Here is a 56,245-nt window from a genome sequence, read left to right on the forward strand (position 1 = left end):
ATGATGCCGCCTTCGCCGTTGTTGTCGGCGCGCATGATGAACAGCACGTACTTGATCGACACCACGATGATCAGCGACCAGAACACCAGGCTCAGCGCGCCCAGCACGTTCGCCGGCGTGACCGGTACGCCATGCTCGCCGAACACTTCCTTCAACGTGTAGAGCGGGCTGGTGCCGATGTCGCCGTAGACCACGCCCACGGCGCCCAGTGCCAGGGCGGCGAGCCGGCGCCTTTGCGACGGGTTGTTCATGCGCCATGGCCGATGGCGATGGGCCCGGCGGATGCCGGTGCGACGGGAAGAACGACGAGGTGAAACATCTGCACTGCCTGGAATGGATCAGGCGCGCAGTCTGGGCGTCGGGCCGTAACAGCGGCATAGCGCCACGCGCTGACGGCATAAAATTCGCGTAAAAATTGCCGTGGTCGCCGCGAGCAGCCACCAACGAAAAGGCCCGGGATGCCAGCTCCCGGGCCTGCTCCATGTGTCGCGGTGGTTCTCGCCGCAGCGGCTGTCGGACCTACTTCGCCTCCTTCTCCATCAGCTTCTCCACCATGCTGGCGGGCACTTCCTGGTAGTGGTCGAAGATCATGCTGAAGTTGCCGCGGCCGCTGGTGGCCGAGCGCAGGAAGTTGATGTAGCCGAACATCTCCGACAGCGGCACGAAACCCTGCACGAAGGCTGACGTGCCTTTCTGGCCCTGGTCGGAGATGCTGCCGCGGCGACGGTTGATGTCGCCGATGATGTCGCCGAGGTAGCTCGCCTCGGTGACCACCTCCAGGCTCATGATCGGTTCGAGCAGTTTCGGCTTGCTGAGCTTCTGCGCCTCGCGGAAGCAGGCGCGCCCGGCGATCTCGAAGGCCAGTGCGGAGGAGTCCACGTCGTGGTATTTGCCGTCGATCAGGCGCGCCTTGAAATCCACCACCTCGTAGCCGGCCACCTGGCCCTGGCGCGATTCGACCTCGATCGCGTGCTGCACCGCGGGGATGTATTCGCGCGGCACCCGGCCGCCGACCACCTCGTCGGAGAACACCACGCCCGAGCCCGGCTCGCCCGGCTCGAAGATGATCGTGACCTCGGCGAACTGGCCGGAGCCGCCGGACTGCTTCTTGTGCGTGTAGGTGTGCTCCACCGTCTGCCCGAACGCCTCGCGGAAGCTGACCTTGGGCTTGCCCATGTTCGCTTCCACTCCCAGCTCGGTGCGCATGCGGTCGATGGTGATTTCCAGGTGCAGCTCGCCCATGCCCTTGAGCACGGTCTGGCCGGTTTCCTGGTCCACCTCCATGCGCAGCGAGGGGTCGGCCTTGACCATCTTGTAGAGCGCGGTGGAGAGCTTGTCGACGTCGTTGCGGTTCTTCGGCTCCACCGACACGCTGATCACCGGGTCGGGGAAGCGCATGCGTTCGAGCAGGGCCGGGTGCGCCGGGTCGCTCAGCGAGTCGCCGGTCTCGGTCTCCTTCATCGAGACGAAGGCGCAGATGTCGCCGGCGCGGGTCTCGTCGATCTCGCGGGTGTGGTCGGCCTGCACCTCGACGATGCGGCCCACGCGCTCCTTCTTGCCGCGGGTGACGTTGAGCAGGGTGTCGCCCTTCCGGATCACGCCGGAGTAGATGCGGCAGAAGGTCAGCGTGCCGAACTGGTCGTTGATGACCTTGAACGCCAGCGCGCGCGCGGGCGCATCGTCGGTGACCGGCTGTTCGCCGATGGCGTTGCCGTCCTCGTCGACGATGGAGATGCCGCCGTTCTCGCCCGGGTAGGGCATGTAGTCGACCACGGCATCCAGCAGCTGCTGCACGCCCTTGTTCTTGTACGAGGAGCCGCACAGCACCGGCACCAGCTTGCCGCTGACGCAGCCCGTGCGGATGCACTTCTTCAGCACTTCCGGGTCGTGCTCGCCGGTTTCGATCAGGCGCTCGAAGGCGTCATCGTCCATCGCCAGCGCGTGTTCGAGCAGCTCCTGGCGCAGCGCGGGCAGTTGCGAGAGCCACTCGTTGTCGGCGGCCGTGGCGAACTTCAGGCGCTGCTGCGCCTCCTCGAAGGAGACCGTCTCCCACTTGCTGTCCTTGTCGTCGGACTGCCAGATCAGCGCCACGCCGGCGACCAGGTCGGCCATGCCGCAGAACTCGTCGCTGCTGCCCAGCGGCACCTGGCACAGCAGCGCCGGCGCGTTCAGGCGTTCGCGGATGCCCTTCACGCAGTGCGCGAAGTTGGCGCCGATGCGGTCCATCTTGTTGACGTAGCACAGCCGCGGCACGTGGTACTGGTCGGCCAGGCGCCAGTTGGTCTCGGTCTGCGGCTCCACGCCGGCGACGCCGTCGAACACGACCACGGCGCCGTCCAGCACGCGCAGCGAGCGGTTCACCTCGATGGTGAAATCGACGTGGCCCGGGGTATCGATCAGGTTGATCTGATGGCCCTTCCACTCCGTGGTCACCGCCGCCGACTGGATCGTGATGCCGCGCTTGCGCTCCTGCTCCATGTAGTCGGTGGTGGTGGAGCCCTTGCCGTCCTTGGTCTCGTGCGTGTTGACGATCTGGTGCTTGCGGCCGGTGTAGTACAGCACGCGCTCGGTCGTGGTGGTCTTGCCCGCGTCGATGTGCGCGATGATGCCGATGTTGCGGAAACGTTGCAGAGGTTTGCTGCGAGCCATGACGCGCGTCCATTGGAGAGGGCCGGAAGCGCAGGATGCGACCGGCGATCCGCCCATTGTAGCGAGGAGGGACGTGCAGGGATCAGGGCGTGGCCGGGCACGGGTGGCGGTGCGCCACGCGCTGCCGCTCCCCCGGGGATGGGGAGGGTGAGGGGATGAGGTTCTTGTTCTCGCTCCTCGTTTGCCGGGAGCGAGCCACCCGACCCTCCCCCGCAAGCCGGGGAGGGGGCGCAGGCTCAGCCCGCGACGATGCCGTAGTGCGGGTCGTTGCGCGCCGGTTCGCCCAGTTGGCTGAGCAGGATCGCGGTGCGGATGGTGAAGTCGTTCCAGCTCGGCAGCGCGGCCAGTTCCAGCCAGTCGGTCCATTCGGGCGCGAGTGAGCTGTCGTTGCGCCGTGCGGCGGCCTTGCGGCCGTCCAGGATGGCGTCGCGGATCGCCGGCATGCACGACATGAAGTGGCGCATGGTGTCCTTCTCCGTCACGGACAACCGGCTTGCCGGCGATTCCACCAGCCAGGTGCCGGCGGCTTCCATTTCCCACTGGTATTCGCCGGCCAGGAACCAGGTGAACACGTCGCCCTCGGCTTCGCCGGCGGCGACCGCGCGGGCGTGCTCCATGAAGCGGCGCACGGTCTGGTCGTGTCGATCTGACGTATCGGCGGAGTCGGTTGTAGTGGCCAGCATGTGCGTGTCCTCGTTCCCCAGTGGCGACGACCCGGCGAATGGGGCGCGTCGCGTTGCCTGCCTTGGCTCATGCACGAGCGGTGCCAAAAGTCTTGTCCACGCCGCCGGCCGCGCCAGCGCGGGCAGCGCCGGCCCAGGCTGCGCCTGCCTCGGCCGGTCGCGCTGCCGGCGGCCAGCGACGCGATGCGTCAGCTTGTGACCGGCGCGACCCTCAGCTCAGGCGGTTGCCCTCGAGCAGGTCTTCGTGGAAGGCGCCGAAGGGTTCGCTCGGGTGGGCGAGCTGGATCTCCAGTATCCACAGGCCGCTGGCCGGCACGCGGTCGAGGTCGCCGAGGTCGCCGCCGTGGTGGATCGCATGCGGAAAATCGCTGACCCGGTGGCCCTTGATCGCCTGGTTGAAACGCCAGCCCATGGCCGCGGCGCGTTGGGCGGCGAAGGCGTACAGGGCGCGGCCGCTCAGGCCGTCGTGGCGCCAGGCGTCGGCCACCTGCCGGAACAGGGCGCGCGCCGCGTCGGCGCAGGCTTGGCGTTGCGGCGCGTGACCGACCACGAAGGTATCGCCCACGTCGCCTTCGTGGCCGTCGAAGACCAGTCCGAGGTCGATGAAGTAGCTGTCGTTCTCGCCCAGCCGCACGCCCGGCTCGGAAGGTTCGCGGAACCCCTTGGTGGTGTTGCGGCCGATGCGGATCAGCGGCCGGTGCCACAACCGCTCGCTGCCGAGTTCGGCGAACACCTCGTGGGCGAGCGCCACCGCCTCGGGTTCGCTGATGCCCGGCTGCATGCGCGCGCGAATCGCCTGCAGCGCCGCCCAGCTGCGCTCGCGGGCGCGCAGCATCAGCGCCGGATCAAAGCGCGCCCCCACCGCTTCCCGGGTGGTGCCCTGCGCGCGGCTCAAGCGAGCACCAGCAGCAACGCGACCGCGGCCGGCAGTGCCTGGAACCAGAGGATCTTGCGCGCCGCGGTGAGCCCGCCGAACACGCCCGCGGCGAGCACGCAGCCAAGGAAGAACACCTTGATGGCGAACCCGTCCGGACCCAGCCACACGCCCCAGATCAGCCCGGCGACGAGGAAGCCGTTGTACAGCCCCTGGTTGGCCGCCAGCGCACGCGACTGTTCGGCGAACTCCTCGCTGAGGCCGAACGCGCGGCGACCGGAAGGTCGCGTCCACAGGAACATCTCGAGGATCAGGAACCACAGGTGCAGCAGCGCGATCAGGACGATCAGGAGGTTGGCGACGAGGGGCATGGCGTGCTCGCGATGAGGCCGTTCGGTGATTGTCGCAGCGGCCGATTCGATGGCGCAAATGGCCGCCGGCGAGGTGCGCTCAGGCGCCGGGGGACGCCGGCGCCGCAGCGCGAAAGGTCACCACCAGCACGTCGCGATGCGACGCTTGCGCCGGGTCGATCGGGGTGACCGCGGTGACGCCATGGCTGACGCGGGCGTCGATGACCATGGCCGCGTCCAGCGGATGGGCCAGGGTGAAACTGCCCAGCAGCGCGCCGTCATCGGCGTGGATGGTGGTGGTGCCGCTCTCGATGTTCTGGCGGTCGATCAGCAGCACCAGCACGTAGTCGACGCCGTCGTGGTGGACGCCCTCCGGGGTGGGCTCGCCAGGCTCGTCGGCGCGCGCCTCGATGCGGAACTGGTGCGTCTCGACATGCCAGCGGCGCGGCCCGCCGGCCGCCATCGGGGCGAACAGCGCATGCGCAAACTGCAGGATGCAGCGCATGCTGGCGCCACCGGCCAGCGCCGGCCGGATCGGCAGGAACCAGCGCTGGATGTCGCCCTGCAACGGGTTGTAGCGCGCGCTCTGCCAGTGCGGCTGGTGCGGCTGGCGCTGCAGCGTGCCGTCCGGCTCGATCGCGAACGTGGCGTGGCGCCGGCTGCGATGCCGACCTACCGCCGCCAGGTAGGTGTCGGGTGCCAAGTCGTTCCAGCTGGCGCGAAAGGCCGGCCAGTCGTCCATCTCCGGCATCGGCAGCAACTGGCGCATGTGTTCGGCGGTGACGAAGGCGAAGCCGTCGCGATGCAGGCGGGCCTGCAAGGCGGGGCGGTCGAGAGGGGGAGTCATGGGGCGACACGGTAGCAGCATCCCCCGCAGCCGGACAGTGCGCCGATCGCGCAACCCGTAGGGCGGGCACTGCCCGCCGCCATCGCTCGAAAATGCAACGGAATGTCACCCACCCATATAAACGTTTAGATGTTTAGACGTCTATTGACACAAGGCGTTCCAGGCGCCACCATCCGTCCACTCATCGAGACCGGCTGAGGGACAGGCCCTTTGAAGCCGGGGCAACCTGCGGAGCGTTTCCGTCAAGGTGCCAACTCCTGCGGAGGTGCGCGGTGCACCTGCCGGTAGATGGGCGTCACCCGTTTCGCGGCCTGCGCCGCCGAGTCACGGGCGGCGGCCACTCCGGTCCCCCGCGGGGCGATGCCGACCGGAGCCACTGGCATGACCTTGCAGTCCCAAGCCCGATGTATCGACACCCCGCACGACGCGTTCGTGCCGTCGGGGGAACCGTGCCTGCGCCTGGCCGCCCGGCGCGACAGCCGCCGGCTGATCCTGCAGCCGAAGTACGGCAGCGGCCCGCGCGAAGTCGAGGTTGGCTACGCGTGGCACGGCGCGGTGGGGGGACCCACGGTGATCGTGCAGGGCGGCATCTCGGCCGATTGCGATGTGAGCGGTGCGGCCGGCTGGTGGCGGGAGTTGGCCAACGACGGCGCGGCGATCGACCTGACGCGTTGCCGGGTGCTGTCGATCGACTGGCTGGATAGCGCGCAACTCGGCGCCGAGGCAGTCTCCAGCGAGGACCAGGCCGATGCGCTGGCTGGCCTGCTGCGCGTGCTGGGCATCGCCCGCGCGCATGCCTTCGTCGGCTCGTCCTACGGTGCGATGGTGGCGCTGGCCTTCGCCGCCCGCCATCCGCGTGCGGCAGACCGACTCGTGCTGCTGGCCGGTGCCCACCGGCCGCACCCGCTCAGCACCGCCCAGCGCAGCGTGCAGCGCGGCATCGTGCGGCTGGGCCAGGCCAGCGGCCATGTCGACGAGGCGCTGGCGCTGGCGCGGCAGCTGGCGATCACCACCTATCGCGGTAGCGCCGAATTCGGTCGCCGCTTCGCCGGCGCGCCCGAGCAGCGCGCGGAACGCTTCCATTTCCCGGTCGAGGATTACCTGGAGCACCAGGGCCGGCGTTTCGTCGAGCGCTTCGATGCCGATCGCTTCCTCGCCCTGTCCGAATCGATCGACCTGCACCAGGTCGAGCCCGAGCAGGTGGCCGCGCCGGCGACGCTGATCGGCTTTCCGTCCGACCGGCTGGTGCCGCTGGCCGACCTGTGCGAGTTGCAGCGCCGCCTGCGCGGCCCGGCCACGCTCGAAGTGGTCGAGTCGCCCTACGGCCACGACGCCTTCCTGAAGGAACCCGAACAACTCGCGCCGCTGCTGCGCGAGGCGCTAGCCCTGTAGGGCGGGCACTGCCCGCCATTCGCCCGGCACCGGCGGCGGGCGGTGCCCGCCCTACGACCAGAAGACATGACGAAGACGATCCGGAGAACGACATGAGCGCCACCCCCGCCCCCTGTACCCGCGCCGTGCGCGCCGGCATCGAAAGCGATACCCAGCACGGCGCGGTGGTGCCGGCGCTGCACCTGTCGACCAACTACAGCTTCGAGGGCTTCGGTCGCAAGCGCGCATACGACTATTCGCGCAGCGGCAATCCCACCCGCGATCTGCTGGCCGAGGCGCTGGCGGAGCTGGAGCAGGGCGCCGGCGCAGTGGTCACTTCCAGCGGCATGTCGGCGGTGGCGCTGGCGCTGGAACTGGTGCCGCCCGGCGCCACCGTGCTGGCGGCGCACGATTGCTACGGCGGCAGCTGGCGCCTGCTGGATGCGTGGGCAAAGAAGGGGCGCTTCGCGGTCGAGTTCGCCGACCTCACCGACAACGTGGCACTGGCCGCGGCGCTGGCGCGCAAGCCGGCGCTGGTATGGGTGGAGACGCCATCCAATCCGCTGCTGCGGATCACCGACATCCGCCACGTCGCGCAAGCCGCGCATGCGGCCGGCGCGCTGCTGGTGGTCGACAACACCTTCCTGTCGCCGGCGCTGCAGCAGCCCTTGCTGCTCGGCGCGGACGTGGTGGTGCACTCGACCACCAAGTACATCAACGGCCACAGCGACGTGGTCGGCGGCGCTGTGGTGGCGCGCGACGCGGCGGTGGCCGAGCAGCTGAAGTGGTGGGCCAACTGCACCGGGCTCACCGGCGCGCCGTTCGACAGCTACCTCACCCTGCGCGGCCTGCGCACGCTGGGCGTGCGCCTGCGCCAGCATCAGGAGAACGCGGCGCGCCTGGCCGAGCGGCTGGACGGCCATGCTGCCGTGCGCAAGGTCTACTACCCGGGCCTGGCCGGCCACCCCGGCCATGTGCTGGCGGCGCGCCAGCAGCTCGGCTTCGGCGCCATGCTCAGCTTCGAACTGGACGGCGACGTGCCGCAGATCGAGGCCTTCGTCGATGGACTGGAATATTTCTCGCTGGCCGAATCGCTGGGCGGCGTGGAAAGCCTGATTGCGCACCCGGCGACCATGACGCACGCCTCGATGGCGCCGAAGGCGCGGCGCACGGCGGGCATTTCCGACAGCCTGCTGCGCATGTCGGTGGGCATCGAGGACGGCGACGACCTGCTGCGCGACGTCGACGCCGCACTGGCCCGCGCCGAAGCGGTACGGACGTCCAAACGCCGGGTGCCCGCATGAGCGCGGTGCTGGCCGAGCGCGCGCTCCACGCGCGCGGCGCGGCGGCGTCGACCACGGCGATCGTGCTGCTCGGCACCGGCGTGGTGGGTGGTGCCTTGCTGAAGCTGCTCAACACCGACGCGGCCCGTTCGCTGCGCCTGGTCGGTGCGGCGAACTCGCGGCGCCAGCAGACCGATCCGGACCGGCTGGCCCGGCGCGGCCTGCGCGAGCAGCTCAACCAGCACGGCGCGCCGCGCGACAACGCCAGCCTGCTCGCGGCACTGGACGCCAGCGAGGCGGCGACGAAAGTGATCGTCGACGCCACCGCCAGCGCGACGCTGGCCGCGCGCCACGCCGAGTGGCTGGCGCACGGCTACCACGTGGTCACCGCGAACAAGGCGCTGGCCGGCGGTGAACTCTCCGGCTGGCGCGCGCTGCAGGCGGCGCTGGGCAGTGGCGGCAGTTATGGTGATTCGGCGACGGTCGGCGCGGGCCTGCCGGTGCTGTCCACGCTGCGTCGGCTGCGCGCATGCGGCGATCACCTGCTCACGCTGGAGGGCGTGTTCTCCGGCTCGCTGTCGTGGTTGTTCAACCAGTACGACGGCAGCCGGCCGTTTTCCGAGCTGCTGCGCGAGGCGCGTCGGCTGGGCTACACCGAGCCCGATCCACGCTCGGACCTGTCCGGCGAGGACGTGGCGCGCAAGCTGCTGATCCTCGCGCGCAACGCCGGCTTCTCGCTGGGCAGCGACGAGGTGCAGGTGGAAGGCCTGGTGCCCGAGGCGCTGCGTGCGCTCGATGCCGACACGTTCCTGGCGCGACTGGGCGAGCTGGATGCGCCGCTCGCCGCGCGTCACGCGGCCGCCGCCTCGCGCGGTTGCGTGCTGCGCTTCCTCGCCCGACTCAACCAGCGCGGCCTGGCTCGCGTGGGCCTGGCCGAAGTGCCGCTGACCCATCCGGCCGCGCGCCTGTACGGCACCGACAACCAGTTCGCCCTCACCACCACCCGCTACAACACCCAGCCGCTGGTGATCCAGGGCCCGGGCGCCGGCCCGGAAGTGACAGCGCAGGCGTTGCTGGGGGATGTGCTGGCGCTGGGGTGAGGGCGCGTCTCACTTGGCCGCAATCGCCTCGACCTGGATGCGCAGCGTCACGTCCATGCCGAAGCCGTAATCCTTGCCGGCATCGATGCCGAAGGTGTCGCGCCGGAACGTGGCCAGCGCATCGGCGCCACAGACTTCGCGCTTGAACACCGGGTGCTGCATGCACTTGAAGCTGTCGATCTTCAGGTCCAGCGGATGCGTAACGCCGTGCAGGGTCAGCTTGCCTGTGACCCGGGTCGGCGCTCCATTGACGAAGTCGACGAGCTTGCCGGTGTACCGGGCCTGCGGATACTTCGCCGTCTCGAACAAATCCTTGCCCCGCGCGCCCTTGTTGAGTTGCTCCTGACCGAAATCGGCGCTGGTCATGTCGACGGTGACGTCCACCGTGCCGAGGCCGGCCGCCTTGTCCAGCGTCACCGTGCCGCGAGTGTGGTTGAACTTGCCGCGCCATACCGACAGCCCGCCCATGTGATCGGCCTCGAAGCTGGGGTAGGTGTGATCCGGATCGATCCGGTACGTCGTGGCGGCGGCGAGGGCGCTGCCGCTGGCGGCGAGCAGGAACACGGTGGTGGCGACGGCGGTGCGGTTGGAAAACATGGGCGACTCCCGTTCGAAATGCGCAGCCGAAGATGGATGCATGTCCGGGCGACGAACGGGCCTCCGCGTTATCGACACGGCCAGGCACGCATGAACGAAAACGCACGGCCTGGGCCGTGCGTCTCGTCGATCGAATGGGGCGCGCTCAGCGGCCGGTGATGCGCTCGGCGCTCTCTTCGTCCGGCGGCACCTGCAGTTCGCCCGGATGCTCGTGCGCCTCGATCCGGATCGCTTCCACCGACGGCGTGCGCCAGCCGGATTTCACGCCCCACAGGTAGAACGCCAGGCCGATCACCGCCACCAGCGCCAGATCCCAGCCGTAGGCAAGGTAGCCCTTGCCGCCGAACATCGGGCTGCCGGCCCACGACACCAGCGCCAGCGTGGGCAGGTAGCAGACCAGCCACCAGGCGCCCTTCATCTGCCGACCGAAATCATGCCAGCCGGCCTTGGCCTGGTAGTAGAAGTACACCGGCAACGCGACCACCATCAGCACGATGATCTCGCCGGTCAGCGGCCACTTCGCCCAGTACAGCAACTCGGTGGACATGATGAAGGCAACCCCGGCGAGTACCGGCAGGCCGGCCAGCCGGAACGGGCGATTCAATTCCGGCGCGGTGCGGCGCAAGGTCATCACGCTGACCGGGCCGGTGAGGTAGGAGATGATCGTGGCCACCGAGATCACCGCCGCCAGCGCGCCCCAGCCGCGGAAGAAGAACAGGAACAGGAACGACACCGCCAGGTTCACCCACATCGCAGGCCGCGGCACGCCCCACTTCGGATGCACGGTACCGAGGATCTTCGGCAAGGTGCCGTTGCGCTCCATGCCATACAGCATGCGCGCGGTGGTGGCGGTGTAGGTCATGCCGGTGCCGCTCGGGCTGATCACCGCGTCGATGAACAGCAGCGTGGCCAGCCATTGCAGGCCGAGAATGATCGCCAGGTCGGCGAACGGCGACGAGAAGTCGATGCCGTGCCAGCCCACGTTGGCCAGCATCTCGCGCGGCACCGCGCCGATGAACGCGACCTGCAGCAGCACGTAGACGATCGTGGCCAGCGCGATCGCGCAGACGATCGCGAACGGGATGCTGCGGCCGGGGTTGCGCGCCTCGCCGGCCAGGTTCACCGGGCTCTGGAAACCGTTGAAGCTGAACACGATGCCGGCGATCGCCACCGCGGTGAGGATCGAGGGGAAGTCCGTCTTGTGCAGTTCGCCGTGGATGCCGACGGAGAAGTTCTCCGGATGGAAGCCGCTCATCATCAGCAGCACCGCGGTGAGCGCGGGGATCACCAGCTTGAACAGCGTGATCGCGGTGTTGGAGCGCGCGAACAGTTTCACGCTCCAGAAGTTGAACAGGAAGTACACGATCACCAGCGCTGCGGCGATCAGCAGGCCGGTGGTACTCAGCTCGCCATGGCTGCCAGGAACCTGGTGATAGAGATCCTTCGCCCAATCCCACTTCCACGACGACATGTACTGCGCCGACGCTTCCGCTTCGACCGAGATCACCGAGACGATCGCGATCCAGTTCGCCCACGCCGCGATGAAGCCGACCAGCGAGCCGTGCGAGTAGTGCCCGTAGCGCACCATGCCGCCGGATTCGGGAAACATCGCGCCCAACTCGGCGTAGGTCAGCGCGATCGCCATGATGACCACCGCGCCGATCACCCACGCCCAGATCGCCCCCGGTCCTGCGATCTGCGCCGCGCGCCATGCGCCGAACAACCAGCCCGAGCCGATGATCGAGCCCAGGCCGGTAAGCATCAGGGCGAACGGGCCGACATCGCGGCGGATCGCGCGTTCTTGGGTCATGCGAGGTTCCCGTAGCGGCGCGAAGCGCGCCGTGAAGGGGCCGATGGTTGCAGAATCGGGCCGCAGCTGTCACCTGCCGGCGGTCATGCAGCCGTTGCGGCTGTCCCTTCCTCGCGTACCGGTCACGACGCTCGGCCGAACGGAAGGACTTGCGCGGCCGGCAGCAGATGCTGGCGCAGCAGGTCGAGCGGGCGGTGGTATTCCATGTTGTGGCGCGTGTTGCGGCCCAGCGCAGGGTGCTTGAACAGGCCATCCCAGTCGCGTGCTGCGGCTTCGGGGAGGGAGCGGTCGCTGTGTTCCAGCGTCATCCACAGCTCGAACTTGCGCTGGTTGAGCGAGGCCAGCAGGTTGCGGTCACGGGTGGCGGCGAAGGCGAAGCCGGCGTCGAAGCCGTGCAGCTCCGCATCGACGCCCGGCCCGCGCAAGCCGTGATGTTCGGCGATGGCGGCGAACTGCAGCAGCGCGCGCTCGTGCAGCACGCGCAGGTTCGCCGCATTGCCCGGCAGGACCAGCACCGCACCGGTGACGGCATTGAGCAGCACCACGAACGGCTGCCGGCGCCAGAAGTCGATGTCCGCATACCACTCGCCCAGCGGGTTCGCCTCGGGCGCGGGTTCCGGCGGCTTGGCCGGCTGCTTCAGGCGCTTGAGCAGCTTGGCGGTGCAGCGCAGGAGGGTCATGCCACGCGCACCTGGCCGTTCATCAGCAGGGGGAGCAGCCAGTCGCGGAGTTGGGTGAGTTCGACGTTCTCCAGATTGTTTGCGCTGATCTTCTCAAACAACGGCGCAATTGCTGCGTTGAATTTCTCAATGACTGATCTCTCTCTCGGCACAGCCAAACTGATGTCCTTAAGAGTGTCTTGACTCACATTCTTAAGGATAGAGCCGCTTGATTGGGAAAGCAGCGACTGCTCCAGCTGCTTCAGTCGGAAGAAAAGCAGCAGCTTGTTTTCAGCGTTCGCAACTTTCAGGCAAATAATGAATCCGCAGTAGATTGTGTTAGTCGGGCACGGCTGCATCATGCGGGTCGCGCCGGGAATGCCACTTCGGGCAATCAAGATTGAGTCGGCCGTAACTAGGTACTTGTCTATGTCGGCCTGATCCAACTCCAACTCGTCCAGATCGTCACTATTCAGAAAGATGGAAGTGGCTGAAACGTTACGTACGTTGACAATGCGCGCGACGGAATCACCTCCGATGGAAGGATCGTAGTTGATGCCGTTACGGAAACTGCCAAGTTCGGATAGCGGTTGCGCCTTCCAGCCCATGGGAATCTCGCGCTTGAGGGTGTCGTTCCAGACCATCGCGCCGCCGCTGGATTTGTAAGGGCGGCCGTGGGCGTCGGGGAAGTCGAACTGCACGAACCAGTAGTCGTAGATCGTCTTCGCCAGCGCCTCCAGCTCGGCGTTGATGCGCTGGTTGAGGTCGATCTTGGCGTCGAGGGCGGAGAGAACGGCGGCTATTTTTTTCTGCTCTGCCTTGTTGCTGTGAATTTGAAATTTCAGCGCGTCGAAGTCCCCCTTGTTCAGCAGGGGGAGCGCAGTGCTCCCCGTCGCTGCATTTCGCAAAGAACGATAGTTGTTCGTGAGCGCGTAATAGATGTAGTCGGCGGAGTAGTCGTCACGAACGACGATGGAATTAATTTGCTGGTTCGAGATGCTAGCGACCTTGCACATCGCGACCTTACCCATGGCGGAGCCGATGCAAGTTACCAGCACGCTGTTGGGTGGCAGGAGCTTGCCTCTAAGTTTCGCGACGCCGGCAGCAGACAGCGATCGCTCGGTGTGCGTGATGAACTTCTGATCGAATGAGTCCGAAGGGGTAACAAACGGTGTGGCGTTACCGAAGTCTCCGGGCGACTCCGAGGATGGCGTTTTCCCGGTAATCGTTTCGCCAATCTGCGAAATCGTTGGGATGATGAAATCACCCATACCGCAAGCCTCCGATGGCTTCGGCAATCTCACCCTCTAGCTCCCGCGACTGCTCGAACATCCCTGCCAGATTCGCCTGATACGCCGCCACCTTCGCCGCAAATTGCTCCGGCGTCAGGTCCTCGTAATCGATCCTCACCTCGAAATACTGCCCCGCACTCAGCGAATAATTCTTCGCCGCGATCGCCGCGTGATCCACCACCACCGAAAAATCCTCCACCGCCTCTCGGGCGTTGAAGGTGTCGACAATCCGCTGCTCTTCGGTATGGCTAAGCAGGGTCTTCTGGTTCTTGCCTTCCTTGACCTTGGTGCCCAGCGCGGAGGCGTCGATCAGCACCACGCCGTCGCGGTTCGTGGTGTCGAGGAACAGGATGGATACGTTGGTGCCGGTCGTGGCGAAGATGTTGCTGGGCATGGAGACCACGCCTGCGATCATCTTTTCGTCCACCAGTTTCTGGCGGATGCGCAGCTCGATGCCGCTGCTGGCGGTGATGAAGCCGGTCGGCACGACCACGGCGGCTTTGCCGCCGGGTTTCAGGCTGGCGATGATGTGCTGGATGAACAAGAGGTAGATCGCCATCTTGTCCTTGGCCTTGTTCGGCACCTTGGGGATGCCGGCGAAGAAGCGGCTGGCGTTGGCGTCCGATTCCAGGTCGTCGCGGAAATCGGAAAAATCCATCTTGAACGGCGGGTTGGACACGATGTAGTCGAACTGGCGTAGCTTGCTGGGTGCGTTCGGGTCGCGGTGCACCGGGTGCAGGATGGTGTTGCCCTGGGTGATGTGCGGGATGGAGTGCACCAGCTTGTTGAGTACCAGGTTCAGGCGCAGCAGGCTGGAGGATTTCTGCGAGATGTCCTGCGACCAGATGCTGCAATGGTCTTCGCCGATGGCATGGGCCAGCGCCATCAGCAGGGTGCCCGAGCCCGAGGCCGGGTCGTAGCAGGCGGCGTTCTTCACCGCGCCGCGCTTGTCTTCGGGCACCAGGATGTCGGCCATGATGGTGGCCACCGCGTGCGGGGTGTAGTACTCGGCGTACTTGCCGCCGTTGTCCTTGTTGTAGTCCTTGATCAGGTATTCGAACAGGGCGGCGTAGAAGTCGTACTTCTGCTCGAACAGGCGCTCGAAGCTCACCCCCACCAGCTTGTTGAACAGCGCGCGGACGAAGCCGTCGCGCTTCTCCAAGCTGCCGGTGACGTATTCGCTGAGGCGGTCGAACAGCGGCACCTTTTCGCCGTCGTCGGTCTGCACCGCGAAGATGTCGTTGTTGGCCACGGCGATGGCGATCAGGGTGTCGTCCCACAGCCTGGCGAAGCCGGGTTCGCTCTGGCGGTTGAACAGGCTGGGGATCAATTGGTCGGCGGTGAGGCGCGGGGTTTCCGCAGGCAGCATGTCTTGCAGGTCTTGCTGCGCCTCTTCGGGCAGTGCCTGCCAACCGACGATCCAGTCATCCACGCCGGCCAGCGCCGGGCAAGCGCGCTTCATCTCGTAGGCGAACTTGTCGCACAGCAGCTTGTACAGAAAGGTCTGCACGATGATCTTGTATTCGTTGCCGTCGTTGCCGAGGCCGGCGCTGGCGCACACGGCCTTGAGGCCATCGATCAGGTCGCGGGTTTGTTGCTGGTAGCTGGGATTCATCGGGTCCGGGAATGTCGAAGGTTCGGTTTCAGTGGTAGTCGTCTTCGCGCTGGTGGCGGACGGCGAGGATGGTGAGGGTGTGCTCGTCTTCGATGTCGAACAAGGCGACGTAGCCGGCGTAGCCGAAAGGGATGACCAGCTCGCGCAGGAAGGGGTTGGCGTCGTCCACCTTGCGGCAGGAAAACGGCATGTCCGCCAGAAACGCGTAGCCGCGCTCGATCGCCGCGCGTGCGCGCAAGGCCGCGGGGTAGTCCACGGGTGCGAGGAAATCCAGCAGGCGCTCGAGATCGTGCTGCGCGGCCTGACTGATCCGGACCCGGAAACTCACTGGGCGTCGGGCTTGTGCTTGGCGAGAATGGCATCCAGGCCCGCGAGCGATTCATTGACCGTGAAGTACCCACCTGTGCGCTTGGCGTCTTCCCGCGCCGCCAGACCGCGGGCGATGAACTCGGCTTGCATGTGGCGGCGATTCACCTCGTCGCGCAGGGACTGTTCCATGAAACTGGACAAGGTCTCGCCCTCGCGCAGCACGGATTCGGCTGCCTGGCGCAGCTCGGGAGCGACACGCAGGGGCGGCAAGGTGGCGGTTTTCATGGCGGCATCCTCTTGCATAGCATTTGCGATGCAACCCTAGCACGGTCGACGCCGGGCCGCCAGAAACGGGGGTTCATCCCCGCTCGAACGGCAGGCGCCCTTGGGATTCGCCCAGGTATTCGCCCACCAGCAGCCGCTGGATCAGGCGGCGGGTATCGGCATCCGGCTCGGGCGGCTTGTCCTGGAAGTGACGCATCACGATGGGCATCACGCTGCGCTCGAAAAACGCCGGGTTGCCCAGCAGTTCGCGGTTGCCCAGCACCGCGCCGTCCATGTCGCGCTTGATGCCGACCAGCGCAGCGTGCAGGCGGGTCTGGTTGTCGCCCAGGCGGTGCGAATCCAGCAGGCGCTTGTGCACGCGCATCAGCTTGCCGTCGCCGCCGTAGCGGGCGGCCAGGTTGGCGTTGGCCTGGTTGAGTGCGCGGGCGTGCTGTTCGATGTCGCGCAGCGCAGTGATGTTCGCCTGCATCTCCTGCTGGCTCACTTCGCTGAGTTTCTTGGCCTTGAACAGGCGCTCCAGCTCGTCCTTGAGGCTGATCCACGCCGGGTCCTGCGGGTCCTGGGTGGAAGCCAGGGTTTCGCGGGTGCGGCGCAGGATGTCCTTCAGCTCGTCGGCCAGCTTCAGTTCTGCCTCGCCGATTTTCTCGAACTTGAAGATCACGTCCTCCAGCGCCTGGTTGAGCAGGCCGGAGGTGTCGTCGGCGTGCTCCAGTTGGTGCTTGAGATTGAGCGCGGCCAGCGCGTTCTGCGCTTCGATGTGCAGAAGGCGCAGCTTGCGGAAATCGAGCACGCCGGCGAGTTCCCCGTGGCCGCCGAGGCGGATCAGGTTGTACAGCTCGCGTGCCTGGGTGAGCGCCTTGACGATGGCGAGCAGTTGCTGGCGGTCATGGATCTGGCCGACCTGCTGCGAGAACAGCTCGGCGTCGTCCAGCGAAAAGGCGAACAGCGCCTCGCGGATGGCCTCGACGCTGGCGCGGATCTCGGCCTCGCTCATGAACAGCTGGCTGTAGTGCTCGATCTCGTCGCCCAGTTCGGCGGTGAGCTCGTCGTAGTAGTCGCGGTTGGCCTTGTCGAATTCGGCCTGGATGTCGGCAAAATCCACCACGTAACCGTAGCGGAACTTGCCGTAGCGGCGGTTGACCCGGGTGAGCGCCTGCAGCAGGTTGTGGTTCTTGATGACGCGGCCGAAGTAGAGCTTCTTGAGCCGCGGCGCGTCGAAGCCGGTGAGCAGCATGTTGTAGACGAACAGCAGGTCGATCCGGCCCTTCTTGTAGGCCTTGACCTGGTCTTCGCGCGACTGCTTGTCGCCCTCGTCGTGCAGGATCAGCGCGGCGCTGAGCGGCTGCCTGGCGTAATGGGCGGCATCCTCGGCCACGCGACCCTGCCGGTAGGCGTCGTCGTTGGCCGCCTCGGCCACGCTGGGCCGCGCCTCCCGTTGCATGAGCTGCTGGAACTGGCGGTGCAGCTCGCGCGCCTGCTCGGCGCTGTCGCAGATCACCATGCCGCCGATGCTGTCGTCGCCGAAGGTGATCCGGGACTGCACGAAGTCACGCAGGATGTAGTCGAGCATGGCGCCGACGAAGTGCTTGTGGGCGTACAGCGCCTTGCGCTCGATGCCGCCCTGTTGCACTTCGATGTGCGCTAGCGCCTGCTGCAGCTGCATCTTGTAGCGGGTGGCGATTTCCTCGCGGATCAGGCGCAGCGTGTAGCCATCGGCGATCGAAGCGTTGTAGTAGTACTTGTGGATGTAGTCGCCGAACAGCGCCTTGGACTGCAACTGCTCGCCGATCAGCGGCGTGCCGGTGAGGCCGATCTTGATCGCGCTGCGATCAGACTGTTCCAGGTTGGCGAGGAAGCTGCCTTTCGGGTTGTAGCTGCGGTGCACTTCGTCGAGGAAATACACGCGCTGCACGGCAAGGTTGTAATCCTGCGCGGCGGCGACGTCCGGGTCGTCCTTGAACTTCTGGATGTTGACCACGGTGATCTCGGCCGCGCCCCGGTCGTTGCGGGCGGCTCCGCCCTGTTTGATGTCGCGGGCGAACACGTCGCGGCTGTCGATCACGTGCACGGTGAGGCCGCGCAGGCGGAATTCGTCGCGCGCCTGCTTGAGCAGATCGAGCCGGTCGACGATGAAATAGAAGCGCGGCACCTGCCCGGTCTGCCGGAACCAGTCGGTGAGGAAGCGCACGTTGTAGTAGGCCAGCGCAGTCTTGCCGCTGCCCTGGGTGTGCCAGATGATGCCCTTGCGCACGCCCGCCGCCAGGCGCTCGGCGATGGCCAGCGTGGCGAACAGCTGCGGGTAGCGCATCACGTGCTTCTGGATGCCCTCTTCCTCGTCCAGCCAGGCGAAGGCGTATTGCAGGATGAAGGCGAGCCGCTGGCGACTGAACAGCGAGGTGAGCAGACGGTGGGTCGGCGTGTCGGCGGCCTTGTTGCGCTCGAACTCCGGCGCGCCCTTGATGCTGACCAGGTTGGTGTCGGTGAGGATGGCGTCTTCGGTGGCTTCGGACAGCGGCGCGATGAGGCCGGCAAGCTCGGCCTGACGCTCTTCGCGGAAGTAATTGAAGTGCGCGTCGCCATAGGTGGATGCGGCGTAGAACGCGCCCTGCACGGGATCGATGGCCGCCTCGTCGTACTCCATGTTGTTGGAGAACACCTGCAACTGGATCAGGTTGAAGAAGTGGCGGAACTTGCGGTTGGCGTGGCGGCGATCCATGCGCCGGCGCTCTTCGAGCACGCCGCCGGGATTCATGCGCTTCTTCACCTCGATGATCGCCAGCGGCAGGCCGTTGACCAGCAGGGTGATGTCGGGGCGGAAGTTGTCCTCGCCGTTCTCGAACGGCAGTTCGGTGACGGCATGCCAGCTGTTGTTGTCGGGATTGTCGAAGTCGATCAGGCGTACGCCCGAGCGTGCGGTGAGGCGCTTGTGGAAGGCCTTGCCGAGGTCTTCGTTCTGCAGGTCCAGGCGGATTTCATCGAGCAGGCTGGACAGGTCCTGGCGATGCAGGTCGGGGTTGATGCGCAGCAGGGCTGCTTCGAGAATCTCCGGAAAAATATTGCTGCGCTCATCGCGACGCGCCTGCTTCAGCGACAGGTAGTCGTAGCCCAGCCGCGACAGATGCAGCAGGGCCGGGATCTTGACTCGCGAATCTTCGTTGAACGTGGTCAAAAACGCTCCCTGCCCTGGGGCGGATCGTCGCAAAGATCGCCGGAGACGTCGTCGCGGCGCGCGCCTCCCTGACGCATTTATGCATCAGGTGCTTTCATCGGCGCAAATTCCGCCCCCCGTGCTCAGCACTCGATGACGTTGACTGCGAGGCCGCCGCGCGAGGTTTCCTTGTACTTGTCCTTCATGTCGCGGCCGGTGTCGCGCATGGTCTTGATGACCTTGTCGAGGCTGACGCGGTGCTTGCCGTCGCTCTTCAGCGCCATGCGACTGGCGTTGATGGCTTTCACCGAGCCCATCGCGTTGCGTTCGATGCAGGGGATCTGCACCAGGCCGCCGATCGGGTCGCAGGTGAGGCCGAGGTTGTGTTCCATGCCGATCTCAGCGGCGTTCTCGACCTGCATCACGTTGCCGCCGAGCGCGGCGGTGAGGCCGCCGGCGGCCATCGAGCAGGCCACGCCGACTTCGCCCTGGCAGCCGACTTCGGCGCCGGAGATCGAGGCGTTTTCCTTGTACAGGATGCCGATGGCGGCGGCGGTGAGCAGGTACTCGATGATGCCTTCGTCGTCCGCCTTCGGGCAGAAGCGCAGGTAGTAGTGGCCGACCGCGGGCACGATGCCGGCGGCGCCGTTGGTGGGCGCGGTGACCACGCGGCCGCCGGCGGCGTTTTCCTCGTTCACCGCCAGCGCATAGAGGTTCACCCAGTCGAGGATGGTCAGCGGGTCCTTCAGTGCGGCTTCGGGCTGGTTGCGCAGATCCTCGAGCATCGCCGGAGCGCGGCGCGCTACCTTCAGGCCACCGGGCAGGGTGCCGGGCGAGCGCAGGCCGCGGGTGACGCAGTCCTGCATGGCCTTCCAGATGGTCAGCAGGCCGGCGCGGGTCTCGGCCTCGGGGCGCCACACGCTTTCGTTCGCCATCATCAACTGCGCGATGGTCAGCCCGTGCTGCTTGCACAGCGCCAGCATCTGGTCGCCGGTGGTGAAGGCATAAGGTTGCTCGGTGGTGTCGGCGACGATGCGATCCTCCGCCGCCTCGTCGGTGTTGACCACGAAGCCGCCGCCGACCGAGTAGTAGTCGCGGCTGGCCAGCTCGTTGCCGTCGGCGTCGTACGCGGAAAAACGCATGCCGTTGGTGTGGAACGGCAGCTTCTGGCGCTTGTTGAAGACCAGGTCGGCCTTTTCGTCGAACGCGATCTCGCGCTTGCCGAGCAGAAGGATGCGGCCGGTGCCGCGGATGCGTTCGAGCGTGGCGGGGATCCGGTCGGGATCGACGGTGTCCGGGTGCTGGCCTTCCAGGCCCAGCAGCACCGCCTTGTCGGTGCCGTGGCCGCGGCCGGTCATCGCCAGCGAGCCGTACAGCTCGGCACGCACGCGGGCGACGCGGTCGAGCACGCCCTTTTCCTCCAGCCAGCGTTCGGCGAAGCGCGCGGCGGCGCGCATCGGGCCCACCGTGTGCGAGGAGGACGGACCGATGCCGATCTTGAACAGGTCGAATACGCTGACGGCCATGGATGCGCTGCGAGGTGAAGGATTGAACCAGCTATTCTACGCGGCGCCCCGATCCATTCGCAGCAGCATGTCCGACCTCATCCTCTACCAGCGCGATTACTGCCACCTGTGCGACAAGGCCCTCGCCGTGATGGCCGAGGCGCACGCGCCGGATTTCGACAGCGAGTGGGTGGACGATTCGCCCGAGCTCGAGCAGCGCTACGGCACCCGCGTGCCGGTATTGCGCGATGCGCGCGACGGGCGCGAGCTGGATTGGCCGTTCGATGCCGCGGCAGTGCGCGCGTTCCTGGGTCTGCCGTAGGGTGGGCACCGCCCGCCGGCTTTTCGACAGGGTGCAAGGTTGGGCAAGGGCGGCGGGCAGTGCCCGCCCTACGCGGTCCGTAGGGTGCCCCGTTGTTGCGATCAGCGGGAGCGTGACTTCAACCGCTTGAGGATTTCCTCGCGCGCCTCGCGCAGGATCGAATCGCGATCCAGGCTGGCGACGACATCGGCGACGGCGCGCTTGGCGCCGGCTTCGCCCCAGGACTTGCCGCCGACCAGGTAGCGTTCGGCGGCGCGGCCGATCAGCACGGTGGCATACCAGCCCAGCGCGCCCTGCGCGGCGGCGGTGACCACCACGGAGAGGCCGGCGCTGATGCCCTTCAGTGCGGAAGCGACCAGCTGCATGCCCCAGATCGCGCCCATCAGTGCGGCCAGCTGCGCCGAGATCACCGCCACCAGCCGGCCGGACTCGGCGCGGGTCAGCGGCAGGCCGTAGATGCGCGAGAGCTGCACCACCATCGCCGCGTCCAGCCCGGCGGCGGCGAGCAGGTCGGCCACCGGGATCGGGTTGAGCGCCACGGCGACGCCCTTGGCGATGCAGTAGTTGTGGATCAGTTTCGCCGCCACGGCCTTGCGGGTCTGCGCGATGCGCGCGCTGACCTGGTCGGTGAGGCGGCCGGCGTAGAGGCCGGCATTGATCGCCGAGAGCGCCTTGCCTTCGCGTGCGGCGATCGCCAGCAGGCGTTCGCGCAGCACCGCGACATCCGCCACGCGGGGTTGTTCGTGGACGTGCTCCTGGCCGCGCGCGTCGACTTCCACCACACGCTGCGGGGTCGGGTGCGCGGCGACGGCCAGCACGTCCTCGGTGCGGACGAGGCCGGCGGTGCGCTGGCGCAGGTGGTCGAGCAGGCCGTCGCGTTCGTCGGCGCCGTAGCGATCGGCCTTGTTCAGCGCCAGCAGCAGCGGACGCTGGGTGGCGGCCAGCGTCTTCAGCGCGTCGAGTTCCTCGCGGGTGAGGTCGCCGTCGCAGACGAAGATCACCAGGTCGCTGACCTCGGCGACGTCGAAAGCCAGCTTCTCGCGCGCCTCGCCGTCGAGCTCGTTGATACCGGGCGTGTCGATCAGCACCAGGCCGTCGTGCTGCGCCTCGTCGAGCACGGCGTGTTCGGCGTCCGTGGTGGTGCCGTGCAGGACGCCGACGCGGAACGCCTCGCGCCCGAGCAGGGCGTTGCCCAGCGCCGACTTGCCGGCGGAGACGCGACCGAACACCGCCACGTGCAGCTCGCCGCGTTCGAGCCGGGCCAGCATGCTTTCGATGCGGCGGAATTCGCCGGCCAGCTCGCTGCGCACCGAAGGCGGGATCGCCGGGTCGTCGAGCAGGCTGCGCAGGCTGTCGGCGACGCGGCTGGAACCGTCATCGACGCGTGCGGTGGGTGCGGTCCCGCGCGCCGGTTCGTGCCGGAGCCGGCTGCGCAGGCGCCGCCACCAGGACGCGTCGCTCATCGAGGGGTCTACTTCGCGGCCAACTGCAGGTGCGCGGTGATCTTCACCTCGGCACCGATCACCGAGGTGTCGGCGTACTCGCCCGAGCCCACGCCGAAATCAAGCCGCTGCACCGTGCCGCTCACGTCCAGCGTGGCGCCGCTCCCGTGCGGAGCGAAGTTCACCTGCAGGCTCACCGGCTTGCTCACGCCGCGCAAGGTGAGCGTGCCGTCGGCGACTACCTGGTTGCCGCTCTTGCGGAAGCCGGTGGTGACGAAATGGGCATCGGGATACTTCGCCACGTCGAAAAACGCCTCGCCGGGTAGCGCCGAATCGCGGTCGCTGTCGCCGGTCTGCACGCTGGCCGTGTGCACGGTCACGTCGAATTTCGATGCGGCCAGGTTGGCCGGGTCGTAGCTGATCGCGGCGCTCCACTGGCCGAAATGGCCCTGGAACGTTTCGCCCTGGAAGGTGCTGCTGAAGCCGAGCGTGCTCGACGCCGGCTGCACGGTGTAGTCCGCCGCGGCGGCCAGGCCGGGCAGGGCGAGGGCAAGCAGAAGAGTGGCGAGGCGTTTCATCGGCGGTCTCCTTCGGGCGGGTTCGCGCGCAGTCGGCCGAACGGAAGCATCCGGCGCAGCACGTTGTCCTGGTCGAACACATGATGCTTCAGCGCGCCGCCGACGTGGGCCAGCAGCAGCAGGACGAGAAACCAGAACAGGTACTCGTGAACGCCGTGCGCGAAGTGGCGCAGCGCATCGTTCTTTTCCGCCAGCGCCGGCAGGTTGAACTGCTTGAACCATTGCAGCGGCTTGCCGGTGACCGAGTTGAACCACCAGCCGCTGAGCGGGATTGCCAGGATCACCACGTACAGCACGGCATGCATCGCGTGCGCCGCCAGCGCCTGCCAGCGCGGCATCGGTTCGTCCGGCGGGCGGCGGTCGAAGGCGCGCCACACGATGCGCAACAGCACCAGCGCCAGCACGGTGAGTCCGATCGACTTGTGCAGCGCCAGCCAGTTGAGCTTGCGCATCGGCGAGCCGGCCAGGTCCATCATCAGGCCGAAGATGCCGTTGCCGATGATCGCCAGCGCGATGACCCAATGGAAGAACTTGCTGACCGCGCCCCATTGACGATCGTTGTTGCGCAGGCTCATGGCTGATCCTTGGTCGACGGTTGCTCGCGGGCGGCTTCCAGCTCCAGCCACACGCTGACATGGGCGCCGATGGAGTTGGGGAAGGCGGTGATGCCGAAGTCGTTGCGATCCAGGCTGGTCGTGGCCGAGAAACCGGCCACCTCGTGCAGTTCGTAGATGGTCCGGGCGGCGCGGTTGAAAGTGAAGGCCAGGTCCACCGGGCGGGTGACGCCGCGCAGGGTCAGCTCGCCGTGCAGCACGCCGTGGTGCTCGTCGTTGCCCGTCACGCCGGTGCTGCGGAAGTGCGCGTAGCGATGCGTGGTGCAGTCGAGCAGCGCCGGCTTGCATACGGCCTTGTTCCAGTCGGCGTCGCCCATGTCGAGGCTGGCCAGGTCGATGTCCAGTTCGGTCGCCGCCGTGCTCCAGTCATCGGGGTCGAAGCGCAACCAGCCACGCGCGATGTGCAGCCGCCCGAACGGCCGCGAGTAGCCGTTGTGGCTGATGCTGAAGACGATCTGGCTGTGCACGGTGTCGTAGCGCCAGGTGTTCTCGGCCGCATGCGCCGCTGCCAGCGGCAACAGCATTGCCGCGAGACTCCACAGCCAGCGGGTTGGAGGCAGACGGAACATGCGCCGAAGTCTGGCCGATCGACGGCCCGACTGCCAGCGCCGGGGGCTGAACGGTGGGTTTCCGTGGTTGATTCAATGAGGAGCGGTTGATCTCGACCTCTGCTCCCTTTTGAGCTTGGGCTTTTGCTCGCCCGCTCCTGCACATACGCGCGGACGGCCACGTCCGCGCCAAGGGCAAAACGTTCAGAACGTGCGCTGCACCGAGTAGTCGGCCAGCGTGGCCAGTGCGTCGCGATGCGCCGAAGGCGGCAGGGTGGCGAGGGCCTCGCGCGCAGCGCGGGCGTGGCGCAGGGCGCGGTCGCCGGTGCGTTCCAGGGCGCCGGAGTCGCGGATCGAGGCGATGATGCGTTCCAGCGAGTCGAGTCCGCCGTGTTCGATCGCGTGGCGCAGCGACTGCGCCTGTTCCGGGCTGGCTCTCTCCAGCGCATAGATCAGCGGCAGGGTCGGCTTGCCCTCGGCGAGGTCGTCGCCGATGTTCTTGCCCAGAGTGCCGGCGTCGCTGGTGTAGTCGAGCAGGTCGTCGGCGATCTGGAACGCGTAGCCCAGTTCCATGCCGTAGTGGCGCAGCGCGGCCACCTGGTCCTCGGGCAGGCCGCCGAGGATGCCGCCCAGTTCGGTGGCGGCGGCGAACAGCACGGCGGTCTTGCGTTCGATCACGGCGAGATAGGCCGCCTCGCTGACGTCGGCGTTGCCGATGTTGAGCAGCTGCAGCACTTCGCCTTCGGCGATGGTGTTGGTGGTGTCGGCGAGGATGCGCATGATGCGCATGTCGTCCAGTTCCACCATCAGCTGGAACGAGCGCGAGTAGAGGAAGTCGCCGACCAGCACGCTGGCGGCGTTGCCCCACAGCGCGTTGGCGGTCTTGCGGCCGCGACGCAGGTCGGACTCGTCGACCACGTCGTCGTGCAGCAGGGTGGAGGTGTGGATGAACTCGATGATCGCGGCGAGCTTGATGTGGTGCTCGCCGCGGTAGCCGGCGGCACCGGCGGCCAGCACGTGCAGCATCGGGCGCAGCCGCTTGCCGCCGGAGGCGATGATGTGGTCGGCGATCTGGTTGATCAGCACCACATCGGAGGACAGCCGGCGGCGAATCAGTGCGTCGACGCGCTGCATGTCGGCGGCGGCGAGGTCGCGCACCTGGGCGAAGTCGGCGGGGCGGTTGGCGTCGGCAGGCATCGAATTCATGGGTGCATCGCAGCGGCGTAAGGCGCGATTATAGGGTCTGCAGGAACTTGCGCCGCGACATGTCGCCGCAAACGGCAGCGCGGGACTCGCCCCTATAATGCGGGCCATGCCCGTCCCGACACCTCTTTCCCGGTGAGCAAACTCTCCAGCCTCGAACGACGCAGTGCGTTGACGCTGGCCTGCGTGATCAGCCTGCGCCTGTTCGGGCTGTTCCTGATCATGCCGGTGTTTTCGCTGTACGCGAAAGCGATGCCCGACGCGACCGGCTTCATGATCGGCCTGGCGCTGGGCGTCTACGGCATCGGCCAGGTGCTGCTGCAGATTCCGCTGGGGCTGCTGTCGGACCGGATCGGGCGCAAGCCGGCGATCACCATCGGCTTGATCCTGTTCGCCATCGGCGGACTGATCGCGGCCATGTCGCATACGCTGGCCGGCATCGTGGTCGGCCGCGCGGTGCAGGGCATGGGCGCGGTGGCCGGCGCCGGCATCGCGCTGGCGGCGGACCTCACCGCCGAGGAAAACCGCGGCAAGGCGATGGGCATCATCGGCGTGTCGATCGGCCTGGCGTTCCTGCTGGCGCTGATCCTGGGGCCGCCGCTGGAGGCGGTCGCCGGCTTGCCCGGGCTGTTCGCCGCCACCTCGATCCTGGCGCTGGTTTCGCTGGCGCTGCTGTGGCTGATCGTGCCCACGCCGGCGCGCGCCCAGGCGCCGGCGGCGGCGGGTTTCGGGGCCGTGCTGGCCATGCTGCGCGACGGCCGCATGCTGGTGTTGAACGGTTCGGTGTTCTTCCTGCACGCGCTGCTCACCGCCAGCTTCGTCGGCCTGCCGCTGCTGCTGGCGAACACCTTGCACCTGCCGGTGAACCGGCACTGGGAGCTGTACCTGCCGGTGATGACGGTCGCCGCGTTCGTGATGGGCGCGAGCCTGCACCACATGCGCGAGGTGGCGCAGAGCCTGCGCATCGTGACGGTCTGCGTGGTGGCGATCGGGCTGGCGCTGCTCGGCTTTGCGCTGTCCGGCAGCCACCTGGCCGCGTTCGGCGTGGCCGCGGCGGTGTTCTTCTCCGCCTTCAACCTGCTGGAGGCCGCGCTGCCCAGCCTGGTCTCGCGGCTGGCGCCGGGGCATCTGCGCGGCGCGGCGATGGGCGCGTATTCGACCAGCCAGTTCATCGGCGCCTTCGTCGGCGGCGCGCTCGGCGGCATTGCACTGGGGCGGCTCGGCCCGGATGGCGTGTTTGCCTGCGCCGCCGCGTTCACCTTGCTGTGGTTGCCGCTGGTGATCGTCGGCTCGCGCCGGATCGGTCGCCAGGCCGCCGGCGAAGCCCAGATCGCGTAGAGCGGGCACCGCCCGCCAGCTCTTCGTGATCCGGCAAACGGCGGGCGGTGCCCGCCCTACGCGATGGACTCGCGCCGGGGTTTGCATTCGCCGATGGGCGGGCCAATGATGGGGACTCGGCGGCTTCGCTGCATCGAGTACGGCTCCGATGGCTCACGAAATCATCGCGCTGATGGCGCAGTACGGCGTGCTGCTGGTATTCCTCAACGTGCTGGTGACCCAGTTGGGCGCGCCGCTGCCGGCCGTGCCCACGCTGGTGGTGGCCGGTTCGCTGGCGGCCGCCGGCGGGCCGCTGGCGCTGGCCGGCACGATGGCCGCGGTGGTGGCGGGCTGCCTGCTCGGCGATTCGTTCTGGTACGTCGCCGGCCGGCGCTACGGTGCCGGGGTGATGCGCCTGCTGTGCCGCATCTCGCTGTCGCCGGACTCCTGCGTGCAACGCTCGGAACTGCGTTTCCAGCGCTGGCGCGGGCAGGTGTTGCTGGTCGCCAAGTTCGTGCCGGGGCTGTCGACCGTGGGGTCGTCGCTGGTGGGTGCGATGAGGCTGCGCTGGCCTGCGTTCATGCTGTTCGACGGGCTGGGGTCGCTGCTGTGGGCCGCGCTGTGGACCGGGCTGGGCTACACCTTTGCCGCGAGCGTCGACCGCGTGCTGTCCGCTGTCGCCAGCGCCGGCACGCTGGCGATCCAGCTGCTGCTGGCGCTGCTGGTCCTGTACGTGCTGGCGCGCTGGTGGCAACGGCGCCGGCTGCTGCACACATTGCGGATGGCGCGCATCACGGTCGACGAATTGCACCAGGCGATGCGTACCGAGCGCGCCCCGGTGGTGGTCGACGTGCGGCCCGAGGCCTCGCGCCAGCTCGACACCCGCGTCGTGCCCGGCGCGCTGCTGGTCGATGCGCAAGGCATCGATCGCACCGTCCACGACATCCCGCTCGACCGCGAGCTGGTGCTCTACTGCAACTGCCCGAACGAGGTATCCGCCGCGCGCGCGGCAAAGGTACTGATCGCCCAGGGTTACCGCCGGGTGCGGCCGCTGCTCGGCGGACTGGAGGCATGGGACGCCGCCGGCTACGGCGTCGAACACGTGCCGGTCGCGGGCGATGCGGTGGACCGGCAGGCGGCAGGTACGCTGGCCTGAGGCGTCGACAGGTACGCACGGCAGACCGGGCCGATACCCACGCTCGTTTCCGCTCCCGGCCGCTGGACTGAGCCCCTCTCGCGGTTATGATAGCCAGCCAGTTTCACCACTCCGGTCGCAACCCCTCGCAGAATTTGCGACCGGCTCAACCGAGGACACATCCATGGCACGTGGCGTCAACAAAGTCATCCTGATCGGCAACCTGGGCTCGGACCCCGAGGTACGCAGCACCGGCAGCGGTACTACCGTATGCAGCTTCAGCCTGGCCACCTCCGAGTCGTGGACCGACAAGCAGAGCGGCGAAAAGCAGGAACGCACCGAGTGGCACCGCATCAAGATCTTCGGCCGCCTCGGCGAGATCGCCGGCGAGTACCTGAAAAAGGGCCGCCAAGTCTATATTGAAGGCTCCATCCGCACCGACAAGTTCACCGGCAAGGATGGCGTGGAAAAGTATTTCACCGACATCATCGCCAACGAGATGCAGATGCTCGGCAGCAATGAAGGCGGCGGTGGCGGCGGCTACCAGCGCGAGCGTCCGCAGGGCGGCCAGCGCCAGGGCGGCGGCAGCTATGGCGGCCAGTCCCGTGGCAGCGACGACCGCGGCTCCTCGCGCCCATCCTCGCCGGCTCCGGCCGACAACGGTTTCACCGACGACGAGATCCCGTTCTAGCACTCACGCCGACGGCGACCGTGTTTCCCGACAGCCCGCCCTTCGGCGGGCTGTTTTCGTGAAGGGTGCGCGAGCCACGACCGCGCCGGAGGTAACCCCCTTGTGGCGCAGGCGAAGTAAGCTGGGGTTTCCCGGTTTCACGTTTCTCCGTCCAACGGGCACGGTCGGCCTGGCGTTCCAGGCCGGTGCGATGCTCCCTCACGAGGGTCACGGCAATGAAAATGCGTTTTGCAGGATCCATGGCATTGGTTGCGCTGCTGGCGCTGGCTTCGTCGGCGTCGGTGGCCGCCGCACTCGCGCCCGGCACCACCGCGCCCACCTTCACCGCCCAGGCCAGCCAGGCCGGCAAGCAGTTCACCTTCTCGCTGGCCGACGCGCTCGGGAAGGGGCCGGTGGTGGTGTACTTCTACCCGTCGGCCTATACCGACGGCTGCGATCTGGAAGCGCATACCTTCGCGGTCAACCGCGACAAGTTCGATGCCGCCGGTGCGACCATCATCGGCGTGTCGGCCGACAGCATCGAACGGCTGGACGAGTTTTCGGCGGACCCGAAGTACTGCGCGGGCAAGTTCCCCGTCGCCTCGGATGCCGAGGTCAAGATCGCGCTTTCCTACGGCCTGGAGGCGATTAAGGCTCGCCCGGGCATGAAGGACGTGCGCGGCGTGGCCATCGACCATGCGTTCATCCCGCGCACCACGTTCGTGATCGCCGGCGACGGCAAGATCGTCGCCACCTTCTCTTCCGAAACCGACCACCTGCGCCCGGACGAGCACGTAAAGAAGTCGCTGGCGATCGTGCAGCGGCTGCGGGCCGGCAAGGCGCCCTGAACACCTGACCGGGGTGGCGGCCGCTCCGGCGCGGGTTCAATCGCGCGGCGTGGCGGTTCGCCTGCGCCCTGCGCGCCGGTATTCGCCGGGCGTCATGCCGTAGCGGTGCAGGAACAGCTCGCCGAAGTGAGAGGGCGTGGCGAAGCCCAGGCCTGCCGCGATGGCGGCGATGCTCTGCGGCGTTTCCAGCAGGCGCCGGCTGGCCAGGTGCAGGCGGTGCGTGCGCACGTAGTCGCTCCAACTCATGCCGACCTGCTGCTTGAAGCGCCGGCTGAAATAGGCGGCCGACATCGCGCACAGCACCGCGGCCTGTTCCGCGCCGGGGGCATCCGCGGGGCGACGGCGCAGGCGGTCGATGGCCGGGCGCAGGCGCTGCAGGCCGCGCATGTCGATGGCAAATTTCTCGGCGGCGACCGGCGGTGCAAGTGCCGCCGCGCGCAGCAGCAGTTCGGCCAGCGGCAGGGCCAGGGGATCGCGTGCATCGAGCCCGGCCAGCCAGTCGGCGAGCTGCTGCAGGCGGCGGCCGAGGGTCCGGCCGGGCCTGGCGCAGAACGGTTTGCGCAGCCGCTCCAGTTCGGCCAGGCGCGCCAGCGATTCCCCGGCGGCCGCCTCGATCTGCAGCAGCACCCAGTCGCGCGGCCCGGCGTCCAGCGCGAAATCGTGCTGGTGCATCGAGGGAATGAAGGCGATGCAGCCGGGCATCAGCGCGTAGCGACGATCCTCGACATCGAAATGGCCCGCCACGCGACCGAACAGCACCAGCTCGTGCACGTCGTGGAAGTGCACGAACGGCTCGCTGGCCGCGGCCCTCGCATCCTGGCGCACGCGCTCGACGCGCAGCGGCGCACCCGGCGGCAGTTCGACGGGTTCGCAGATGGGACGGTCGAGATGGGGCAGCGCCATGGGAGGATTGTCGCCCATCGGCTGGGGCGTCGCGTGGGCTTGCGCCGTCGTGCACGCCGAACTCTCAAGTCGTCATTCCGGCGAAGGCCGGAATCGCACTTCGGATGTGCAGCGAAAATATGTCCGGCCCATGGCTTCTGGGAGCCCTTCAACTCCGGCCTTCCAGGCCTACGCTCTGGGTGAACGGTGTCGGAGGCGAATGGCACTCACTCAAGGCTAATACTCAAGAGTCGTCATTCCCGCGCAAGCGGGAATCCAGTGACTCCAGCTTTCCAGTCGGACGAAAAGACGCTGGATCCCCGCTTGCGCGGGGATGACGGCGGGAAGGGTTGTCGGGGCCGGGCAAGAGGGGCGGGCTCTCGTCCACCGTTCGGGTTGAGCGTAGCCCGCGCAGCGGGCGAAGTCGAAACGTCTCGCTGCTGGTGGACCCTTCGACTTCGTCCTTCCGGCCTGCGCCCAGGGTGAACGGTGGCGAGAGTTCTCAGCGCGCGGGCGTACCCACGATGCGCACCTGCATCGGATGCAGGGTGGCGCCGGGCGAGGCGGGCGCGCCGTGGTCCAGCAGGTCGCCCCAGGTGCTGCCGGCGAGGAGCCCAGGATCGAGTCGCGGCTTTGCGTCGACCTTGCCCAGGTTCACCAGCAGCAACGTCCGCTGCGTGCCTTCCCCGCGCAGGATGCACAGCACCGCACTGTCGTCGTCGCACAGGATGCGCTGGCTGCCCGCGGAGATTTCCGCTCGCGCATGGCGCAGCGCGAGCAGCTGCTTGTACCAGTGGTAGAGCGAATCCGGCCGTGCCTGTTCTTCGCGCAGCGAGACACCGTCGTGGGAGCGGTTGAAGCGGTCCTTCCAGAACCACTGGTCGCCGCGGTACCAGATGGCCGAGCCCGGGGCTTCCAGGTTCGCGTCCCAGCGGAACGCCTCGCGCACCGGGATGCCCACCGCGTCGGTGAGCGGGATGCCGCCGGACTTGCCGAAGTTCTTCGGCTGCACGCCGCGCATGCCCAGTTCCTGCCCGTAGTAGATCAGCGGGTCGCCCTTGAGCATCAGCGCGATGGCAGCGCCGGCACGCGCCTTCGCCGGATCGCCGTGCACCTCGGACATGTAGCGGTCGGTGTCGTGGTTCTCCAGGAAAACCAGCTGGCGCTTGCCTGGCGGCGTGGCGGCGTCGGTGGCGCGGATGTTCTCCACGATGGTCGCCTTGTCCAGCGACACCAGCGCGCCGCGCAGCGGGAAGGCGAACACCATGTCGGCGTGGCCGTTGCGCAGCCATTTACCGCCGTAGCCCCAGTCGGCCTGTTCGGCGAGGATGCGCAGCTCAGGCCGGCGCGTTTTCAGCGCGTGGAAGATCGGCGTCCAGAAGCCGTCGAACAGGTTCGTGTCCAGGCCCTTGTGGTCGAGGTCGTCCATCATGTGGTCGATGCGGAAGCCGTCCACGCCGTCGCGGCCGCTGCCGTCGCCGTGCGGGTCGGCCCAGTACAGCAGCAGGTCGCGGAAGTAGTCGCGCACCGCGGGGTTTTCGAGGTTCACCATCGCGATGCCGATGTCGCGGCCGTCGTAGCCGGCCCACTTCGCCTTGCCGAGGAAGGGCTCGGCCACGCAGTGCTGCTTGTCCTTCCACAGCAGGTAATCGGCATGCTTCGCGTGCGGCTTGCAGATCGAGTCGCGCCACCACGGGTGGCCCTCGGCGACGTACTGGAACTCCTGGTCGAGGTAGACCTTGAGGCCCTGCGCATGCGCGGCGCGGACGAAGGCGAAGTAGTCGTCCAGCGTGCCGTAGGCCGGGTCGATCGCCTTGAACGCGGTGGCGAAATAGTTGTGGTAGTACGGCGAGGGCTGCAGCGGCGTGAGCAGCACGGTGGTGGCACCGAGTTGCCTGATGTAGCCGAGCTTCGCGGTCAGCCCCTTGAGGTCGCCGATGCGATCGCCGTCGGAATCGCGAAAGCTGCGGAAGAAGATCTGGTAGAACACCTGGCCCTGCGGCTGGACGGCTGCCGGTGCGGCGGCGCGCGCCGTCGGCGAAGCCATGCCGGCGAGCACGGCGACGGCAAGGATGGCGATGAGCGAGCGCGCGAGGTTCATGGATCGTCTCCGGTGGTGGACAGCACGTTGCCGCTCGCGCCGGAAGCCGCTGCCTCGGAGTACGTCGGCCGTCACGCGGTGGCCACCTTGGCCTCGAACAATATGGGATTCCCCGGCGTGTCGATGACCTCGCCGATCACCGCGCCCGTGCACCAGCGTTCCCGGTCGGTCTGCTGCATGGGGTTGTCCGGCGCCTTCAGGCGCATGTCGCGATCCATGTAGATCACCGTCATCACCGCGCGCGGCCGCGTGGAGCGGTTGGGGCCGGCGCGGTGGAAGGTCCAGCCGGAGTGGAAGCTCACCTCGCCGAGATCGAACGGTTCGTCCACCACGCGAAAGCCGTGCGCCTCCATGTTGGCGGTGATCGCGTGCTCGCTCTCGTCCGAGATGCCCAGGTCGCGACCGAACTCCACGTGCTGGCTGCCGGCGAAGAACGCCAGCGGCCCCATGTCCTGCGGCACCGCCTGCAGCGGCACCCAGGCGGTGATGGTGCGGTTGCTGGCCAGCGGCCAGTAATACTGGTCGGCATGCGCCGGCGTGATCCCGCCGGCCGGCTCCTTGTACAGCGACTGGTCGTGGTACAGCCGCACGCCATCCACATCCATCAGCGCGGCGGCAAGACCGGCGAGGCGCTTGCCGAACACGAACTCGCGCACCGTCTCGCTCTCGCACCACAGGTTCATCACCTGCAGGAACGCGCGGTCATAGGTGCTGCGCTCCTCCAGCGGCCTGGTCTGCGTGTTCAGCGCAATGGTGAGGCGCGTGATCTCCGCGCCGTAATGCGCCAGCTCCGCGGCATTGAACACCTGCTTGAGCCTGATGAAGCCGTCACGCCGATAGTCGGCGATCTGCTGCGCCGTGAGCGGGTAGGGGCGGTCGAGGTCTATGGCCATGTCGGATTCCTGTCGTGTCGTGCAAGCAGACCCGTAATCGTGGGTTTGCTTGACTTGCGCCATGGTAGGAATCGGGAACGCCGTGAACATCGGCGCTGCTTGTCCAATTGGTCCCTAGGACTGTCGGATTCATGACCTTGTGGGCCAGGCTGCCTGCGGCTGAAGCTATCGGCTGTTCCCGTATGCGATTGGTGACTCAACCGCCAAATGCCTGACCAGCGGATCGAAGCCGGTGTCATTGGACGATCGTGAACCGGATCGAGACACTATGTCGAGCCACCTACAAAACCGGAAATGGCGTCAGGGGCAATCCGTGGCTGCCACAGAGAAAGCTGCCTCCAACACCTTCCGCTCACGGCATCGCGAAACTATTGTTGCCGCGATTGCTGTCGGGCAACGCCAGGTCCGGGTCGATCGTGGCGGATTTCAGCTTGCGCATGCCGTCGACGTGGATCACGTAGCTGCGGTGCTGCATCCAGGTTTCCCACGGCACGCGCACGTCCTGCTTGCTGCCGTCGTCGTAGACGAGTTGCAGGGTGGCGGGCAGCACCAGTTGGTCGAGGTTGGCCACGGTGACGTCGACGCCCTTGCGGTAGTCGCCGTCGGTGTAGGCGGCTTTCTGCACGGCCATGTCGAACTGCCAGTTGTGCTCGAACCAGCCGCGCCAGAACCAGCCGAGGTCTTCGCCGGTGTCGCTTTCCATGAAGCGGAAGAAGTCGGACGGGCTGGGATGCTTGTACGCCCAGGTGGCGATGTAGCGGCGGAAGGCGGGGTCGAAGCGGTCCGGGCCGATGATCTGCTCGCGCAGCAGCACCAGGCCGAAAGCGGCCTTGAAGTAGGTGATCGGGTGGCGGTATTTCTCGGCGATCGCGTCGGCGTAGGTCAGCGGCGGCGGCGCGTCGGCATCCTTCAGGATGGCGGCGATCTGTTCGGCCGGGGTGCCCTTGCCGGGAGCGTATTCGCTGTCGCGCTTGGGCGCGTACTTGCCGCCGTCGAAGGCCTCGGCTTCGTACACGTCGACGAAGGTGTTGAAGCCTTCGTCCATCCACGCGTCGCGGCGCTCGTTGCTGCCCACGATCATCGGGAACCAGCTGTGGCCGATCTCGTGGGCGATCAGCATCTGCAGGTTCTTGCCCGCGGCCTTCTTGTGGTCGAAGGTGATGCCCGGGTATTCCATGCCGCCGGCGGTGCCGGCTTCGTTGATGGCGACGGGGTACGGATACGGGTAGTAGGTGCGCGAGAAGAACTCGACCGACTTTTTCAGGTTCTGCGTGGCCACGCCCCAGGCCTGGTCGCCGGCGCTTTCCACCGGATAGGCCGACATCGCCAGCGCGGTCTTGCCGTCGGGCAGGTTGATGCGCGCAGCGTCCCAGATGTACGCCTTGGACGCGCCGAAGGCCACGTCGCGGGTGTTCTTCATGGCGAAGTGCCAGGTCAGCGTGCCGCCCTGTTTCGGGCGGCTGGCCGGGTCGCCGACTTCGGCGGCGCTACGGATCATCACCGTCGCGTCGCTGTGGCGGGCCTGGTCCAGGCGCCTGCGCTCGGTGGCGGTCAGCACGTCCTGCGGGTTGAGCAGTTCGCCGGAGCCGACCACCAGCATGTCCGCGGGCACGGTGACGCGATAGTCGAAGTCGCCGTATTCGAGGTAGAACTCGCTGTTGAGGTAGGGCTGGGTGTCCCAGCCGCGCAGGTCGTCATAGACGGCCATGCGCGGGTACCACTGCGCCATCTCGAAGATCTCGCCCTGCCTGTTGGCGTTGACGTCGGTGCGCCCGCCGAACTCGCCGGGCACGGTGTAATCCCAGCTGATGTGCAGCTTGAGCCGGCCGCCGTGACCCTTGAGCGCGGTGGGCAGGGTGACCTGCATGCGGGTGTCGCTGATCACCCAGTGCGCCTTCTGCCTGTGGCCGCCGGCGTCTTCCACCTCGACCGAGCGGATGTGCTCGCCGCTGGTGAACTCGGTGGGGAACTTGCCGCCGCCGAACGCGCCGCGCGCATCCTTGCGGTAGCGGTTCTGTTCGATCTGCAGCCACAGCACGTCCAGCGTGTCGGGGCTGTGGTTGGTGTAGCTGATCACTTCGCTGCCGCTGAGCTTGCGCGTCGACGGATCCAGCGTCGCCTCGATGCGGTAGTCGGCGCGGTTCTGCCAGAACGCCGGGCCGGGCTTGCCGCTGGCATCGCGCATGGCGTTGGCCGGCTGCGGGTAGGTGTACGGGGCGAAGGTCTGCAGCGGGTTGAACGCAGGTGCAGCCGTGTCGGCGGCGAAGGCGGGCGACACCAGCAAGGCGGCAAGCGTGGCGGCGAGGGTGCAGGTGAGTTTGTTCATGCGCGGCCTTGGGAAGGGGGCGTGGTGTGTTCGCGGCGACGATGCAGCGCCAGCAGTTCGTGGCAGGCACCCATGGTGTGGTAGTCGGTCTTGCCGGCCGGGCTTTTCTCGTCGCTGATCTTGCGGTTGTCGGGGGTGAGGATGCGGTACCAGGCGCCATGCCGGTGATCCACGAAATGCTCCCACGCGTAGGTCCACAGGCGCCTGTACCAGTCGTCATAGACGGCCTCGCCGGTACGCGCGTGCAGCAGGGCGGCGGCGGCCAGCGACTCGGCCTGCACCCAGAAATATTTTTCGTCGTCGCAGATGCTGCCATCCGGCGCGAAGCCGTAGCAGATGCCACCGTGTTCGTCGTCCCAGGCGTGGGCCAGGGCGCGGTCGAACAGTTCCTTCGCGCGCGGCAGCAGCCAGTCCTGCGGCGTGCCGCGCGCAGCCAGCAGCGGCTCCATGATCAGCAGCAGCTTGGCCCATTCGGTCTGGTGGCCGGGCTGGAAGCCCCACGGCTTGAACAGGTTCTTCGGGTCGTCGCGGTTGAATTCGCGGTCGATGTTCCAGTGGCGATCGTAGTGTTCCCATACCAGGCCATCGGCCTTGGCGGCCTGGTCGCGGGTCATGCGGTCAGCGAGGGTGAACGCGCGATCGAGGTAGCGCGGCTCACGGGTGGCCTGGTAGGCGGCGATCATCGCCTCGCACATGTGCATGTTGGCGTTCTGGCCGCGGTAATCGCTGAAATGCCAGTCGGCATCGGCCTCGTCGCGGTACAGCCGCGCGTCGGCCTCCCAGTAGCGTTGCTCGAGCAGGTTCCAGGTCTCGTCCATCCAGCCGCGGGCTTCCTCGATGCCGGCCTTCAGCGCGGTGGCATAGGCCAGCAGCACGAAGGCGACGCCGTAGGCCTGGTTGGAGCTGTCTTCCGGCCGGCCGTCGCGGATGGTCCAGTGATAGCCGCCGTTGGCGGGGTTGCGATGGACCTCGCGCAGGTAGCGCAGGCCGTGCCGCGTGGCCTCCAGGTATTCGGGGTTGCCGAAGGCCAGCCATGCCATCGCGTAGTTGAAGACGAAGCGCGTGCTGCTGACCAGGTGGCGATGACTGCGGTCGTAGATCGTGCCGTCGTCCTTGAAGTAGTGGAAGAAGCCGCCTTCCGGATCGATCGCGCGCGGATGGTAGAACGCCATCGTCTGCGCGATGTGGCTGCGCAGGAAGTCAGGCGAGCGGAAATCGGGTGCGGCAGTCATGCCTGCTTCTCCATGAAGTCGAGCACCTCGGCGCCACTGGGCATCGCGGCGAACGAGCCCTGGCGGGTGACCGTGAGCGCGCCGCAGGCGGCGGCGAAACGCAGCATCGCGTGCAGCCGCGGCAGCTGGCTCACCAGGTGGTCGAGCCGGTCGGGCGTCGCGTCGAGTTCGGCCAGGCGGCACAGCAGGCCGCCGACGAAGGCGTCGCCGGCGGCGGTGCTGTCGACCACGGTCACGGCGTAGCCCGGCAGCTCCCCTTCGGCATCCGGATGGAACCAGCGCATGGGCCGCGTGCCGTCGGTGACCACCAGCAGCCGGGCGCGACCGCGCCACAGGCGGTCCAGCGCGGCCTGCTCGCCGTCCGGTGCCAGCCACGCGAATTCCTCGGCCGAGAGTTTCACCACGTCGGCCAGATGCAGCGCCGGCCACACCTGCGTCAGTGCATCGGCGCCGGCCGGCCACAACGCAGGGCGCAGGTTGAGGTCCATGCTGACCAGCGCGCCGGCGCCGTGCGCGCGCTGCATGCCTTCGCGAGTCGCGTCGGCGATGGCCGGCCCGGTCAGGCAGTTGGAGCAGACGTGGAACACCGCCACGTCGTCGAATGCCCCGGTGCGGAAATCGGCAACGCGGAATTGCAGATCGGCCGTGCGCTCGCGATGGAAGATGAAGCTGCGCTCGCCCGCGGCATCCAGCGTGACCAGCGCGAGCGCGGTGGGTGCGGCCGTGCGTGACACGTCCGCCGTGCCCACGCCGGCGCGTTGCAGGCCATCCAGCAGGAAGTCGCCGAAGCGGTCGGTAGAGAGCATCCCGGCGAAGCGCGCGTTGCCGCCCAGGCGCGCCACCGCCACCGCGACGTTCGCCGGCGCGCCGCCGGCGAACGGAACGAAGCTGGCGGCGAAGCCGTGCGCGTCGACGCCGCTGGCGTGCAGGTCGATCAGCGCCTCGCCGAAACAGAGGATCGGCCGGGGCGGGGCGGGATCAGTCGACACTGCTGCGGATCTTCGAGCCGCTGATGCCATAGAACACGATGTACAGGTAGCACAGCAGCGGCAGGAAGAACGCGTGCTGCAGGCCGATGTGGTCGGCCAGCACACCCTGCAGCTGCGGGATCACCGCGCCGCCGACGATGGCCATGATCAGCAGGCTCGATGCCTTGCTGGTCATCGGGCCAAGCCGCTCGATGCCGAGCGCGAAGATGGTCGGGAACATGATCGAGTTGAACAGGCCGATCGCGATGATGCTGTACATCGCCGTGGTGCCGCTGCTCAGCATGGTGGTCAGCACCAGCAGCGCGTTGATCGCGGCGAACGTGGCCAGCAGCTTGCGCGGCGAGATCCTGGCCATCAACGCCGAGCCGACGAAACGGCCGAGCATGGCACCGCCCCAGTACCACGAGACGTACTTCGCCGCCTGCTGCTCGCTCATGTGGCCGATGTCGGGCATCGACAGGTAGTTGACCATGAAGCTGCCGATCGACACCTCGGCGCCGACGTAGAAGAAGATGCCCAGCACGCCGAACAGCACGTGCGGGTGGCGCAGCACGTCGGCGAAGCCATGGCGGCCGTGATCGTCCTTGTCGGTGGACTCGGTCAATGCCGGCAGCCGGAACATCCACACGAACAGCGCCAGCAGGAACAGCACCACCGCCAGCCCGATGTACGGGAACTGCACCGCCTGCGCCTGCTGGGTGTCGTAGAGCAGGCGTTGCGCCGGTTCCAGCGCGGCGAGTTCCTCCGGGTTCTTGACCACGTTGGAGAGAATCAGCAGGCCGCCGAACAGCGGCGCCAGCGTGGTGCCGAGCGAGTTCAGCGCCTGTGCCAGGGTGAGCCGGCTGGAGCTGGTCTTCTCCGGGCCGAGCAGGGCCACGTACGGGTTGGCGGCCACCTGCAGCACGGTGATGCCGGTGGCCAGCACGAACAGCGCGCCGAGAAAGGCGGAGTAGAGGTGCAGCGCCGCGGCCGGCCAGAAGCCCAGCGCGCCGATGCCGGCGATCGCCAGCCCGGCCACGATGCCCTTCTTGTAGCCGAGTGCCGCCACCATGCGCCCGGCCGGCATGCCCATCAGGAAATACGCGCCGAAAAAGGTGAACTGCACCAGGATCGCCTGCGCGTAGTTGAGCTGGAAGATCGACTTCAGGTGCGGGATCAGGATGTCGTTGAGGCAGGTGAGGAAGCCCCACATGAAGAAGATCGTGGTGAGCACGCCCAGCGCCAGCCAGCTGCTGGTGTAGGGCGCGCGGGGCGCACCGTGGTCCGGCGCGAGGGGAGTGGGGCGGGGCGGCGTAACGACAGGGGCCATGGCGATTCCGGTACGGGAGGCGGTCGGGCGTGTGTCGCTCGGCGGGCAAGCAACCGGGGCAATGTAACCGTTTCCATGCGCCGACCGATCACGCGCTGCAACATGCCCGCGCGGGTGCTACTTTCGCAGCTTGCCCCGCTGCGCCGAGATCGCCATGACCCTCCGCATCCCGATGTTGTTCGCCCTGCTGGCCTGTGCCGCCTGTCCGTCCGCACTGGCCGCCAGCGGCCACGCCGGCAGTGTCGATCCCCGCATCGGCACCGGCGGCGACGGCCACACCTTCCCCGGCGCCACCGTGCCCTTCGGCATGATCCAGCTCTCGCCCGACACCGCGATGCCGGACTTCAAGCACGCCTACAAGTGGGCCGCCGGCTACCAGTACGGCGACAGCAGCATCATGGGTTTCTCGCACACGCATTTCTCCGGCTCCGGGCATTCGGACCTGGGCGACGTGCTGGTGATGCCGATCGCCGGCGACGTGCGGCTGGAACCGGGCGACCCGGCCACACCGGGCAGCGGTTATCGCTCGCGCTTCTCGCACGACAGCGAAGTGGTGCAGGCCGGCTATTACGCGGTGACGTTGAGCGACTACGGCATCCGCGCCGAACTCACCGCCGGCCGCCGCGTGGGCTGGCATCGCTACACCTTTCCGAAGGACAAGCCCGCGCACCTGCTGCTCGACCTGCGCCCGAGCATCTACGACTACCCCGGCAAGGTGCTGTGGTCGAAGCTGCAGGTGGCCGACGACGGCACCGTCACCGGTTGCCGCACCACCCGCGGCTGGGCGCCGGGACGCGAGCTGTGCTTCGCCATGCGCTTCAACCAGCCGATGACGTCGCGCACGTTGTACGACCGCGAGAGCGACGTCCTCTACAAGGGCTTCAAGGGCCCCGGCAACCAGCCGGTGGACCACGACGCGCAGAACGGCCGCGCGCTGGTCGGCGTGTTCGACTTCGGTGCGCTGAAGCAGCCGCTGGAGGTGAAGGTGGCGATCTCGCCGGTCAGCGCCGCCAACGCGGTGGCCAATCTCGATGCCGATGGCAAGGGCTGGGATTTCGACGCCCGCCGCGCGCAGGCAAGGGCCGCGTGGGATCGGGCGCTGGCGGTGGTCGACGTCGATGCCTCCGCCACCGTGCGCAAGCAGTTCTACACCGCGCTCTACCACGCCATGCTGTCGCCCACGTTGAGCATGGACGTCAATGGCGAATACCGTGGCCCCGACCATGCCGTGCACAAGGCGGACGGCTACGAGTTCTACTCGACCTGGTCGCTGTGGGACGTCTACCGCGCGCAGCAGCCGCTGATGGTGCTGCTCAATCCCGAACGCAGCACCGACTTCATCCGCTCGCTGATCGCCGCGCGCGAGGCGAGCCCGTTCGGCATCCTGCCGGTGTGGGCGTACCAGGGCCTGGAGACCTGGTGCATGATCGGCTACCACGCCGTGCCGGTGATCGCCGACGCGTACATCAAGGGTGTGCGCGGCTTCGACGCGGACAAGGCGCTGCAGGCCATGGTCGCCAGCGCCACCTACGCGCCCTACGGCGACCTGGCCGACTACATGAAGCTCGGCTACGTGCCGATCGACAAGGAGCCGGAGGGCGCCTCCAAGACGCTCGAATACGCCTACGACGACTGGTCGCTGGCGCAGATGGCGAAGGCGATGGGCAAGAACGACGTTGCCGCCACCTTCGGCAGGCGCGCCGGCAACTGGAAGAACGCGTGGGACCCGAAGACCGGTTTCATGCGCGCGCGGCTGGCCAACGGCGCGTTCCGCGAACCGTTCGACCCCACCGCCGCCGGCTACGGCAGCGACTTCACCGAAGGCAACGCCTGGCAGTATTCGTGGTACGTGCCGCAGGACGTGCCGGGCCTGATCGAGGCGATGGGCGGAGCCGCGAAGTTCGTGGCGAAGCTGGACGCGTTGTTCGACGCGAAGGTCGACCCGGCGCACTTCAAGCACGTCGAGGACATCACCGGCCTGATCGGCTGGTACGCGCACGGCAACGAGCCCAGCCACCACATCGCCTATCTCTACGACTACGCCGGCGCGCCGTGGAAGACGCAGGAGAGGCTGAAGCAGATCATGGACAGCCAGTACGCCGCGCGGCCGGACGGACTCTCGGGCAACGACGACCTGGGCCAGATGTCGGCCTGGTACGTGTTCACCGCGCTGGGCTTTTACCCGGTCACGCCGGCCAGCGACGTCTACGCCATCGGTCGGCCGTTCGTCGGGCGTGCCACGCTGCACCTGACCGACGGCAAGGACTTCACCGTCAGCGCCGCGCCGCTGGATGACGCGCACCCTTACGTCGGCGAGGCCACGCTCAACGGCAAGCCGCTGGCCGCCCCCTTCCTGCATCACGCGCAGATCCTCGCCGGTGGCGAGCTGCACTTCCGCATGCAGGCCACGCCCAACCGCCACTGGGGCGTGGGCGCCCCGCCGCAGGGATGATGATTCGCCGGGTCGTGCCAGAATGGGGCGGGCGTTGATGCTGGCCGTCGCGGAGGGCTGGATCGAATGAATTTCCGCAGCTTCATGAGTTGGCGGGTCGCCGGACTGCTGTCGGCCATGCTGATCATCGTCGGCCTGCCGTACGTGGTGACCCGGCTGAACACGCAGGACACCGTGCTGGCCAACAGCTGGGTCACCCACTCGACCGAAGTGCGCTCGGTCGCCTATCGCATCGCCTACCTGATCCGCAGCAGCGAGGCGGCGACCTACCGCATGCTGGTCGGGGACGTCGGCGCCGAGACGCGCGCCGAGGCCGAGAGCGCCGCGGCACAGGTGCCGCAACTGCTGCAGCGGCTGCGTGCGATGACCCGCGACAACCCGGCCCAGCAGGCCCTGATCGGCGCGCTGGAAAACAGCGTTACCGGTCGCCTCACCCTGATGGCTCGTGCGCGCGAGCTGCAGCGGCGCGGCGACGTGGGCCGCGCCGGACAAGCGATGGGCGAGGCCACCGACCTGTTTCCGTTCGCCACCAAGATCGACGGCATCGTCGCCAACGAGGATGAGTTGCTGACCGCCCGCAAGCAGGCCGCCCACCACCGCGAGTTCAACGGCCAGCTGGTGCAGGGCATTACCGCGCTGGCGCAGTTGGTGCTGCTGGCGATCATCGTGATCGCCTCGGAACGGCAGATTCGCCAGCGGCGCCGGGCCGAGACGCGCGAGGGCCGCGCGGTGCTGCGTTCGCGGCTGATCCTGCAATCGGTGCGCGAGCCGATCGCGCTGTTCGACGCCAACCTCAACAGCCTGCTGGTGAACAACGCTTTCGGCGACCTGTACGGCGAGGACCCGCAGCAACCGTCGCGCACGCTCGTCGAGATCGGCGGCGGCGTGTGGAACGACAGCGCACTGCTGCAGCGTTTCCGCGACGTGCTGCTGAGCGACCGCGAGCTGTGGGACTACGACCTGGTGCAGCGCACCGCCGACGGCGAGCAGCGCCACATCGTGGTCAACGCGCGCAGGCTGCAGCAGGATCTCACCGACGAACCGGCGCTGCTGCTCACGGTCAGCGACGTCACCGTGCGCGCGCTGACCGAGGAGAAGGTGATCGAGCTCAATCGCCAGCTCGAGGGCAAGATCAACCAGATCTCCGACATCAACCGCGAGCTGGAGGCGTTCAGCTACTCCGTCTCGCATGACCTGCGCGCGCCGCTGCGCCACGTGGCGGGCTTCGTGCGCAAGCTGGAGCACCACCTGGCCGGCCAGCTCGACGACAAGGCCAGCCACTACATCGGCGTGATCGACAGCGCGGCCCAGCGCATGGCGTTGCTGATCGACGACCTGCTGGTGTTCTCGCGCCTGGGCCGCGGCCCGCTGCGGTTGCAGGCGGTGGACATGCAGTCGCTGGTGGAGGAGGCACGGGCACTGGCCGAATCCTCGGCGGAGGGCCGGCGCATCGTGTGGACGATCGGGCCCTTGCCGATGGTCATCGGCGACGCCAACATGTTGCGCACGGTGTGGCAGAACCTGCTCGGCAACGCGGTGAAATACACCGGGCGCCGTGAGGTGGCGCGCATCGAGGTCAGCGCCGGGCGCAGCAGCCGCGGCGATTACGAGTTCGAAGTGGCCGACAACGGCGCCGGCTTCGACATGCAGTACGCGGACAAGCTGTTCGGCGTGTTCCAGCGCCTGCACCGCGCCTCGGATTTCCCGGGCAACGGCATCGGCCTGGCCAACGTGCGGCGCATCATCACGCGCCACGGCGGCAAGGTCTGGGCCGAGGCCGTACCGGACCAGGGCGCCACGTTCCACTTCTCGCTGCCGGCCATCGACGTGGCCGGGGCGCAAAACGGAGAGTCAGCGGCATGAACAAGAAAGAACTGCGCACCGTGCTGCTGGTCGAGGACAGCCTGGCGGACGCCGAGATGGCGATGGACGCGCTGGCCGAAGCCCACCTGGCCAATCCGGTGGTGCACGTCGAGGATGGCGTGGAATGCCTCGACTACCTGCATTGCACCGGCGCCTGGGCCGGGCGCGATCCGGGCGACCCGGCGGTGGTGCTGCTGGACATCAAGATGCCGCGCATGGACGGACTGGAAGTGCTCACCCGCATGCGCCACGACGAGCACCTGCGGCGCGTACCGGTGGTGATCCTGTCCTCCTCGCGCGAGGAGAGCGACCTGGCGCGCAGTTGGGACCTCGGCGCCAACGCCTACGTGATCAAGCCGGTGGACGTGGACCAGTTCTTCGAGGCCGTGCGCACGCTGGGCCGGTTCTGGGCGGTGCTGAACGAGGCGCCCGAGGCGAATTGACGCATGAACAGACGCGCCCGGGCGGTCGCCCGCGGTGTAGACAACGATGGCCGCACGGCCAGTGACGGAGAACCCCATGCCCAACCGGCAGATCAAGTCGATGCCGACGATACGGGTGCTGCAAGTGGAGGACAGCGAGCTCGACGCCGAGCTGGTGCTGGCCGAGCTGGACGCCGACGGCATCCCGCACGAGGCGCGGCTGGTCGACGATGAAGCCGGCTACCTGGCCGCGCTGGACGAGTTCGCCCCGCATATCGTGCTGTCCGACCTGAGCGTGCCGGGTTTCTCCGGGCAGCGCGCGCTGGAGCTGCTGCGCGAGCGCGACGAGGACCTGCCCTTCATCTTCGTTTCCGCGACGCTGGGCGAGGATGCCGCCATCGAGGCGCTGCGCAACGGCGCGACCGACTACATCCTCAAGCAGAACCCCGTGCGCCTGGCCAGTGCGGTGCGTCGGGCGCTGGTCGAGGCGGATGCGCGCAAGGCCAACCGCCGCGCCGAGGCCGACCTGATCCGCGCGCAGCGTTTCGAGAGCCTGGCGATGCTCGCCGGCGGCCTCAGCCACGACCTGCGCAACCTGCTGCAGCCGCTGTTGCTGGCCGGTGACAGCCTGCGCGACTACCAGGACGACCCGCGGCTGATGCGGCTGGGCAACCTGGTGCGCGATTGCGGCAAGCGCGGGCTGGAGATGGTGCACTCGATGCTTTCCTTCGCGCGCGGCGCCCGCCGCGCCGAGCGCGTGCGCGTGGGCACCCTGATGAGCGCGTTCGGCCTGCTGATGCAGGGCAGCGTGCCCCGTTCGGTGGTGATGGACCTGGCCATCGACGACCCCGAGCTGGCCTTCGAGGGCAACCACACCGAGCTGCAGCAATGCCTGCTCAACCTCTGCCTCAACGCGATCCAGGCGATGCCCGACGGCGGCAACCTGCGCATCGAGACCAGCCAGCAGCGGCTGGCCGACGACTTCTTCCTGCCCGAGGAGGTGCCGCACACCGGCTGCTACCTGCGCATCAGCGTGATCGACTCCGGGCCAGGCATGGACCAGGCCGTGCTGGAGCACCTGTTCGAACCGTTCTTCACCACCAAGGACGCCGGCACCGGCCTGGGCCTGATCTCGTGCAAGCGCATCGTGGCCAGCCACGGCGGCGTGATGCGGGTGGACAGCAAACCCGGCAGCGGCACCCGTTTCGACCTCTACATCCCGCTGGACGAAATGGAAGCCGACGCCGAGGCGATGGACGACATGCAGAGCCTTGAAGGCGCCGCCGAACGCGTGCTGGTGGTGGTGGAGGAGGCCGGCCAGCTGTCGCTGCTGTCCGATACGCTCGATGCCTACGGCTACCAGGCGCACGCCAGCCAGAGCGGCACCGCCGCGCTGCAGTGGATCGAGGCCGGCGGCCTGCCCGACCTGGTGCTGCTCGACGCCGACATGAACCTTTTCACCGGCGTGCGCACGCTGGCCGCGCTGGTCGAACAGGGTTACCAGGGCGGCGTCGTGCTGCTCGCCCGCCCGGACGCGCCACCGGACCCGCAGGAACTGCCCCCGCTGGACAACCTGCAAATCGTGGACAAGCCGGTCAGCACCGCGGCCCTCCTGCGCGCGCTGCGCAAGGGATTGGAGGGCGACGACTCCGCGTAGCCCAGGCACGGCGCGCCGCTTTGCGGTCCGCGTGGCCGGAGCAGGCGGTTGCCGCCCTGCGCGGCGGTCGCGGGACATTCCCCGTGCGAACGCCTTCCCTCGTTGCGCGGCGGAAAGCCGTCGCGCGCGGGTAGGCGTCGGGTTGCGCCTTCAGTCGATGCCGAGCTTCTTCAGCTTGTAGCGCAGGGCGCGGAAGGTGATGCCGAGTTTGCGGGCGGCGGCGGTCTTGTTGTAGCGCGATTCTTCCAGCGCCTTGACGATGGCGGTGCGCTCGATGTTGCTGATGTAGTCGTCCAGCCCGCCATCGGCGCTGGGTGCCGCGGCAGCGGCAGCGGCCGGAGCGCCGGCAGTGGCGGCGACCTCCGTCGGCGCCGGGCGCGCGCCGCGCTGGGGCAGCATCAGGTCGGAGGCCTCGATGCTGGCGCCGTCGCTCATCGCCATGGCGCGTTCGAGGATGTTCTCCAGCTCGCGCACGTTGCCGGGGAAGTCGTAGGCTTCCAGCGCATCGAGCGCGGCCGGCGTCAGCCGCCCGACTTCCTGGCCGCTCTTGCCGGCCAGCGACTTGAGGATGAACGCGGCCAGCTGCGGCACGTCGCCGCGGCGTTCGCGCAGCGGCGGCACGCGCAGCTCGATCACGTTGATGCGGTAGAACAGGTCCTGGCGGAACTGGCCCTGCTCGACCAGTTGGCCGAGGTTCTTGTGGGTGGCCGAGAGGATGCGCACGTCCACCGGGATCTCGTCGCGGCCGCCGATCGGGCGCACCGCTTTTTCCTGGATCGCGCGCAGCAGCTTGACCTGCATGTGCAGCGGCAGTTCGGCCACCTCGTCGAGGAACAGCGTGCCGCCCTGGGCGGCCTGGAACAGGCCTTCCTTGTCCGCGCTGGCGCCGGTGAAACTGCCCTTGCGATGACCGAAGAACTCGCTTTCCATCAGCTCGGACGGGATCGCGCCGCAGTTGACCGGCACGAACGGGCCGCCCGCGCGCGGACCGCGCTCGTGGATCAGCCGCGCGACCAGCTCCTTGCCTACGCCCGATTCACCGGCGATGTAGACCGGCGCCTGGTTGCGTGCCAGCTTGGCGATGGTGGCGCGCACCTGTTCCATCGCCGGCGAGTCGCCGATCAGGCGGTCGCCGGAGCCGCCGGCCTTGGCGGCGCCGCCGCCTTCGCGCTTCTCCTCGGCCAGCCGCAGCGCGGTGCGCACCAGGCCGCGCAGCATCTGGATGTCGACCGGCTTGGAGACGAAGTCGAACGCGCCGGCCTTGAGCGCGTTCACCGCCGCGTCGACGTTGCCGTAGGCGGTAATCATCGCCACCGGCGTGTCCGGGCAGGTTTCGGCGATCAGCTCGATGATCTCCTGGCCGTTGCCGTCGGGCAGGCGCATGTCGGTGAAGCAGAGGTCGTAGCTGTTTTCGCTCAGCGCGCGGCGGGCGTCGGCGACGGTGCCGACGGCTTCGACCTGCAGGTCCATGCGCCCGAGGGTGATGGTGAGCAGCTCGCGGATATCGCGTTCATCGTCGATGACCAGGACGGTCTGGAGGCTCATGGCATGTCGCGAGGGGAGGGTGGCTCAAGAATAACCGCGGCCCAAGTCAAGAGCAAAGCCGGCGCGCGGCGTCGGCGGCCTGCCGGAGCGTTCAGGCTTCGGGCTCGCCGTCGCCGGCGCCGCGGTTCATCTGCGCCGGCGTCAGGGTAAGCCGGAAGCAGCTGCCACCGCCGGCCACGCGCACGTACTCCAGCGCGGCCTGGTTGGCCTCGCTCATCTGCTTGGCCAGGTACAGGCCCAGGCCGGTGCCGTATTCGTGGGTGGTGTAGAACGGCTCGAAGATCTGTGCGGCCACCTTGGGCGCGATGCCGGGGCCGCGGTCGATCACCTCGAGGATCGGCACGCCATGCTCGCCCTGGCGTGCGACCACCATCACCCGCGCCGGCTCGCCGGGCAGGCGGCCGTAGCGCAGCGCGTTCTGCACCAGGTTCCACACCACCTGTTGCAGCTGCTGCGGATCGGCCAGCGCGACCACCGCCACGCCGGTGCTGGCGATCGCGCGCAGCGAGTCGGCGCCGAGGTCGTTGCCCTGGCGGTATTCCTCCACGAAATCCTGCGCCCAGTCGCCCAGGTCCAGCGCTTCCGGGCGCGAACGCTCGCGGCGCGACAGCTGCAGGATGTTCTCGATGATCTCGTTGAGCCGCACGCAGTGGTTGTTGATGATCTCGACCATGCGCTGGTCGGCGCCGTCCATGGTGCGCGATTCGGCCAGCAGCTGCGCCGAGTAGCGGATCGCCGCCAGCGGGTTGCGGATCTCGTGGGCGATCGAGGCCGACAGCCGGCCGAGCGAGCTGAGCGTGAGCTCCTCCGCGCGGCGCGACAGCAGCGAGGTGTCGTCGAGGAAGATCAATACGTGCGAGTCGTCGTTCGGCGCCAGCCGGGTGAAGCGCGGCACCACTTCCGGGACGCCGTCGGCGAGCTGGGTGGCGGTTTCGTCGAGCTTGCCCGAGGTCATCCAGTGGTACAGCCGGCGCGACAGTTCCGGCGCCAGCAGCCCGAGGTCGCGCTGGTCGGCGCCGGGATTGCCCAGCAGCATCCAGGCCGATTCGTTGATCTGGTGGATGCGGTTGGCGTCGTCCACCAGCAGCACGCCGGTCTTCATGCGGCGGATGATCAGTTCGTTGATCTGCGACAGGTTGGCCAGGTCGGTGCTGCGCTGCTCGGCCAGCGCCTCGGTGGCGCGCAGCTGCTGGCCCAGCACGCTGCACAGGGCGGTGGTGGCGAAATAGGCCAGGCCGAACAGCGCCGCTTCGAGCAGGTCGCGGTCACCGGCGTGGGGCGACAGCGACCAGCCGAACAGCGAGATGCCCAGCATGCCCAGCGTCGCCAGCGCGGCGAAGAAGCCGGACATGCGCAGCGGCAGGATCAGCGCGCCGGCGCAGAGGTTGACCGCCAGCATCATCGCGATACCGATGCGCGCATCGTGCATCGCCACGATCGCCAGCACCGCGGCGACGACGTCGACCACCAGGGTGGCGGCCACGGCGGTCTTTGCGTGGGCCATGCTGCGCCGGTTCAGCAGCAGCGCCAGCAGCGCGAAGATCAGGTACAGCGTGGCCAGCGTGCGCGCGAAGCCCGGCGCGGCCAGCTGCGGCCAGCCCATGCCGGGCGGGCTGAATGCCAGGGCGACGTACACCAGCGCCTGCACCAGCCTGAAAACATTGAGGAACGACAGCTCGTGGCGGATCGTGGCCGTCCCTGCGCGCGGATCGTTTAACGTAGCTAAGGTAGACACGTAGGCTGCGATTCCGGTGCGGTTGCGGTCGAGTATATGACGCCCCGGGCAAGCCCGGGCGGGGGCCGCGCCACCTTCGTGGAGGCCGGAAAATCGCCGCCCGGCCGGTCGCGATGCGGCCGCGCCCTTTCCATTGCGGCCCGCTTCCGCGAAAATGGGCGGCCGTTTGCTGCGGTTCGGCCCGTGTCCGGCCCTTGTGCCGCGACCGGGTCGTGTGTGATTCCACCGCCGATCCCCTGACCCACGCCTTTCTTCATGCGTGCGGCCGTCATCGTTTCTCCGTTCGCTCGAGGTATCGAATGAATTTCCACGAATACCAGGCCAAAGAACTGTTCGCGCAGTACGGCATCGCCGTGCCGCCGGGCAAGGTCGCCAACTCCCCCGACGCCGCCGTCGATGCCGCCAAGGCGCTCGGTGGCACGCAATGGATGGTCAAGGCGCAGATCCACGCCGGCGGCCGCGGCAAGTCCGGCGGCGTCAAGTTCTGCAAGAGCTTCGACGACGTGCGCGCCGCCGCCAAGGGCATGCTCGGCACCAACATGGCAACCTACCAGTCGGCCGGGCGTGCGCTGCCGGTGAACCTGGTGCTGGTGACCGACGCCACCGACATCGCCCGCGAGCTGTACCTGTCGATCCTGGTGGACCGCGATTCCAAGGCCATCTCGTTCATCGCCTCCAAGCATGGCGGCGTGGACATCGAGCAGGTGGCGCGCGACACGCCCGAAGACATCCACACCATCGTGGTCGATTTCGTCGAAGGGCTGCAGCCGTACCAGTGCCGCCAGCTCGGCTTCGCGATGGACCTCAACAACAAGCAGGTCAACCAGCTGACCAAGATCATGCTGGGCCTGTACAAGCTGTTCAACGAGCAGGACCTGGCCCTGGTCGAGCTGAACCCGCTGGCCGTGCTGGAAGACGGCAACCTCGCTGCGCTGGATGGCAAGGTCAACTCCGACGACAACGCGGAGTTCCGTCATCCGAACCTGGCCGCGATGCGCGACCTGACCCAGGAAGACGCCGCCGAAGCCGCCGCGCAGCAGAGCAACCTCAACTACGTGACGATGGACGGCAACATCGGCTGCATGGTCAACGGCGCCGGCCTGGCGATGGCCACCATGGACGTGATCAAGCTGGCGGGCGGCGAGCCGGCCAACTTCCTCGACGTCGGCGGTGGCGCCACCAAGGAGCGGGTGACCGAGGCGTTCAAGCTGATCACCTCCTCGGACAAGGTCAACTGCATCCTGGTCAACATCTTCGGCGGCATCGTCCGCTGCGACATGATCGCCGAGGGCATCATCGCCGCGGTCAAGGAAGTGGGCCTGAAGATTCCCGTGGTGGTGCGCCTGCAGGGCACCAATGTCGATCAGGGCCGCGAACTGCTGGCCAACTCCGGCCTGGCGATCACGCCGGCGGATGATCTCAACGACGCGGCGCAGAAAGCCGTGGCTGCGGCCAAGGCCTGAGGAGCAATCGAAACATGAGCGTTCTCGTAAACAAAGACACCAAGGTGCTGGTGCAGGGCTTCACCGGCCAGCAGGGCACCTTCCACGCACAGCAGTGCATCGACTACGGCACCAAAGTCGTCGGTGGCGTGACTCCGGGCAAGGGCGGTTCGGAGCACATCGGCCTGCCCGTGTTCAACTCGGTCGATGAAGCGGTGCTGGAAACCGGCGCCGACGCCTCCGTCATCTTCGTGCCGCCGCCGTTCGCGGCCGACTCGATCCTCGAAGCGATCGACGCCGGCATCAAGACCATCGTGGCGATCACCGAAGGCATCCCGGTGCTGGACATGCTGCGCGTGAAGAACGTGCTGCAGCAGCATCCGGAGATCGTGCTGATCGGGCCGAACTGCCCCGGCATCATCACCCCCGGCGAATGCAAGATCGGCATCATGCCCGGCCACATCCACAGCAAGGGCAGGGTCGGCGTGGTCTCGCGCTCCGGCACGCTCACCTATGAGGCGGTGTTCCAGACCACCAACGAAGGCCTCGGCCAGAGCACGGTGATCGGCATCGGCGGCGACCCGATCAACGGCCTGAACTTCATCGACTGCCTCAAGCTGTTCCAGGACGATCCGCAGACCGAAGGCATCATCATGGTCGGCGAGATCGGCGGCAGCGCCGAGGAAGACGCCGCCGAGTTCATCGGCGAATACGTGAAGAAGCCGGTGGTCTCGTTCATCGCCGGCGCCTCGGCTCCGGCGGGCAAGCGCATGGGTCATGCCGGCGCGATCATCTCCGGCGGCAAGGGCACCGCCGCGGCGAAGTTCGCCGCGCTGGAGAAGGCCGGCGTCACCACGGTGAAGTCGCCGGCCGACCTGGGCAAGGCGCTCGCCAAGCTGATGAAGTAGGCGTTGGCGCAGGAGAACAAGGGCCGCGCATTGCGCGGCCTTTTTTTTGGCTTCGGCGCCGTCACGCGCCGGCAACGATCCGCCGCACGATCGGCGGATCTGAATGCAGCGCCCGCGTGGACGGGCCACCCGGCGCGGCATTCCACTACCATTCGCCGATTGAATCCAAGGAATGCTGCGTCCATGGCAAAGCTGCGACTGGCGCTGGCCCAACACGATTTTGCCGTCGGCGCGGTGGCGGCCAATGCCGCCAAGGCGGCAGGACTGATGGCGCAGGCGCGCGAAGGCGGCGCCGCGCTGGTGGCCTTTCCCGAGCTGACCCTGAGCGGCTATCCGCCGGAGGATCTGCTGCTGCGGCCGAGCTTTCTCGCCGCCTGCGAGCGCGAGCTGTGCGCGCTGGCCTGCGCGGCGCAGGGCGTCGCGGCGCTGGTCGGCCATCCGCACAGCGCCGGCGAGGTCTACAACGGCGCCAGCCTGCTGCGCGAGGGGCGGATCGAGTGCACCGCGCACAAGCAGGCGCTGCCCAACTATGGCGTGTTCGACGACCTGCGCTATTTCCGCCCCGGCAACGGCACCACGACGCGCGTGATCGAGGGCGTGAGCGTGGGCCTGCTGATCTGCGAGGACGTGTGGCAGCCCGAGCCGGCCGCGCAGGCCGCGGCTGCGGGCGCGCAGCTGATCGTGGTGATCAATGCGTCGCCGTGGGACGACCGCAAGCAGGCCGAGCGCGAGGTCGTGCTGGCGGCGCGGGCGCGCGAAACCGGCTGCGCGATCGCCTACCTCAACCTGGTCGGCGGCCAGGACGAGGTGGTCTACGACGGCGCTTCGATCCTGGTCAACGGCGACGGGTCGATAGCGGCACGGGCGCCGGCCTTCGTCGACGCGCTGCTGTGGGCCGAGTTCGACCCGGCCACGCGCACGCTCGCGGCGATCGACTGGCCGGTGCCGGCCGACTCGTCGATGGAGGCGACGCTGTACGCGGCGCTGGTCCGCGGCGTGCGCGACTACATCGACAAGAACCGCTTCGACGGCGTGCTGCTGGGCCTTTCCGGCGGCATCGACTCGGCGCTGACGCTGGCGCTGGCGGTCGACGCGCTGGGCGCCCGGCGCGTCACCGCGGTGATGATGCCCACCCGCTACACCTCGCAGCTCTCGCTCGACGGTGCCCGCGCGCAGGCCGAGCAGCTGGGCGTGGACTACCACGTGATCCCGATCCAGGCGACGTATCAGTCGTTCATGGATGCGCTCACTCCCGCCTTCGCCGGCAAGGCCGCCGACACCACCGAGGAGAACCTGCAGTCGCGCACGCGCGGCGTGATGCTGATGGCGCTGTCCAACAAGCACGGCCGCCTGCTGCTCGCCACCGGCAACAAGAGTGAAATGGCCGTGGGTTACGCCACCCTGTACGGCGACATGTGCGGCGCCTACGCGCCGCTCAAGGACGTGTACAAGACGGTGGTGTATCGGCTGGCGCGGTGGCGCAATGGAGCCGGTAACCGGGAACGCATGTCCTCGCCGACATCCGGCTCTTCGACGATGCGCGATTCCCGATTGCCGATTCCCCCCGAGGTCATCGCCCGTCCACCCTCGGCCGAGCTGCGCGACAACCAGGTCGACCAGGATTCGCTGCCGCCGTACGACGAGCTGGATGCGATTCTCGAACGCTTCATCGAGGGTGAGCAGTCGCAGGCGGAGATCGTGGCCGTGGGCCACGATGCCGCGACGGTGCAGCGGGTGGCGCGGCTGGTGTTGCTCAACGAGTTCAAACGCCGCCAGTCCGCCCCCGGCCCCCGCGTCACCACGCGCGCCTTCGGCCGCGAACGCCGTTACCCGATCACGTCAGGGTGGCGTTGAATCGGGACTCCGGGGGGGCGCCCGACGCTCCTGCGCCTGCTTTTCCTATTCCCCATTCCCCATTCCCGGCCGCGCAGCGGCCAAACTCAATGATGCCCGGAGAACGGAATCATCTTGCGCACCAGCGAGGGTGCGTGCGGCCACTTGGGATCGGTGAGATAGGGGTGGTTCGGATAGTTCAGCGCCAGCACTTCGCGGGTCTGCGCAGCCAGTTCCTTGCGGTCCAGCGCCAGGTAGCTGCGGGCGAGGATGGCCAGCGCATCGCCGGTCTGCGGCGCCTGCTGGTAGTGCTCGATCACGTACTGCGAGCGGTCGGCCGCCGCGATGTAGGCCTTGTTCTGCAGGTAGAACTCGGCCACGTTGATCTCGTACTGCGCCAGCAGGTTGCGCAGGTAGATCATGCGCTGGCGCGCGTCGGCGGTGTAGGCGCTGTCGGGGAAGCGCCGCGACAGTTCGGAGAAATCGTCGAACGCCTGCAGGTTGTAGCCCTGGTCGCGGCGAGTCAGCCCGCCGGCGCGCTTGGTGAAGCGCTCGATGAAGCCGCTGGTGCGGTCGAAATTGATCAGGCCGCGCAGGTAATAGGCATAATCGACGTGTTTGTTGGCCGGATAGGTCTTGATGAAGCGGTTGATGGTGGACAATGCCTCGTCCGGCTGGTTGTCCTTGTACTGCGCATAGGCCAGCTCAAGCTGGGCCTGCTCGCTGTACGGACCGGACGGGAAGCGCGCGATCAGGCGCTGGAACGCCCGCACCGCGCCGGAGTAATTGCCCGCCTCCAGGAAGCTGTGGGAGCGGTTGTACAGCGGCTCCAGCGGCATCGTGTCGATGGTGTTGCCCTTGCGGCCGAACATCGAACAGGCGCCAAGCACGGCCACCAGGGCGACCACGGCGAGCAGCCTGGCGGCGTGCAGCGGGAACAACGATGGCGTGGTCGAGCCACTGGATGGGCGCATAGGAATGAATTCGGATGTCGGAACGAACAGGCATGATAACTGAAACCGGTTGCCGCCCGCGGGGGCTGGCATGACCACCATACGGCAGCAGGCGGAGGTTCCGCTGAGTGCAGCAGGCCGTCGCTTCGACCAGGCTTTGGCCGAGATGTTCCCCGCCTATTCGCGTTCGCGGCTCAGCGGCTGGATCAAGGCCGGCGCGGCGACCCTGGATGGCGCCCCGGCTGCGCCGCGGCAACTGCTGCGCGGCGGCGAGCGGGTCGAGCTGGATGTCGAACTGGAAACGGAAGTGCACAGCCAGCCCGAGGCGATTGCGCTGACGATCGTGTACGAGGATGCCGACCTGCTGGTGCTGGACAAGCCCGCCGGACTGGTGGTGCATCCCGGCGCCGGCAACCCGGCCGGCACGCTGCTCAACGGCTTGCTGCACCACGACCCGCAGCTGGCCGAGCTGCCGCGCGCCGGCATCGTGCATCGGCTGGACAAGGACACCTCCGGCCTGATGGTGGTGGCCAGGACGCTGTCCACCCATACCGCGCTGGTCGATCTGCTCTCGCGGCACGAAGTGGAACGCCAGTACGAGGCCGTGGTGATGGGCACGATGGTGGCCGGCGGCACGGTGGACCAGCCGATCGGCCGCAGCATGGGCGACCGCCTGCGCCAGGCCGTGCGTGACGAGGAGGACGGCAAGCGCGCGGTGACCCATTACCGCGTGCGCGAGCGCTTCCGCGCGCACAGCCTGCTGCAATGCCAGCTGGAAACCGGCCGCACCCACCAGATCCGCGTGCACCTGGCGCACATCGGCCACCCGCTGATCGGCGACCCGTTGTACGGCGGCGGCCTCAAGTTGCCCAAGGGCGCCAGTGACGGCCTGGTCGCCGCCTTGCGCGGCTTCCGCCGGCAGGCGCTGCACGCGGAGAAACTCTCGTTCGTGCATCCGGTCACCGGCGAGGCGCTGTCGTTCACGGCCGAGCGCCCCGCCGATCAATTGGCCCTGATCGAGGCGCTGCGTGCGGATCTGGCCGAACACGGTCCGGACCCGTATTGATGGGTCGGTACGCGCCGCCGCCAGCCGTGCGATGCTTGGGGAATCCCCGATCCCCGATCTCCAATCCCGGCCCCCATGACTGAAAGCTGGATCTTTCCCGACTGGCCCGCGCCGCCGCAAGTCCACGCGGCCGTCACCACGCGGCTGGGACCGGGCGTGTCTTCCGCGCCGTTCGAGCGCTTCAACCTCGGCCTGCGCAGCGGTGATGCGGCCGAGGCCGTGATGGCGAACCGCGGCGCGCTGCAGCAGGCGCTGCGACTGCCGGCCGCGCCGCGCTGGTTGCATCAGGTGCACGGTTGCGGCGTGGCCGAACTCGGCCCGCTGCCCAGCGCACACGAGCCGCAGGCGGATGCGGCGGTCTCGCACATTCCCGGCACGGTGCTGGCGATCCTCACCGCCGATTGCCTGCCGGTGCTTTTGTGCAGCGAGGATGGCGGCGAGATCGGTGCGGCCCATGCCGGCTGGCGCGGCCTCGCCGCCGGCGTGCTGGAGGCCACCCTGGCGCAGATGGTCAGCCCGCCGGCGCGCGTGCTGGCGTGGCTGGGCCCGTGCATCGGCGCGCCGTCGTACGAGGTGGGCGAGGAAGTGCGCGCCGCGTTCGTCGCGCGCGACGCGGCTGCCGCGGCGTGCTTCGAGGCCACGCGCCCGGGCCACTGGCGCTGCGACCTGGTCGCACTGGCGCGGCAGCGCCTGGCGCGCGCGGGCGTGACGCGCGTCTACGGCGGCGGCGACGATACCCATGCCGACCCGCGTTTCTACTCGTACCGGCGCGACGGCGCCGCCAGCGGCCGCTTCGCCAGCCTGATCTGGCTCGCTCAGGGCTGATCCGGCGCGGGTTTCCCGGGCGCGCGCAACGCCTCCAGGAAACTGGTGCGCCAATGCGTGATGTCGTTGTGGCGCAGTACCCGCATCATCGCCTTCCAGCGCCGGCGCCGTTCGGTCAGCGGCATGTGCAGCGCCTGCTCCAGGGCGTCGGCGACCTCTTCGGTGTCGGCCGGGTTGACCAGCAAGGCATCGCCCAGCTCCAGCGCGGCTCCGGCGAAACGCGAGAGCACCAGCACGCCGGGGTCTTCCGGGTCCTGGCAGGCCACGTACTCCTTCGCCACCAGGTTCATGCCGTCGCGCAGCGGCGTGACCAGGCCCACGCGCGCGCTGCGGTAGTAGCCGGCGAGCAGGCGGTGCGGGAACGACTTGTTGATGTAGCGGATCGGCACCCAGTCCGGCGCGGCGTACTTGCCGTTGATGTGGCCGGCGCTGCGCTCCAGCTCGCGGCGGATCGCGCGGTACTCCAGCACCGCGCCACGCGAGGGCGGCGCGATCTGCATGAAGGTGACGTGGCGGTGCAGCTCCGGGTCGCGTTCGAGCAGCCGCGCGTAGCCCTGGAAGCGATGCGGCAGGCCCTTTGAATAGTCCAGCCGGTCGACCCCGATGATCAGCGCGATGCCGCGGGTGCTTTCGCGCAGCTGCACGATTTCCTTCAGCCCCACGGCCTTCTGCGCGATCCCGGCGATGTGTTCGGTGTCGATGCTGATCGGGAAGGCGCCGGCGCGGAATTCGCGCCCGCCGGGCATGCGCATGCGCCC

General features: G+C 67.9%; 48 protein-coding genes and 1 riboswitch (2 of these 49 only partly in view). Of the genes, 17 read left to right on the forward strand and 31 right to left on the reverse strand.

Annotated elements, in window-relative coordinates; all coding sequences use genetic code 11:
• The 6 genes from ACVCL9_RS00245 to ACVCL9_RS00270 all read right to left on the reverse strand — a co-directional run.
• Positions 1-251 carry the beginning of a potassium transporter Kup gene (locus ACVCL9_RS00245; RefSeq protein WP_447097128.1) on the reverse strand. It extends 1,627 nt beyond the left edge of the window, so only the first 251 of its 1,878 coding nucleotides appear in the window; its start codon is at positions 249-251; the stop codon falls past the left edge of the window.
• Positions 252-519: 268 nt separating this feature from the next.
• Positions 520-2,649, reverse strand: a complete 2,130-nt coding sequence (fusA, locus tag ACVCL9_RS00250) for an elongation factor G (protein ID WP_395116608.1) — start codon at positions 2,647-2,649, stop codon at positions 520-522.
• A gap of 236 nt (positions 2,650-2,885) precedes the next feature.
• The gene (locus tag ACVCL9_RS00255; protein WP_395116610.1) at positions 2,886-3,332 is read right to left on the reverse strand and encodes a hypothetical protein; all 447 of its coding nucleotides are present in this window, start codon (positions 3,330-3,332) and stop codon (positions 2,886-2,888) included.
• 211 nt (positions 3,333-3,543) lie between these two features.
• Positions 3,544-4,227: a M24 family metallopeptidase gene (locus ACVCL9_RS00260; protein ID WP_447097127.1), complete on the reverse strand. Its 684-nt coding sequence runs from the start codon at positions 4,225-4,227 to the stop codon at positions 3,544-3,546.
• Positions 4,224-4,577 (reverse strand): DUF1304 domain-containing protein, encoded by a 354-nt coding sequence (locus tag ACVCL9_RS00265; protein WP_447097126.1) that lies wholly within the window; start codon positions 4,575-4,577, stop codon positions 4,224-4,226. Before ACVCL9_RS00265 ends, ACVCL9_RS00260 begins: the two co-directional genes overlap by 4 nt.
• Positions 4,578-4,656: 79 nt before the next feature.
• Entirely contained in the window at positions 4,657-5,403 is a 747-nt protein-coding gene (locus ACVCL9_RS00270; RefSeq protein ID WP_395116616.1) for a 2OG-Fe dioxygenase family protein, read from the reverse strand.
• Between the two features lie 178 nt (positions 5,404-5,581).
• Positions 5,582-5,698: riboswitch (SAM riboswitch) on the forward strand.
• 86 nt (positions 5,699-5,784) lie between these two features.
• Here ACVCL9_RS00270 and metX point away from each other — a divergent pair.
• From metX to ACVCL9_RS00285, 3 genes are all read left to right on the forward strand, one after another.
• Positions 5,785-6,795: a homoserine O-succinyltransferase MetX gene (metX, locus tag ACVCL9_RS00275; RefSeq protein ID WP_447097125.1), complete on the forward strand. Its 1,011-nt coding sequence runs from the start codon at positions 5,785-5,787 to the stop codon at positions 6,793-6,795.
• Positions 6,796-6,887: 92 nt separating this feature from the next.
• Positions 6,888-8,078 (forward strand): cystathionine gamma-synthase, encoded by a 1,191-nt coding sequence (gene metB / locus ACVCL9_RS00280; RefSeq protein ID WP_447097124.1) that lies wholly within the window; start codon positions 6,888-6,890, stop codon positions 8,076-8,078.
• On the forward strand, positions 8,075-9,157 hold the full coding sequence (locus ACVCL9_RS00285; RefSeq protein ID WP_447097123.1) for a homoserine dehydrogenase: 1,083 nt from the start codon (positions 8,075-8,077) through the stop codon (positions 9,155-9,157). Before metB ends, ACVCL9_RS00285 begins: the two co-directional genes overlap by 4 nt.
• 9 nt (positions 9,158-9,166) lie before the next feature.
• On the opposite strand, the gene ACVCL9_RS00290 is transcribed toward ACVCL9_RS00285, so the two are convergent.
• From ACVCL9_RS00290 to ACVCL9_RS00330, 9 genes are all read right to left on the reverse strand, one after another.
• Positions 9,167-9,754 (reverse strand): YceI family protein, encoded by a 588-nt coding sequence (locus ACVCL9_RS00290; protein WP_447097122.1) that lies wholly within the window; start codon positions 9,752-9,754, stop codon positions 9,167-9,169.
• Positions 9,755-9,899: 145 nt separating this feature from the next.
• Positions 9,900-11,564: an APC family permease gene (locus tag ACVCL9_RS00295; RefSeq protein ID WP_395116624.1), complete on the reverse strand. Its 1,665-nt coding sequence runs from the start codon at positions 11,562-11,564 to the stop codon at positions 9,900-9,902.
• Positions 11,565-11,686: 122 nt separating this feature from the next.
• Positions 11,687-12,244, reverse strand: a complete 558-nt coding sequence (locus ACVCL9_RS00300; RefSeq protein ID WP_447097121.1) for a DUF6933 domain-containing protein — start codon at positions 12,242-12,244, stop codon at positions 11,687-11,689.
• Positions 12,241-13,494 (reverse strand): restriction endonuclease subunit S, encoded by a 1,254-nt coding sequence (locus ACVCL9_RS00305; RefSeq protein ID WP_447097120.1) that lies wholly within the window; start codon positions 13,492-13,494, stop codon positions 12,241-12,243. The genes ACVCL9_RS00300 and ACVCL9_RS00305 overlap by 4 nt, the downstream gene beginning before the upstream one ends.
• On the reverse strand, positions 13,487-15,130 hold the full coding sequence (locus ACVCL9_RS00310) for an HsdM family class I SAM-dependent methyltransferase (protein WP_447097119.1): 1,644 nt from the start codon (positions 15,128-15,130) through the stop codon (positions 13,487-13,489). The genes ACVCL9_RS00305 and ACVCL9_RS00310 overlap by 8 nt, the downstream gene beginning before the upstream one ends.
• Before the next feature lie 28 nt (positions 15,131-15,158).
• The gene (locus ACVCL9_RS00315) at positions 15,159-15,458 is read right to left on the reverse strand and encodes a type II toxin-antitoxin system RelE/ParE family toxin (RefSeq protein ID WP_447097118.1); all 300 of its coding nucleotides are present in this window, start codon (positions 15,456-15,458) and stop codon (positions 15,159-15,161) included.
• Positions 15,455-15,724 (reverse strand): YlcI/YnfO family protein, encoded by a 270-nt coding sequence (locus ACVCL9_RS00320; RefSeq protein ID WP_136257518.1) that lies wholly within the window; start codon positions 15,722-15,724, stop codon positions 15,455-15,457. Before ACVCL9_RS00320 ends, ACVCL9_RS00315 begins: the two co-directional genes overlap by 4 nt.
• Positions 15,725-15,797: 73 nt before the next feature.
• Positions 15,798-18,893: a type I restriction endonuclease subunit R gene (locus ACVCL9_RS00325; RefSeq protein WP_447097117.1), complete on the reverse strand. Its 3,096-nt coding sequence runs from the start codon at positions 18,891-18,893 to the stop codon at positions 15,798-15,800.
• A 122-nt stretch (positions 18,894-19,015) separates the two neighbouring features.
• Positions 19,016-20,398, reverse strand: coding sequence for an L-serine ammonia-lyase (locus tag ACVCL9_RS00330; protein ID WP_395116636.1), 1,383 nt, complete (start codon positions 20,396-20,398; stop codon positions 19,016-19,018).
• Positions 20,399-20,465: 67 nt separating this feature from the next.
• Between ACVCL9_RS00330 and ACVCL9_RS00335 the strand changes: the two genes are divergently transcribed.
• Entirely contained in the window at positions 20,466-20,699 is a 234-nt protein-coding gene (locus ACVCL9_RS00335; protein ID WP_447097116.1) for a glutaredoxin family protein, read from the forward strand.
• A gap of 101 nt (positions 20,700-20,800) precedes the next feature.
• Here the strand turns inward: ACVCL9_RS00335 and ACVCL9_RS00340 are convergent, their stop codons facing one another.
• The 5 genes from ACVCL9_RS00340 to ACVCL9_RS00360 form a co-directional block, all read right to left on the reverse strand.
• Entirely contained in the window at positions 20,801-22,162 is a 1,362-nt protein-coding gene (locus tag ACVCL9_RS00340) for a DUF697 domain-containing protein (RefSeq protein ID WP_447097115.1), read from the reverse strand.
• Between the two features lie 8 nt (positions 22,163-22,170).
• Positions 22,171-22,719, reverse strand: coding sequence for a YceI family protein (locus ACVCL9_RS00345; protein WP_447097114.1), 549 nt, complete (start codon positions 22,717-22,719; stop codon positions 22,171-22,173).
• Positions 22,716-23,294 carry a cytochrome b gene (locus ACVCL9_RS00350; protein WP_447097113.1) on the reverse strand — a complete coding sequence of 193 codons (579 nt, stop codon included), beginning with the start codon at positions 23,292-23,294 and terminating at the stop codon, positions 22,716-22,718. The genes ACVCL9_RS00345 and ACVCL9_RS00350 overlap by 4 nt, the downstream gene beginning before the upstream one ends.
• Positions 23,291-23,902 carry a YceI family protein gene (locus tag ACVCL9_RS00355; RefSeq protein WP_447097112.1) on the reverse strand — a complete coding sequence of 204 codons (612 nt, stop codon included), beginning with the start codon at positions 23,900-23,902 and terminating at the stop codon, positions 23,291-23,293. The genes ACVCL9_RS00350 and ACVCL9_RS00355 overlap by 4 nt, the downstream gene beginning before the upstream one ends.
• Positions 23,903-24,085: 183 nt before the next feature.
• Entirely contained in the window at positions 24,086-25,087 is a 1,002-nt protein-coding gene (locus tag ACVCL9_RS00360) for a polyprenyl synthetase family protein (protein WP_447097111.1), read from the reverse strand.
• A 132-nt stretch (positions 25,088-25,219) separates the two neighbouring features.
• Between ACVCL9_RS00360 and ACVCL9_RS00365 the strand changes: the two genes are divergently transcribed.
• The 4 genes from ACVCL9_RS00365 to ACVCL9_RS00380 all read left to right on the forward strand — a co-directional run bounded on the left by ACVCL9_RS00365 (position 25,220) and on the right by ACVCL9_RS00380 (position 29,054).
• Entirely contained in the window at positions 25,220-26,422 is a 1,203-nt protein-coding gene (locus ACVCL9_RS00365) for an MFS transporter (RefSeq protein WP_447097110.1), read from the forward strand.
• Positions 26,423-26,570: 148 nt separating this feature from the next.
• A complete protein-coding gene (locus ACVCL9_RS00370) occupies positions 26,571-27,557 on the forward strand; it encodes a DedA family protein/thiosulfate sulfurtransferase GlpE (RefSeq protein ID WP_447097109.1) in 987 nt (328 codons plus the stop codon).
• A 163-nt stretch (positions 27,558-27,720) separates the two neighbouring features.
• Entirely contained in the window at positions 27,721-28,227 is a 507-nt protein-coding gene (gene ssb / locus ACVCL9_RS00375) for a single-stranded DNA-binding protein (protein WP_447097108.1), read from the forward strand.
• 239 nt (positions 28,228-28,466) lie between these two features.
• Positions 28,467-29,054: a peroxiredoxin gene (locus ACVCL9_RS00380; protein WP_447097107.1), complete on the forward strand. Its 588-nt coding sequence runs from the start codon at positions 28,467-28,469 to the stop codon at positions 29,052-29,054.
• Positions 29,055-29,090: 36 nt separating this feature from the next.
• On the opposite strand, the gene ACVCL9_RS00385 is transcribed toward ACVCL9_RS00380, so the two are convergent.
• From ACVCL9_RS00385 to fucP, 7 genes are all read right to left on the reverse strand, one after another.
• On the reverse strand, positions 29,091-29,957 hold the full coding sequence (locus ACVCL9_RS00385; protein ID WP_447097106.1) for an AraC family transcriptional regulator: 867 nt from the start codon (positions 29,955-29,957) through the stop codon (positions 29,091-29,093).
• A 481-nt stretch (positions 29,958-30,438) separates the two neighbouring features.
• Entirely contained in the window at positions 30,439-32,037 is a 1,599-nt protein-coding gene (locus ACVCL9_RS00390; RefSeq protein ID WP_447097105.1) for an alpha-amylase family glycosyl hydrolase, read from the reverse strand.
• Positions 32,038-32,108: 71 nt separating this feature from the next.
• A complete protein-coding gene (locus ACVCL9_RS00395; RefSeq protein ID WP_447097104.1) occupies positions 32,109-32,930 on the reverse strand; it encodes a phytanoyl-CoA dioxygenase family protein in 822 nt (273 codons plus the stop codon).
• A 352-nt stretch (positions 32,931-33,282) separates the two neighbouring features.
• Positions 33,283-35,256, reverse strand: coding sequence for a M1 family aminopeptidase (locus tag ACVCL9_RS00400; protein ID WP_447097103.1), 1,974 nt, complete (start codon positions 35,254-35,256; stop codon positions 33,283-33,285).
• Positions 35,253-36,488 (reverse strand): AGE family epimerase/isomerase, encoded by a 1,236-nt coding sequence (locus tag ACVCL9_RS00405; RefSeq protein WP_447097102.1) that lies wholly within the window; start codon positions 36,486-36,488, stop codon positions 35,253-35,255. Before ACVCL9_RS00405 ends, ACVCL9_RS00400 begins: the two co-directional genes overlap by 4 nt.
• A complete protein-coding gene (locus ACVCL9_RS00410) occupies positions 36,485-37,507 on the reverse strand; it encodes a carbohydrate kinase family protein (protein WP_447097101.1) in 1,023 nt (340 codons plus the stop codon). The genes ACVCL9_RS00405 and ACVCL9_RS00410 overlap by 4 nt, the downstream gene beginning before the upstream one ends.
• Positions 37,467-38,786, reverse strand: a complete 1,320-nt coding sequence (fucP, locus tag ACVCL9_RS00415) for an L-fucose:H+ symporter permease (RefSeq protein ID WP_447097100.1) — start codon at positions 38,784-38,786, stop codon at positions 37,467-37,469. Before fucP ends, ACVCL9_RS00410 begins: the two co-directional genes overlap by 41 nt.
• A 154-nt stretch (positions 38,787-38,940) precedes the next feature.
• Between fucP and ACVCL9_RS00420 the strand changes: the two genes are divergently transcribed.
• The 4 genes from ACVCL9_RS00420 (at position 38,941) to ACVCL9_RS00435 (ending at position 45,180) form a co-directional block, all read left to right on the forward strand.
• Entirely contained in the window at positions 38,941-41,238 is a 2,298-nt protein-coding gene (locus ACVCL9_RS00420; RefSeq protein ID WP_447097099.1) for a GH92 family glycosyl hydrolase, read from the forward strand.
• A 66-nt stretch (positions 41,239-41,304) separates the two neighbouring features.
• Positions 41,305-43,101 (forward strand): sensor histidine kinase, encoded by a 1,797-nt coding sequence (locus ACVCL9_RS00425; protein WP_447097098.1) that lies wholly within the window; start codon positions 41,305-41,307, stop codon positions 43,099-43,101.
• The gene (locus tag ACVCL9_RS00430; protein WP_395116774.1) at positions 43,098-43,544 is read left to right on the forward strand and encodes a response regulator; all 447 of its coding nucleotides are present in this window, start codon (positions 43,098-43,100) and stop codon (positions 43,542-43,544) included. Before ACVCL9_RS00425 ends, ACVCL9_RS00430 begins: the two co-directional genes overlap by 4 nt.
• A 76-nt stretch (positions 43,545-43,620) precedes the next feature.
• Positions 43,621-45,180, forward strand: a complete 1,560-nt coding sequence (locus tag ACVCL9_RS00435; protein WP_395116776.1) for a response regulator — start codon at positions 43,621-43,623, stop codon at positions 45,178-45,180.
• Positions 45,181-45,330: 150 nt separating this feature from the next.
• Here ACVCL9_RS00435 and ACVCL9_RS00440 read toward each other — a convergent pair whose 3' ends face one another.
• Both ACVCL9_RS00440 and ACVCL9_RS00445 read right to left on the reverse strand, forming a co-directional pair.
• Positions 45,331-46,725 carry a sigma-54-dependent transcriptional regulator gene (locus tag ACVCL9_RS00440; protein ID WP_395116778.1) on the reverse strand — a complete coding sequence of 465 codons (1,395 nt, stop codon included), beginning with the start codon at positions 46,723-46,725 and terminating at the stop codon, positions 45,331-45,333.
• A gap of 91 nt (positions 46,726-46,816) precedes the next feature.
• Positions 46,817-48,460, reverse strand: coding sequence for a sensor histidine kinase (locus ACVCL9_RS00445; protein WP_395116780.1), 1,644 nt, complete (start codon positions 48,458-48,460; stop codon positions 46,817-46,819).
• Positions 48,461-48,573: 113 nt separating this feature from the next.
• On the opposite strand from ACVCL9_RS00445, the gene sucC reads away from it, so the two are divergent.
• The 3 genes from sucC to ACVCL9_RS00460 all read left to right on the forward strand — a co-directional run bounded on the left by sucC (position 48,574) and on the right by ACVCL9_RS00460 (position 52,664).
• Entirely contained in the window at positions 48,574-49,923 is a 1,350-nt protein-coding gene (gene sucC, locus ACVCL9_RS00450; protein WP_447097097.1) for an ADP-forming succinate--CoA ligase subunit beta, read from the forward strand.
• Positions 49,924-49,937: 14 nt separating this feature from the next.
• Positions 49,938-50,810: a succinate--CoA ligase subunit alpha gene (sucD, locus tag ACVCL9_RS00455; RefSeq protein WP_395116784.1), complete on the forward strand. Its 873-nt coding sequence runs from the start codon at positions 49,938-49,940 to the stop codon at positions 50,808-50,810.
• A gap of 183 nt (positions 50,811-50,993) precedes the next feature.
• Complete coding sequence (locus ACVCL9_RS00460; protein ID WP_447097096.1) at positions 50,994-52,664, forward strand: NAD+ synthase; 1,671 nt, start codon at positions 50,994-50,996, stop codon at positions 52,662-52,664.
• Between the two features lie 86 nt (positions 52,665-52,750).
• On the opposite strand, the gene ACVCL9_RS00465 is transcribed toward ACVCL9_RS00460, so the two are convergent.
• Positions 52,751-53,617 (reverse strand): outer membrane protein assembly factor BamD, encoded by an 867-nt coding sequence (locus tag ACVCL9_RS00465; protein WP_395116788.1) that lies wholly within the window; start codon positions 53,615-53,617, stop codon positions 52,751-52,753.
• A gap of 70 nt (positions 53,618-53,687) precedes the next feature.
• Here ACVCL9_RS00465 and rluD point away from each other — a divergent pair, with 70 nt between their 5' ends.
• Both rluD and pgeF read left to right on the forward strand, forming a co-directional pair.
• Positions 53,688-54,662: a 23S rRNA pseudouridine(1911/1915/1917) synthase RluD gene (rluD, locus tag ACVCL9_RS00470; RefSeq protein WP_447097095.1), complete on the forward strand. Its 975-nt coding sequence runs from the start codon at positions 53,688-53,690 to the stop codon at positions 54,660-54,662.
• Between the two features lie 75 nt (positions 54,663-54,737).
• Complete coding sequence (gene pgeF, locus ACVCL9_RS00475; protein ID WP_447097094.1) at positions 54,738-55,487, forward strand: peptidoglycan editing factor PgeF; 750 nt, start codon at positions 54,738-54,740, stop codon at positions 55,485-55,487.
• Here pgeF and otsA read toward each other — a convergent pair.
• Positions 55,478-56,245 carry the 3' portion of an alpha,alpha-trehalose-phosphate synthase (UDP-forming) gene (gene otsA / locus ACVCL9_RS00480; RefSeq protein WP_447097093.1) on the reverse strand. It continues 642 nt past the right edge of the window, so the window shows 768 of its 1,410 coding nt (coding positions 643-1,410); its start codon lies off the right edge, out of view; it ends in the stop codon at positions 55,478-55,480. The two genes, pgeF and otsA, sit on opposite strands and share 10 nt — an antisense overlap.

It is taken from the genome of Rhodanobacter sp. UC4438_H5, assembly GCF_052978405.1.

Coding starts and splice junctions, on each gene's coding strand:
- ACVCL9_RS00385 (WP_447097106.1), bottom strand. CDS start 29,957: ATGGCGCTGCCCCATCTCGACCGTCCCATCTGCGAACCCGTCGAACTG.
- pgeF (WP_447097094.1), top strand. CDS start 54,738: ATGACTGAAAGCTGGATCTTTCCCGACTGGCCCGCGCCGCCGCAAGTC.
- metB (WP_447097124.1), top strand. CDS start 6,888: ATGAGCGCCACCCCCGCCCCCTGTACCCGCGCCGTGCGCGCCGGCATC.
- ACVCL9_RS00355 (WP_447097112.1), bottom strand. CDS start 23,902: ATGTTCCGTCTGCCTCCAACCCGCTGGCTGTGGAGTCTCGCGGCAATG.
- ACVCL9_RS00440 (WP_395116778.1), bottom strand. CDS start 46,725: ATGAGCCTCCAGACCGTCCTGGTCATCGACGATGAACGCGATATCCGC.
- ACVCL9_RS00465 (WP_395116788.1), bottom strand. CDS start 53,617: ATGCGCCCATCCAGTGGCTCGACCACGCCATCGTTGTTCCCGCTGCAC.
- ACVCL9_RS00395 (WP_447097104.1), bottom strand. CDS start 32,930: ATGGCCATAGACCTCGACCGCCCCTACCCGCTCACGGCGCAGCAGATC.
- ACVCL9_RS00305 (WP_447097120.1), bottom strand. CDS start 13,494: ATGGGTGATTTCATCATCCCAACGATTTCGCAGATTGGCGAAACGATT.
- ACVCL9_RS00290 (WP_447097122.1), bottom strand. CDS start 9,754: ATGTTTTCCAACCGCACCGCCGTCGCCACCACCGTGTTCCTGCTCGCC.
- ACVCL9_RS00270 (WP_395116616.1), bottom strand. CDS start 5,403: ATGACTCCCCCTCTCGACCGCCCCGCCTTGCAGGCCCGCCTGCATCGC.
- metX (WP_447097125.1), top strand. CDS start 5,785: ATGACCTTGCAGTCCCAAGCCCGATGTATCGACACCCCGCACGACGCG.
- sucC (WP_447097097.1), top strand. CDS start 48,574: ATGCGGCCGCGCCCTTTCCATTGCGGCCCGCTTCCGCGAAAATGGGCG.
- ACVCL9_RS00435 (WP_395116776.1), top strand. CDS start 43,621: ATGCCCAACCGGCAGATCAAGTCGATGCCGACGATACGGGTGCTGCAA.
- ssb (WP_447097108.1), top strand. CDS start 27,721: ATGGCACGTGGCGTCAACAAAGTCATCCTGATCGGCAACCTGGGCTCG.
- ACVCL9_RS00255 (WP_395116610.1), bottom strand. CDS start 3,332: ATGCTGGCCACTACAACCGACTCCGCCGATACGTCAGATCGACACGAC.
- fusA (WP_395116608.1), bottom strand. CDS start 2,649: ATGGCTCGCAGCAAACCTCTGCAACGTTTCCGCAACATCGGCATCATC.
- fucP (WP_447097100.1), bottom strand. CDS start 38,786: ATGGCCCCTGTCGTTACGCCGCCCCGCCCCACTCCCCTCGCGCCGGAC.
- ACVCL9_RS00345 (WP_447097114.1), bottom strand. CDS start 22,719: ATGAAACGCCTCGCCACTCTTCTGCTTGCCCTCGCCCTGCCCGGCCTG.
- ACVCL9_RS00320 (WP_136257518.1), bottom strand. CDS start 15,724: ATGAAAACCGCCACCTTGCCGCCCCTGCGTGTCGCTCCCGAGCTGCGC.
- ACVCL9_RS00300 (WP_447097121.1), bottom strand. CDS start 12,244: ATGACCCTCCTGCGCTGCACCGCCAAGCTGCTCAAGCGCCTGAAGCAG.
- ACVCL9_RS00285 (WP_447097123.1), top strand. CDS start 8,075: ATGAGCGCGGTGCTGGCCGAGCGCGCGCTCCACGCGCGCGGCGCGGCG.
- sucD (WP_395116784.1), top strand. CDS start 49,938: ATGAGCGTTCTCGTAAACAAAGACACCAAGGTGCTGGTGCAGGGCTTC.
- rluD (WP_447097095.1), top strand. CDS start 53,688: ATGACCACCATACGGCAGCAGGCGGAGGTTCCGCTGAGTGCAGCAGGC.
- ACVCL9_RS00425 (WP_447097098.1), top strand. CDS start 41,305: ATGAATTTCCGCAGCTTCATGAGTTGGCGGGTCGCCGGACTGCTGTCG.
- ACVCL9_RS00370 (WP_447097109.1), top strand. CDS start 26,571: ATGGCTCACGAAATCATCGCGCTGATGGCGCAGTACGGCGTGCTGCTG.
- ACVCL9_RS00410 (WP_447097101.1), bottom strand. CDS start 37,507: ATGGCATCAGCGGCTCGAAGATCCGCAGCAGTGTCGACTGATCCCGCC.
- ACVCL9_RS00310 (WP_447097119.1), bottom strand. CDS start 15,130: ATGAATCCCAGCTACCAGCAACAAACCCGCGACCTGATCGATGGCCTC.
- ACVCL9_RS00405 (WP_447097102.1), bottom strand. CDS start 36,488: ATGACTGCCGCACCCGATTTCCGCTCGCCTGACTTCCTGCGCAGCCAC.
- ACVCL9_RS00335 (WP_447097116.1), top strand. CDS start 20,466: ATGTCCGACCTCATCCTCTACCAGCGCGATTACTGCCACCTGTGCGAC.
- ACVCL9_RS00350 (WP_447097113.1), bottom strand. CDS start 23,294: ATGAGCCTGCGCAACAACGATCGTCAATGGGGCGCGGTCAGCAAGTTC.
- ACVCL9_RS00390 (WP_447097105.1), bottom strand. CDS start 32,037: ATGAACCTCGCGCGCTCGCTCATCGCCATCCTTGCCGTCGCCGTGCTC.
- ACVCL9_RS00330 (WP_395116636.1), bottom strand. CDS start 20,398: ATGGCCGTCAGCGTATTCGACCTGTTCAAGATCGGCATCGGTCCGTCC.
- ACVCL9_RS00460 (WP_447097096.1), top strand. CDS start 50,994: ATGGCAAAGCTGCGACTGGCGCTGGCCCAACACGATTTTGCCGTCGGC.
- ACVCL9_RS00400 (WP_447097103.1), bottom strand. CDS start 35,256: ATGAACAAACTCACCTGCACCCTCGCCGCCACGCTTGCCGCCTTGCTG.
- ACVCL9_RS00295 (WP_395116624.1), bottom strand. CDS start 11,564: ATGACCCAAGAACGCGCGATCCGCCGCGATGTCGGCCCGTTCGCCCTG.
- ACVCL9_RS00360 (WP_447097111.1), bottom strand. CDS start 25,087: ATGAATTCGATGCCTGCCGACGCCAACCGCCCCGCCGACTTCGCCCAG.
- ACVCL9_RS00265 (WP_447097126.1), bottom strand. CDS start 4,577: ATGCCCCTCGTCGCCAACCTCCTGATCGTCCTGATCGCGCTGCTGCAC.
- ACVCL9_RS00430 (WP_395116774.1), top strand. CDS start 43,098: ATGAACAAGAAAGAACTGCGCACCGTGCTGCTGGTCGAGGACAGCCTG.
- ACVCL9_RS00340 (WP_447097115.1), bottom strand. CDS start 22,162: ATGAGCGACGCGTCCTGGTGGCGGCGCCTGCGCAGCCGGCTCCGGCAC.
- ACVCL9_RS00420 (WP_447097099.1), top strand. CDS start 38,941: ATGACCCTCCGCATCCCGATGTTGTTCGCCCTGCTGGCCTGTGCCGCC.
- ACVCL9_RS00380 (WP_447097107.1), top strand. CDS start 28,467: ATGGCATTGGTTGCGCTGCTGGCGCTGGCTTCGTCGGCGTCGGTGGCC.